General features: G+C 61.6%; 49 protein-coding genes and 1 pseudogene. 26 read left to right on the forward strand and 24 right to left on the reverse strand.

Annotated features, from left to right (window positions below; translation table 11 throughout):
- Positions 1-138 precede the first annotated feature (138 nt).
- Together ACIQ2A_RS11770 and ACIQ2A_RS11775 are read right to left on the reverse strand one after the other, a co-directional pair.
- Positions 139-774 carry an alpha/beta hydrolase gene (locus ACIQ2A_RS11770; RefSeq protein WP_398479178.1) on the reverse strand — a complete coding sequence of 212 codons (636 nt, stop codon included), beginning with the start codon at positions 772-774 and terminating at the stop codon, positions 139-141.
- A complete protein-coding gene (locus tag ACIQ2A_RS11775; RefSeq protein ID WP_398479180.1) occupies positions 771-1,712 on the reverse strand; it encodes a ring-cleaving dioxygenase in 942 nt (313 codons plus the stop codon). The genes ACIQ2A_RS11770 and ACIQ2A_RS11775 overlap by 4 nt, the downstream gene beginning before the upstream one ends.
- Before the next feature lie 262 nt (positions 1,713-1,974).
- Here ACIQ2A_RS11775 and ACIQ2A_RS11780 point away from each other — a divergent pair, with 262 nt between their 5' ends.
- Positions 1,975-2,883: a LysR family transcriptional regulator gene (locus ACIQ2A_RS11780; RefSeq protein WP_398479182.1), complete on the forward strand. Its 909-nt coding sequence runs from the start codon at positions 1,975-1,977 to the stop codon at positions 2,881-2,883.
- An 86-nt stretch (positions 2,884-2,969) separates the two neighbouring features.
- Here ACIQ2A_RS11780 and ACIQ2A_RS11785 read toward each other — a convergent pair whose 3' ends face one another.
- From ACIQ2A_RS11785 to ACIQ2A_RS11795, 3 genes are all read right to left on the reverse strand, one after another.
- Positions 2,970-5,099, reverse strand: a complete 2,130-nt coding sequence (locus ACIQ2A_RS11785) for an ATP-dependent helicase (RefSeq protein ID WP_398479184.1) — start codon at positions 5,097-5,099, stop codon at positions 2,970-2,972.
- A 35-nt stretch (positions 5,100-5,134) separates the two neighbouring features.
- Positions 5,135-7,096: a methyl-accepting chemotaxis protein gene (locus ACIQ2A_RS11790; protein ID WP_398479186.1), complete on the reverse strand. Its 1,962-nt coding sequence runs from the start codon at positions 7,094-7,096 to the stop codon at positions 5,135-5,137.
- A 179-nt stretch (positions 7,097-7,275) separates the two neighbouring features.
- On the reverse strand, positions 7,276-7,971 hold the full coding sequence (locus tag ACIQ2A_RS11795; RefSeq protein ID WP_398479188.1) for a Crp/Fnr family transcriptional regulator: 696 nt from the start codon (positions 7,969-7,971) through the stop codon (positions 7,276-7,278).
- 265 nt (positions 7,972-8,236) lie between these two features.
- On the opposite strand from ACIQ2A_RS11795, the gene ACIQ2A_RS11800 reads away from it, so the two are divergent.
- Together ACIQ2A_RS11800 and ACIQ2A_RS11805 are read left to right on the forward strand one after the other, a co-directional pair.
- Complete coding sequence (locus tag ACIQ2A_RS11800; protein WP_398479190.1) at positions 8,237-8,989, forward strand: ABC transporter ATP-binding protein; 753 nt, start codon at positions 8,237-8,239, stop codon at positions 8,987-8,989.
- A complete protein-coding gene (locus ACIQ2A_RS11805) occupies positions 8,986-10,509 on the forward strand; it encodes a permease (RefSeq protein WP_398479193.1) in 1,524 nt (507 codons plus the stop codon). Before ACIQ2A_RS11800 ends, ACIQ2A_RS11805 begins: the two co-directional genes overlap by 4 nt.
- Position 10,510: 1 nt before the next feature.
- Here the strand turns inward: ACIQ2A_RS11805 and ACIQ2A_RS11810 are convergent, their stop codons facing one another.
- Positions 10,511-11,347 carry a transglutaminase family protein gene (locus ACIQ2A_RS11810; protein ID WP_398479195.1) on the reverse strand — a complete coding sequence of 279 codons (837 nt, stop codon included), beginning with the start codon at positions 11,345-11,347 and terminating at the stop codon, positions 10,511-10,513.
- A gap of 140 nt (positions 11,348-11,487) precedes the next feature.
- Complete coding sequence (glgX, locus tag ACIQ2A_RS11815; protein WP_398479197.1) at positions 11,488-13,590, reverse strand: glycogen debranching protein GlgX; 2,103 nt, start codon at positions 13,588-13,590, stop codon at positions 11,488-11,490.
- Between the two features lie 154 nt (positions 13,591-13,744).
- Here glgX and rocF point away from each other — a divergent pair, with 154 nt between their 5' ends.
- The 3 genes from rocF to ACIQ2A_RS11830 all read left to right on the forward strand — a co-directional run bounded on the left by rocF (position 13,745) and on the right by ACIQ2A_RS11830 (position 16,899).
- On the forward strand, positions 13,745-14,710 hold the full coding sequence (rocF, locus tag ACIQ2A_RS11820) for an arginase (protein WP_398479199.1): 966 nt from the start codon (positions 13,745-13,747) through the stop codon (positions 14,708-14,710).
- A gap of 233 nt (positions 14,711-14,943) precedes the next feature.
- Entirely contained in the window at positions 14,944-15,222 is a 279-nt protein-coding gene (locus ACIQ2A_RS11825) for a hypothetical protein (RefSeq protein ID WP_398479201.1), read from the forward strand.
- Between the two features lie 90 nt (positions 15,223-15,312).
- On the forward strand, positions 15,313-16,899 hold the full coding sequence (locus tag ACIQ2A_RS11830; protein WP_398479203.1) for an alpha-amylase family glycosyl hydrolase: 1,587 nt from the start codon (positions 15,313-15,315) through the stop codon (positions 16,897-16,899).
- A 143-nt stretch (positions 16,900-17,042) separates the two neighbouring features.
- Here ACIQ2A_RS11830 and ACIQ2A_RS11835 read toward each other — a convergent pair whose 3' ends face one another.
- Positions 17,043-18,641, reverse strand: a complete 1,599-nt coding sequence (locus tag ACIQ2A_RS11835; protein ID WP_398479205.1) for an ABC transporter substrate-binding protein — start codon at positions 18,639-18,641, stop codon at positions 17,043-17,045.
- A 257-nt stretch (positions 18,642-18,898) separates the two neighbouring features.
- Between ACIQ2A_RS11835 and ACIQ2A_RS11840 the strand changes: the two genes are divergently transcribed.
- The 7 genes from ACIQ2A_RS11840 (at position 18,899) to ACIQ2A_RS11870 (ending at position 26,185) form a co-directional block, all read left to right on the forward strand.
- Positions 18,899-20,518 (forward strand): ABC transporter substrate-binding protein, encoded by a 1,620-nt coding sequence (locus ACIQ2A_RS11840; RefSeq protein ID WP_398479276.1) that lies wholly within the window; start codon positions 18,899-18,901, stop codon positions 20,516-20,518.
- A 170-nt stretch (positions 20,519-20,688) separates the two neighbouring features.
- On the forward strand, positions 20,689-21,642 hold the full coding sequence (locus ACIQ2A_RS11845; protein WP_398479207.1) for an ABC transporter permease: 954 nt from the start codon (positions 20,689-20,691) through the stop codon (positions 21,640-21,642).
- 4 nt (positions 21,643-21,646) lie between these two features.
- On the forward strand, positions 21,647-22,534 hold the full coding sequence (locus ACIQ2A_RS11850; protein WP_398479209.1) for an ABC transporter permease: 888 nt from the start codon (positions 21,647-21,649) through the stop codon (positions 22,532-22,534).
- A gap of 4 nt (positions 22,535-22,538) precedes the next feature.
- Positions 22,539-23,603: an ABC transporter ATP-binding protein gene (locus tag ACIQ2A_RS11855; RefSeq protein ID WP_398479211.1), complete on the forward strand. Its 1,065-nt coding sequence runs from the start codon at positions 22,539-22,541 to the stop codon at positions 23,601-23,603.
- A gap of 1 nt (position 23,604) precedes the next feature.
- The gene (locus ACIQ2A_RS11860) at positions 23,605-23,802 is read left to right on the forward strand and encodes a hypothetical protein (RefSeq protein ID WP_398479213.1); all 198 of its coding nucleotides are present in this window, start codon (positions 23,605-23,607) and stop codon (positions 23,800-23,802) included.
- Complete coding sequence (locus tag ACIQ2A_RS11865; protein WP_398479215.1) at positions 23,799-25,214, forward strand: amidase; 1,416 nt, start codon at positions 23,799-23,801, stop codon at positions 25,212-25,214. The genes ACIQ2A_RS11860 and ACIQ2A_RS11865 overlap by 4 nt, the downstream gene beginning before the upstream one ends.
- On the forward strand, positions 25,211-26,185 hold the full coding sequence (locus ACIQ2A_RS11870; protein ID WP_398479217.1) for an ABC transporter ATP-binding protein: 975 nt from the start codon (positions 25,211-25,213) through the stop codon (positions 26,183-26,185). Before ACIQ2A_RS11865 ends, ACIQ2A_RS11870 begins: the two co-directional genes overlap by 4 nt.
- Before the next feature lie 102 nt (positions 26,186-26,287).
- On the opposite strand, the gene ACIQ2A_RS11875 is transcribed toward ACIQ2A_RS11870, so the two are convergent.
- The 4 genes from ACIQ2A_RS11875 to ACIQ2A_RS11890 form a co-directional block, all read right to left on the reverse strand.
- Positions 26,288-26,776, reverse strand: coding sequence for a CinA family protein (locus ACIQ2A_RS11875; RefSeq protein ID WP_398479219.1), 489 nt, complete (start codon positions 26,774-26,776; stop codon positions 26,288-26,290).
- Entirely contained in the window at positions 26,776-27,714 is a 939-nt protein-coding gene (locus ACIQ2A_RS11880; protein WP_398479221.1) for an MBL fold metallo-hydrolase, read from the reverse strand. Before ACIQ2A_RS11880 ends, ACIQ2A_RS11875 begins: the two co-directional genes overlap by 1 nt.
- A gap of 82 nt (positions 27,715-27,796) precedes the next feature.
- Positions 27,797-29,122: an MFS transporter gene (locus tag ACIQ2A_RS11885; protein WP_398479223.1), complete on the reverse strand. Its 1,326-nt coding sequence runs from the start codon at positions 29,120-29,122 to the stop codon at positions 27,797-27,799.
- A 113-nt stretch (positions 29,123-29,235) separates the two neighbouring features.
- Positions 29,236-30,135 (reverse strand): transcriptional regulator GcvA, encoded by a 900-nt coding sequence (locus ACIQ2A_RS11890; protein ID WP_398479225.1) that lies wholly within the window; start codon positions 30,133-30,135, stop codon positions 29,236-29,238.
- Positions 30,136-30,263: 128 nt separating this feature from the next.
- Here ACIQ2A_RS11890 and ACIQ2A_RS11895 point away from each other — a divergent pair, with 128 nt between their 5' ends.
- Positions 30,264-30,467 (forward strand): DUF1127 domain-containing protein, encoded by a 204-nt coding sequence (locus tag ACIQ2A_RS11895; RefSeq protein WP_398479227.1) that lies wholly within the window; start codon positions 30,264-30,266, stop codon positions 30,465-30,467.
- A 25-nt stretch (positions 30,468-30,492) separates the two neighbouring features.
- On the forward strand, positions 30,493-31,107 hold the full coding sequence (locus ACIQ2A_RS11900) for a GNAT family N-acetyltransferase (protein WP_398479229.1): 615 nt from the start codon (positions 30,493-30,495) through the stop codon (positions 31,105-31,107).
- Here ACIQ2A_RS11900 and ACIQ2A_RS11905 read toward each other — a convergent pair whose 3' ends face one another.
- Entirely contained in the window at positions 31,108-31,947 is an 840-nt protein-coding gene (locus ACIQ2A_RS11905) for an oxidoreductase (RefSeq protein WP_398479231.1), read from the reverse strand.
- 119 nt (positions 31,948-32,066) lie between these two features.
- Here ACIQ2A_RS11905 and ACIQ2A_RS11910 point away from each other — a divergent pair, with 119 nt between their 5' ends.
- On the forward strand, positions 32,067-32,957 hold the full coding sequence (locus ACIQ2A_RS11910) for a LysR family transcriptional regulator (RefSeq protein WP_398479233.1): 891 nt from the start codon (positions 32,067-32,069) through the stop codon (positions 32,955-32,957).
- A gap of 137 nt (positions 32,958-33,094) precedes the next feature.
- Here the strand turns inward: ACIQ2A_RS11910 and ACIQ2A_RS11915 are convergent, their stop codons facing one another.
- Entirely contained in the window at positions 33,095-33,796 is a 702-nt protein-coding gene (locus tag ACIQ2A_RS11915) for an SDR family NAD(P)-dependent oxidoreductase (protein WP_398479235.1), read from the reverse strand.
- Between the two features lie 92 nt (positions 33,797-33,888).
- Between ACIQ2A_RS11915 and ACIQ2A_RS11920 the strand changes: the two genes are divergently transcribed.
- Positions 33,889-35,643: an acyl-CoA dehydrogenase family protein gene (locus ACIQ2A_RS11920; protein ID WP_398479237.1), complete on the forward strand. Its 1,755-nt coding sequence runs from the start codon at positions 33,889-33,891 to the stop codon at positions 35,641-35,643.
- A gap of 640 nt (positions 35,644-36,283) precedes the next feature.
- On the opposite strand, the pseudogene ACIQ2A_RS11925 reads toward ACIQ2A_RS11920, so the two are convergent.
- The 9 genes and pseudogenes from ACIQ2A_RS11925 to ACIQ2A_RS11965 all read right to left on the reverse strand — a co-directional run.
- A pseudogene (locus ACIQ2A_RS11925) lies at positions 36,284-37,333 on the reverse strand (recombinase family protein); the annotation flags it as partial.
- A 203-nt stretch (positions 37,334-37,536) separates the two neighbouring features.
- On the reverse strand, positions 37,537-38,382 hold the full coding sequence (locus ACIQ2A_RS11930) for a hypothetical protein (RefSeq protein WP_398479239.1): 846 nt from the start codon (positions 38,380-38,382) through the stop codon (positions 37,537-37,539).
- A gap of 44 nt (positions 38,383-38,426) precedes the next feature.
- Positions 38,427-38,627 carry a hypothetical protein gene (locus ACIQ2A_RS11935; protein WP_398479241.1) on the reverse strand — a complete coding sequence of 67 codons (201 nt, stop codon included), beginning with the start codon at positions 38,625-38,627 and terminating at the stop codon, positions 38,427-38,429.
- Between the two features lie 210 nt (positions 38,628-38,837).
- Entirely contained in the window at positions 38,838-39,035 is a 198-nt protein-coding gene (locus ACIQ2A_RS11940) for a hypothetical protein (protein WP_398479243.1), read from the reverse strand.
- Positions 39,032-39,643, reverse strand: a complete 612-nt coding sequence (locus ACIQ2A_RS11945; protein WP_398479245.1) for a hypothetical protein — start codon at positions 39,641-39,643, stop codon at positions 39,032-39,034. Before ACIQ2A_RS11945 ends, ACIQ2A_RS11940 begins: the two co-directional genes overlap by 4 nt.
- A complete protein-coding gene (locus tag ACIQ2A_RS11950) occupies positions 39,640-40,470 on the reverse strand; it encodes a phage antirepressor KilAC domain-containing protein (protein ID WP_398479247.1) in 831 nt (276 codons plus the stop codon). The genes ACIQ2A_RS11945 and ACIQ2A_RS11950 overlap by 4 nt, the downstream gene beginning before the upstream one ends.
- A complete protein-coding gene (locus ACIQ2A_RS11955; protein ID WP_398479249.1) occupies positions 40,470-40,745 on the reverse strand; it encodes a hypothetical protein in 276 nt (91 codons plus the stop codon). Before ACIQ2A_RS11955 ends, ACIQ2A_RS11950 begins: the two co-directional genes overlap by 1 nt.
- Before the next feature lie 17 nt (positions 40,746-40,762).
- A complete protein-coding gene (locus ACIQ2A_RS11960; protein ID WP_398479251.1) occupies positions 40,763-41,089 on the reverse strand; it encodes a hypothetical protein in 327 nt (108 codons plus the stop codon).
- A gap of 74 nt (positions 41,090-41,163) precedes the next feature.
- Entirely contained in the window at positions 41,164-41,814 is a 651-nt protein-coding gene (locus tag ACIQ2A_RS11965; protein ID WP_398479253.1) for a helix-turn-helix domain-containing protein, read from the reverse strand.
- Positions 41,815-42,350: 536 nt separating this feature from the next.
- Between ACIQ2A_RS11965 and ACIQ2A_RS11970 the strand changes: the two genes are divergently transcribed.
- Genes ACIQ2A_RS11970 through ACIQ2A_RS11990 form a run of 5 tightly spaced genes read left to right on the forward strand, consistent with a single transcriptional unit; the run spans position 42,351 to position 45,936 of the window.
- Positions 42,351-42,953, forward strand: a complete 603-nt coding sequence (locus ACIQ2A_RS11970) for a hypothetical protein (RefSeq protein WP_398479256.1) — start codon at positions 42,351-42,353, stop codon at positions 42,951-42,953.
- Positions 42,950-43,297: a hypothetical protein gene (locus tag ACIQ2A_RS11975; protein WP_398479258.1), complete on the forward strand. Its 348-nt coding sequence runs from the start codon at positions 42,950-42,952 to the stop codon at positions 43,295-43,297. The genes ACIQ2A_RS11970 and ACIQ2A_RS11975 overlap by 4 nt, the downstream gene beginning before the upstream one ends.
- Entirely contained in the window at positions 43,294-44,025 is a 732-nt protein-coding gene (locus tag ACIQ2A_RS11980) for a hypothetical protein (protein WP_398479260.1), read from the forward strand. Before ACIQ2A_RS11975 ends, ACIQ2A_RS11980 begins: the two co-directional genes overlap by 4 nt.
- The gene (locus ACIQ2A_RS11985) at positions 43,991-44,767 is read left to right on the forward strand and encodes a hypothetical protein (protein ID WP_398479263.1); all 777 of its coding nucleotides are present in this window, start codon (positions 43,991-43,993) and stop codon (positions 44,765-44,767) included. Before ACIQ2A_RS11980 ends, ACIQ2A_RS11985 begins: the two co-directional genes overlap by 35 nt.
- The gene (locus ACIQ2A_RS11990) at positions 44,764-45,936 is read left to right on the forward strand and encodes a hypothetical protein (protein WP_398479265.1); all 1,173 of its coding nucleotides are present in this window, start codon (positions 44,764-44,766) and stop codon (positions 45,934-45,936) included. Before ACIQ2A_RS11985 ends, ACIQ2A_RS11990 begins: the two co-directional genes overlap by 4 nt.
- 2 nt (positions 45,937-45,938) lie before the next feature.
- Here ACIQ2A_RS11990 and ACIQ2A_RS11995 read toward each other — a convergent pair whose 3' ends face one another.
- Complete coding sequence (locus tag ACIQ2A_RS11995; protein ID WP_398479267.1) at positions 45,939-46,619, reverse strand: hypothetical protein; 681 nt, start codon at positions 46,617-46,619, stop codon at positions 45,939-45,941.
- Positions 46,620-46,666: 47 nt separating this feature from the next.
- Here ACIQ2A_RS11995 and ACIQ2A_RS12000 point away from each other — a divergent pair, with 47 nt between their 5' ends.
- The 4 genes from ACIQ2A_RS12000 to ACIQ2A_RS12015 all read left to right on the forward strand — a co-directional run bounded on the left by ACIQ2A_RS12000 (position 46,667) and on the right by ACIQ2A_RS12015 (position 48,582).
- Complete coding sequence (locus ACIQ2A_RS12000) at positions 46,667-46,888, forward strand: hypothetical protein (protein WP_398479268.1); 222 nt, start codon at positions 46,667-46,669, stop codon at positions 46,886-46,888.
- Entirely contained in the window at positions 46,888-47,133 is a 246-nt protein-coding gene (locus ACIQ2A_RS12005) for a hypothetical protein (protein WP_398479270.1), read from the forward strand. The genes ACIQ2A_RS12000 and ACIQ2A_RS12005 overlap by 1 nt, the downstream gene beginning before the upstream one ends.
- A gap of 252 nt (positions 47,134-47,385) precedes the next feature.
- On the forward strand, positions 47,386-47,613 hold the full coding sequence (locus ACIQ2A_RS12010) for a hypothetical protein (protein ID WP_398479272.1): 228 nt from the start codon (positions 47,386-47,388) through the stop codon (positions 47,611-47,613).
- 78 nt (positions 47,614-47,691) lie between these two features.
- Positions 47,692-48,582, forward strand: a complete 891-nt coding sequence (locus ACIQ2A_RS12015) for a hypothetical protein (RefSeq protein WP_398479274.1) — start codon at positions 47,692-47,694, stop codon at positions 48,580-48,582.
- Positions 48,583-48,718 lie beyond the last annotated feature (136 nt).

Consider the following 48,718-nt stretch of genomic DNA (forward strand, 5'->3'; position numbering starts at 1 on the left):
AGAGGTCGACTGTAACGCGCGGAGCGCGTGGAAGTCGGGTGAGGGGGCTCTCCACTGGCTCCGAGCTTGTGGAGGCTCCCCGTCACCCGAAGGCTCCGCTTCGCTCGCCTCCGACGTCTCCCCGCAAGCGGGGAGACGTTAAGCAGCAGCGTCCTTTGTGAGTTCAATACCTCGTAGCCACTCCTGCGACACCGTCAAATCCGCCTGCGACAGCTGATGCCCGATCGGCAGCGTGCGATGCTGCACATCGGCGCCTGCCTTGGCCAATCTCACGGCCAGTTGCTGCGAATTGCTTGCCGGGATGATCGGATCGGACTGGCCCGATACGATCAAGATCGGCTTGCCGGCGAGATCGACGGTGGGCGCATCGCTTAATGGCACCATCGCGCGCAGCAGAATTGCGCCTGCCAGCGTCTCCGGTCGCAATTGCAACACCGCCGCAGCAATATTCGCACCGTTCGAATAGCCGAGCGCAATCGGCGCCGGCAGATCGTAACGCTTGCGGGCATCATTCACGAAATCCGCAAGCGCATTGGCGCGGCGACGCACATCGTCCTCGTCGAACACGCCTTCCGCAAGCCTGCGGAAGAAGCGTGGCATGCCGTGTTCCAGCACCTGGCCACGCGGCGACAGCAGCGAGGCACCCGGCGAAACCGACTGCCCGAGTGGCAACAAATCACTCTCGTCGCCACCCGTGCCATGCAGCAGCAGGAGAGGGGCTGCTTCGTGCCGGTTGCCCGGCACGAAGCGATGGATGTGAGACAGATCGGTCATGCCGACACCTCGTTGGTTACGAGCGGCGGCAACACGCCCTCGATTTCGCTGCGATGCTTCTCAAGAAACGCCGGCAGCTTCAGATGCTCGCCGAGGGACTCGACGGGCTCGTCCACGGCAAAGCCGGGGACATCGGTGGCGATCTCGAACAGCACGCCGCCGGGTTCGCGGAAATAGACCGAGCGGAAGTAGTTGCGGTCCTTCTGCTCCGTCACATGCTGGCCGTGGACCTCCACAAGCTTGCGGCTCATCTCGGCCTGCTCGGCGTCATCCTTCGCCCGGAAGGCGACGTGATGGACCGAACCGACACCCTGGCGACCCGGCAGGAAGCCGCCAGCCTCGTAGATATCGACCACGGCACCTTCCCTGGCATCGCCGGTCAGGCGGATGATCGAGCCTTCGCGGGCGACTTCCTTGAAGCCGAACACGTCGGTGAGGATCGCGCTCGTCTTCCCGGCTTTCTCCAGCAGCAGCGTGACGCCATGGAAGCCACGGATCGCATGCTCCGCCGGAATGTCGCCATTGCTCCAGCCCGCTTCGCCCTCAGCACCGGGAACGCCGACAAGCGCGAGGCTCATGCCGTCCGGATCGGTGAAGGGCAGCACGCTCTCGCCAAAACGCTTTTCGAGCGCCTCATGGGCGATGCCCTGTGCGATGAAGCGGTGCGTCCAATAGCCGAGCGAACTCGCCGGCACGCGGAACGCAGTCTGCTGGGTCTGGCCGACACCGCCGCGACCGGGGGCGGCATGCTCCCACGGGAAGAAGGTCAGGATCGTGCCCGGCTTGCCGGTCTCGTCGCCGTAATAGAAGTGATAGGTGCCGGGATCGTCGAAATTGACCGTCTTCTTGACGAAGCGCAGGCCCAGAGCGCGGGTGTAGAAGTCGAAGTTGCGCAGCGCGGGGCCGGCGATGGCGGTGACGTGATGGATGCCTGACATGGTCTTGTCTCCGGTTTGGGAGGGCGTCTCGTCCTCCGTTGCCCGGATAATTGGTCCGTTCTCCCGCAAAGACAATCTGGCAATATGTGACATGACTGTCTATGATTTGAGGACAATCAATCGCTCCGTCCCTCATCCTGTGGAGTGGCCATTTGGCCGCGTCTCGAAGGATGGCGGCATGCTCGGAGCCAAGCCAGTTCATGGTTCGAGACGGCGCTTACGCGCCTCCTCACCATGAGGGGCGAAGTTTGTGAGGACTGGCATGGACAAACTCGACAGCCTGCGGGCCTTCGTCAAAGTGGTCGAACTCGGGAGCTTTTCGGAAGCCGGGCGGCAGTTGCGGCTGTCGCGGTCGGCGATCTCGAAATATGTCGGCGAGCTGGAAGAGAGCCTCGGCGTCCAGCTGCTGAACCGCACCACGCGCCATGCCAGCCCGACCGAAAGCGGTCAGACCTATTTCGAACGCGCGATGACCATCCTTGCCGACATCGATGCGGCGGATCAGGCGGTGGCGCAGGCGCAATCGTCGCCGCGGGGGCTTTTGCGGGTCAATGCGCCGATGTCATTCGGCACGCTGCAACTGGGGCCGGCGGTGGCGGATTTCATGGCGGAATGCCCGGAGCTGCAGATCCAGCTGGTGCTGTCGGACGATCAGGTCGACCCGATGCAGGGCGGGTTCGATGTCACGCTGCGCATTGCCGATCTGGAATCGTCCAGTTTGATCGCGCGAAAGATCGTTGCCATTGATCGCGCCGTTTGCGCGTCACCGGATTATCTGAAGGAACATGGCGCACCGAAGCTTCCGGAAGATCTGCGCAAGCACGCCCTGTTGACCTACGGTTTTCTGCTCACCGGCAATCAGTGGAAGCTGACCGGTAAGGATGGCGATCACTGGATCCAGCCGAGCTGGACGCTTTGCGTCAACAATGCGGAAGTCCTGTGCGATGCCGCGGTGAAGGGGCGGGGCATCGCGCTGCTGCCGACATTCATCGCAGGCAACGCCTTGCGCGATGGCAGGCTGCAGCGCGTGCTCAAGCCTTACAAGGCGCCGCCGCTGACGCTCTATGCGATTTATCCGCCGACACGCCATCTTGCCGTGAAGGTGCGGCTGTTTATCGATTTCCTGGTCGCGCGGTTCAGTGGGACGCCGAGCTGGGATGCAAAGCTCTGACGCGTAGGATGGGTTGAGCGCAGCGATACCCATCACCACGTGCGCTGGCGGTGATGGGTATCGCTGCGCTCAACCCATCCTACAATTCACCGCCACACCGCACGCATGCGCGAATTGATATCGAACCGCACATTGGGCATGGCGCTGCGCGCGGCTTCCGATCCGGCGCGGGGCCAACTGGTGCGCTCGAACAGGTGCAGCAACGCGTCGGGAATGAACCGCGTGCGCGACGCATAGACGTGGCGGTCGCCATTCGACTGCTGGCCGTGGGTGAAGAAACGCTGCGGCACCATCAGATGCAGGTCGTCCTTGGCGCGCGTCATCGCCACATAGAGCAGACGGCGTTCTTCCTCGATCTCCGCCGATGTGCCGGTGCCGAGATCGGACGGCATGCAGCCATCGACGACGTTGAGCACGTAAACCGATTTCCATTCCTGCCCCTTGGCGGAATGGATGGTAGAGAGAATGAGATAGTCGTCGTCAAGCAGCGGCACGCCCGATTGATCGCTGGTCGCATCCGGCGGATCGAGCGTCAGCTCGGTGAGAAAGCGCTCGCGCGACGGATAGCCGGCGGCGATCGATTCCAGCTGGATCAGATCGGCGCGGCGCGTTGGCGCATCCTCATGGATGCGATCGAGATGCGGCTCGTACCATTGCCGTGCCAGTTCGAGTTCGGCCGGCCATCCGGCACGGCCGGACTTGATCTCGCTGATCACATCGACAAAGCCGCGCCAGTCATGGGCCGCGCGTGGTGGCGATGGCGCCAGCGCGAGGGCTGTGATCGGATCAGACGATGCGATCATGTGATCGAGCGCCTTCTGCGCGGAGGCCGGCCCGACGCCGGGCAAGAGCTGCATCAGGCGAAAACCGGCGACGCGGTCGCGCGGGTTTTCGATAAAGCGCAGCAGTGCCAGCATGTCTTTCACATGCGCGGCATCAAGAAATTTAAGGCCGCCGAATTTGACGAAGGGAATGTTCCGTCGCGTCAGCTCGATCTCGAGCGGACCGCTATGGGATGAGGTGCGGAACAGTACGGCCTGTTCCTTGAGCCGCGCACCGCCCTCGCGGTGATCCAGCACGTGCTCGACGATGGCGCGCGCCTGGTCGGCTTCATCCCTGATCGTGATGATCTGCGGCTTCGCCGACGATTCGCGCTCGGTGCGAAGATTCTTGGTGAAGCGCTCGCGGGCGAGGCCGATGACGCCGTTCGCAGCGGCAAGGATCGGCTGGGTCGAGCGATAATTGCGGTCAAGGGTGACGATGGTTGCCGGCGGCGAGAACTGCGTCGGAAAATCGAGAATGTTGCGCACGGTGGCGGCGCGAAACGAATAGATCGATTGCGCGTCGTCGCCAACCACGGTGAGGCCGTGGCCTTGCGGCTTCAGCGCCATCAGGATCGTCGATTGCAGGCGGTTCGTGTCCTGATATTCGTCCACAAGCACATGATCGAAACGGCCGCCAAGATGCGCGGCGAGCTGTGGTTCGCCCGCCATCTGTGCCCAATAGAGCAGGAGGTCGTCGTAATCGAGCACGTTCTGCTTCTGCTTGGCCTCGACATAGCCGGCGAACAGATCGCGCAGTTCCGCCGCCCAGCCCGCGCACCACGGAAAGTTCGCGCCGAGCACCTGCTCCAGGGGCATCTCCGCGTTCACGCAGCGTGAATAGATGGAGAGGCAGGTGCCCTTGGTCGGAAAACGGTTCTCGGTCTTTGAGAAGCCAAGTTCGTGCCTGATCAGATTCATCAGATCGGCAGAGTCTTCGCGATCATGGATCGTGAAAGCGGGATCGAGGCCGATCTGCTCGGCATAGTCGCGCAGCAGGCGCGCGCCGATGCCGTGAAAGGTGCCTGCCCAGCTCAACGCATCGGTCATCACGCCGGCATTGTTGCCGAGCACTTTTCGCGCGATGCGCTCAACGCGGCGACCCATCTCGCTGGCGGCACGGCGGGAAAAGGTCATCAGGAGGATGCGGCGCGGATCGGCGCCATGGACGATCAGATGTGCGACGCGATGCGCCAGCGTGTTGGTCTTGCCGGAACCGGCACCTGCGATCACCAGCAGCGGCGCCGATGGCGTGGTGTCGCGTTCGCGCACGCCGTGTTCCACGGCGGCGCGTTGTTCCGGATTGAGCGTGTCGAGATAGGCAGCTGAAGCGAGCAAGGGAGCGATCCGAGGTGACGAATCACGCTCGCTGATTCCCGTTCTGTTCGCAATCATTGTCGTCCCCGCATAGGCGGGGACGACACCTGTATTTAAGCCGCGCGCACTTCGCGCAGGAACGCATCCACCTGGGTCTTCAGGTCTTCGCCATTGCGCGACAGTTCCCCGGCAGACTCGACCACCTGCGACGCCGCAACACCGGTTTCGCGAGCGGCGTGGTTCACGCCGGCAATGTTCTGCGAGACCTCGCCGGTGCCGCGTGCGGCCTCAGCGACATTGCGGGCGATTTCCAGCGTGGCGGCGCCCTGTTCCTCGACAGCGGCGGCAATCGTGCTGGCGATCTCGCTGACGCGGCCGATCGTCGTTGTAATGTTCTGGATCGAATCCACCGACAGGCGGGTGGCGTTCTGGATCGACGAGACCTGGGTCGAGATCTCGTCGGTCGCCTTCGAGGTCTGGGTCGCCAGTGCCTTCACTTCGGAGGCGACGACCGCGAAGCCGCGGCCGGCTTCACCGGCACGCGCCGCCTCGATGGTGGCGTTGAGCGCGAGCAGGTTGGTCTGCGCCGCGATCTCGCTGATCAGCTTGACCACATCGCCGATCTTCTGCGCGGCCTCAGCAAGGCTCTGTACTTCGCTATTGGTGACATTGGCCTGCGAGACGGCGTCGCCAGCGACGCGGGCAGATTCATTGACCTGCTTGGCGATCTCGCTGATCGAGGCGTTGAGTTCCTCGACAGCTGCGGCGACAGCTTGTGCGCTTTGGGTGGCTTCCTCCGAAGCGGCGGCGACGGCTGCAGTCTGATTGGTGGATTCCTCCGCGGTGGCTGCCATCGATTGCGCGGTGTGGCGCAGTTCCGTCGCGGCCGAGCTGACAGCGCTGACAACGCCGCCGACGCCGTTTTCAAAGCGTGCGGCGAGGGCATTCATCGTGTCCCGGCGCTCATGCTGGGCGCGCGCACGCTGTTCGTCCTGCGAGGCGCGCAGCTGCTCGGTCTCGATCAGGCCCGTCTTGAACACCTCGACGGCGCCTGCCATCGAGCCGATCTCGTCGCTGCGGCCGGCGCCCGGCACGGCGATTGTGTGATTGCCACCGGCAATGCTGCGCATGGCGGCCTCAAGGGCGCTGATCGGTTTCGCCATGCTGCGACCCATGAAGGTGGCGACGGCGGCGGCGAGCAACAGCACGCAGATCGAGGCGACAACAAGCCAGGTCAGCGAGCTGCGCGTCAGGGCCTGATAGGCGCTGGCATCGCGCACGATTTCAAACACGGCGACCGGTTCGCCGGAGAAGTTCTTGATCTGGCCGAAGGAGGTCGCTGACGCACGCCCGTTCAATTCGCCCTGCTGGATGATGACATCGCCAGCCAGCGCGCGGCGGATCACATTTGGATCGACGGCGGCGCCGGTGAAGGTCGAGGCCAGCGTCTTCGCGGCCTGACCGTCCATCTGGTGGATGGCGACATCGACCTTGAAGCGCGTCTTCATGCTATCGACAAAGGCCTTGCCGAACGGCGCGCCGACATCGACCACGCCAAGAATGTTGCTGCCATCGAGGATCGGCGCGGTGCCGAACACGTTCAGGACATCGCGACCTGGCTCGACGCCGCCGATCGGCTTGCGCGTGCTCGTCGCCTGCGCCACCGTCTTGCGGCGCGGGGTCATGTCGTCATCGAAGGTCTTCGGATTGTGCACGCGGGCAAAGCCGATGCCCGGCGGCGTGGCGACGGTGATCAGTTCGAGGCCGCGTGGCTTGATGCTGGCATAGGGCAGGTCGAGCAGCGCCAGCGTGGCGGCGCGATCCTTGGCGCGCACGGCGTCTTTCATCTGCGGCATCGCCGCCAGCGTCTCGGCGATCGACAGCGTGGTGCGCGTCTCGGCGTTCAGCGCGGCAGTGAGATTGAGATAGTCGTTCTGCAATTCGCGTTCGAGCGCGGTATCGACGATGGCCTGCTGCTGCCACATGCTGAAGGCGGCGAGAACGCCACAGGAGCCTGCCGCGACCAGCGTGATGGCGACGATCATGCGCGCCGAAATCGACTTGAGTACAAACATCTGAAATGCCCCTTCCGCCGCAGCTAACAAAATGCCGCGTTCGTAAATCCCCAATCCAGCCTTAGGGACTTCCAGTGAAAGAGGTCTTAATTACCTTTCCATCTCAGTTTATCAGGTAATATGGTGTTGCGTTGCGATCAGGCGGGATCGCTTGGCGAACAGCCGTCGTTGATGAATGTCTACGAGGCCTTCTGCGCCGCGATCGAAGTATTCGACATCGCGTTGAGCAGCGACTCGTGAACCTGGATGGTCGCGTCATAGCTGATGAAGCCGAGGCGCCGGAACTTGTTCATGAAATAGCTGACGCGCGAGCGCGTGGTGCCGATCATCTCGGCGAGCGTTTCCTGACTGATATCAATATCGATCGGCTGGCTGCTGCCATCCTCGCCGAAGCGGGCAAGGATCAGCAGCAATCGCGCCAGGCGCTTCTCGCTCGAATTGAACAGCTGGTCGATGAGGTCTTCCTCGATGCGGCTGTTGCGCGCCAGAAGATAGGCCATGAAGAATTCGGACATCGCGGGCTCATCGCGCAAGGTGGCCAGCATCGTCGCCTTGTTGATGACCGCGATGATGCTGTCTTCCATCGTCGTTGCCGTCGAGGTCCGCACCGGAATTCCGTTAAGGCAGCATTCGCCGAAGAACTGGCCGGGCTCAAGCAGGCCGACCACGGCTTCCTTGCCTTGCTCGGAGAGTACCGTGAGTTTCACCCGCCCTTGCAGGATGAAGAACACGGCATCTGCATGGTCGCCTTGTCCGAAGACGATCTGATTCTTCCGGTGATCGGCAATCGTCTTGCCGGCGCCAGGCGTCGAGAGAAAATAGGGCGCATCGAAATCAGTAACGGTCGGGATTCGCAGGACAGCGTGGCGTGTCATCAGCACTCTCCGGGATCACGTCGGATCGAATCTAGTCGAAGTTGTGTTAGTTAATGATTGTTTTAGATAATTGCATTTCGATTGTGAAGAGCGATCAGTGAACAACCGTATCGCATGATGAATCCATCGGTTTTGATAGGTACATAACTACGCAAATGATTTTGCGCAGGTAGCAGCTTCTGACGATCGCGTTCACCGAGGCGAAACGTCTGCGCCGCATGTTGGTTGCATCAACGCATGTTGCATGAAGGTTCGGAGCCGGACGATGACCACGCGCGCGACCGCTCTCGAACTGCGGGGGTTAACAAAACGTTTCGATCGGCTCGCCGTCGATGCGCTCGACCTTACTGTTTATGCCGGTGAGTTTTATGCACTGCTCGGCGCCAATGGCGCGGGCAAGACGACGACCCTGCGCATGGTGGCCGGCTTGTTGCCGCCCGATGCTGGCGCGATCCGCATCACGGATATCGATGCGCTCGGCGATCCCGTTGCCGCCAAGCAGGTGATGGCGTGGGTCTCCGATGAGCCGATGATCTATGACAAGCTGACGCCGCTCGAATATCTTGAATTCATCGCGGGCCTGTGGGGCTGCGATCCCGCAACAGCCGATGTGGCGGCGCATGAGTTACTCACCTCGCTCGGTCTTGCCGGGCATATGCACGAGCGCTGCGAAGGCTTTTCCAAGGGCATGCGGCAGAAAGTGGCGCTGGCCGGGGCGCTGGTGCACGATCCCAGGCTCATCATTCTCGACGAGCCCTTGACTGGCCTCGATGCGGTCTCCGCGCGTCACGTCAAGGGATTGCTGCAGACACGCGTGCGCAGCGGCTGCACCGTCATTATGACCACGCATATTCTGGAAGTGGCCGAGCGCATGGCGGATCGCATCGGCGTGATCGCGGCGGGGCGGCTGATCGCCGAAGGCACGCTCGCCGAGTTGCGCCAGAAAATGGGGCAGAGCGACACCAGTCTCGAGGAGATGTTTGTCGCGCTGGTCGAAAACGCATCGGCGGCCGCATGAGCGCGGCCGTCAGCGCGCTATGGTTCGCGCGGCACGAGCTGCGGCTCGGCTGGCGCGAAATGCTGGGCATGCTGACCGGCGGTCGCCGACGCCGTACGCGGAGCGCGACGATCTTGCTGTTTGTCTTCGTGATCTTCCTGCATCTGCCGGCCTATGCCGTGGTCGGTCGCTTTGCCGATGTGCAGGTGCCGCTGGATCTGCAGAGTGCCATCATCATCACCGCCAGCGTGTTTCTGGCTTGGGCGTTGATCCTGTCGCAGGCCATCGAGTCGGTGACGCGCGTGTTCTATGCGCGCGCCGATCTCGACCTCATCGTATCGTCACCGGCGCCGCTCACCAATGTGTTCTCCGTTCGGATCGCAGCGATTGCGCTCACCGTGACACTGATGGCGGTGATGCTGGCGACGCCGTTTATCAATGTTCTGGTGTTCGGCGGCGGCGCGCGGTGGTTCGCGGCCTATGGCGTGGTCGTCATCATGGGCCTGTCGGCATCCGCGATCGCCATCGCCGTCGCGGTCGGGCTGTTCGAACTTTGCGGGCCGGCGCGCACGCGCATGGTCGCCCAGATCATTTCCGCTGTCACCGGCGCCGGCTTCGTCATCGCACTGCAGGTGGCGGCGATCCTGTCTTACGGCACCTTGTCACGCTTTGCAGTGCTGACATCGGACGCGGTGATCAGCTTCGTGCCCGACGCATCAAGCATTGTCTGGTGGCCGGCGCGCGCCATGCTGGGCGATGTCGCTGTGTTGCTGCCATTGCTCGCGGCCGCGCTGCTTTTGCTCGGCGTCACCATGGCGCTGTTCTCTCCGCATTTCGGCCGCTATGTGGCGAGCGCATCGCCGCAACTGGCATCGCGCAAGATCGGCAATGCCAGGCCGTTTCGCGCGACGTCGCGCCGGCATGCGTTGCGTCGCAAAGAATTCAAGCTGCTGTGGCGCGATCCCTGGCTGATGTCGCAGACGCTGATGCAATTGCTGTATCTCCTGCCTCCGGCCCTGATGCTGTGGCGCAGCTTTGGCGACGGCCCGAGTGCGTTCATCGTGCTGGTTCCGGTGATCGTGATGGCGGCCGGACAACTCGCTGGCGGTCTGGCATGGCTGACGATTTCCGGCGAAGACGCTGCCGATCTGGTCGCGACGGCGCCGTTGCAGTCAACATCGCTGCTCGGTGCGAAGATCGAAGTCGTGCTGATCTGCATTGCTGCGATCTTCATGCCGCTGATCGTGGCATTGGCATTCATCTCCGGCCACATGGCGCTTGTCGCCACGCTCGCGACGGTCATTGCAGCGGCGTCCGCAACGGCGATCCAGCTCTGGTTCCGCGTTCAGGCGAGGCGGAGTCAGTTCCGGAGGCGCCAGACGTCATCGCGCATCGCGACGTTTGCCGAAGCATTCTCGTCTGTTGGATGGGCAGCGACTGCGGTGCTGACGCTGATCTTGCCGGTGGCTGGCATGATCTCTGGCGTGCTCACGGCGGGCATCGTTGCGCTGGCGTGGAAGCTCAGCCCGTCGCGGGCTTAAGTCAGGCGACCCGCTGCGCTGATATCGTTTCGTCTGTCACTTCATCGGTGACCACTTCGAAACGCGTCAGCAGTGGCTTGCCAAAAGCGGTCGAGATGGCGACATCGGCGGCATCACGACCGCGGGCCATGACGATGCGGCCGATCCGCGGCTCGTTGTGGCGGGCGTCGAATGTGTACCATTGACCCAGCAGATAGACCTCGAACCAGGCGCTGAAATCCATCGGCGCGGGATCTATGGGGACGCCGATATCGCCGAGATAGCCGGTGCAATAGCGCGCCGGAATATTCATGCAGCGGCAGAGCGTGACGGCGAGATGCGCGAAGTCGCGGCACACACCGATACGCTCTTCATGCGCCTCGAAGCCGGTGCGATCATTGCGGGCGTGGTAATAACCGAATTCGATCCGGTTATGCGCATAATCGACGATGGCCTGCACCAGCTGTGCGCCATCCTCGATGCCGTTGAATTCCGCCAGAGCGAGATCGAACAGCTTTTGCGTATCGCAATAGCGACTGCCCAGGAGATAGATGAGAACATCGTCCGGCAGACCACCGACCGGCGTGAGCTTACCGGGTGGCGGTGTCAGTTCGGGAAGGCCGCTGTCGGAGATCAGGAAGTTGTTGCTAATGGTCAGCGGCCCCTTCGGCGCGACCAAGCGGGTGCATGTGTTGCCATAGATGTCGTGATAGTCGTGCATCGGAAGTTCAGGGGAGATGCGGATCTGATGCGGGCTGAGCAAGTCTTGCTCGCGATCGGGATGGATGCTGAGCATCAGCACCACCGCAGTCTCCTTGTCGAATTCGAATGCGATATCGTAGCCAGCGCGGATTTGCACCTGACGTCTCCCATGGCCGCATTGCCACATGAATAGATTATGTCAGACAAGTTCACGCATGAAACATCGTTCCGCGACAAAACGGATGCAATCTGCGGGAATTGTGGGCAGCAGCGGCTGAGCCGCCGCTGCCTCGATCATTACTTCTGCAGTGTCAGCAACAGAAGCGAGCGTCCGGTCACCTGATACATCTCGCCGAATGGGAAGGTCTGGCCGCCCGGTGCATCCGGGATGTTGGTATCGACCAATAGCTCCCAGCCCTTGCCGCCGAAGGCTTCCGGCATGGTGAAATCCACCAGCCCTTCGAAGCCGTTCAGGATCAGCAGCATGGTTTGATCGTTCGCCTGTTTGCGGATGCCCGTCTTCTGCGCGCGGCCATCGAGCAGCATGCCGAAACATTTGACGTTGCCATCCTTCCAATGCTCCTCCTGCATCGGTCCGCCATTGGCGTTGATCCATGTGACGTCACGGACATCCAGATGCGGATCGTGCTCGCCGGTCAGAAAGCGCGAGCGGCGCAGCACCGAACAGTCGGCCAGCAGCTTGATCAGTCGCTTGGTGAAGGCGTGCAGGTCCTTGCCGTCTTCGGTCCATTTCCAGTCGAACCAGGAGATCTCGCTGTCCTGGCAATAGGCATTGTTATTGCCCTTCTGGGTGCGGCCGAATTCGTCGCCGCCGAGCAGCATCGGCGTGCCCTGCGCGAAAAGAAGCGTCGCCAGCATGTTGCGCTTCTGGCGTTCGCGCAGCGCAATGATGTCCTTGTCGTCGGTCGGACCTTCGACGCCGCAATTCCACGAGCGGTTATGCGAGTGACCATCCTTGTTGTCTTCGCCATTCGCCTCGTTGTGCTTTTCGTTGTAGCTGAAATTGTCGTTCAGCGTGAAGCCGTCATGGGCGGTGACAAAATTGACGCTGGCCCAGGCACGGCGGCCCTGGTGATTGAACATGTCACCAGAAGCAACGAGCCGCGGCGCAAGCTCCGCGACCGGTGCCTCGCCGCGCCAGAAGTCACGCGCCGTATCGCGAAACTTGTCGTTCCATTCCGCCCAGCCCGGCGGAAAGCCGCCGACCTGATAGCCGCCGGGCCCGATGTCCCATGGCTCGGCGATCAGCTTCACGGTGGTGAGCAGCGGGTCCTGATCGACGGCCTTGAGGAAGCCGCTCTGTTCGGTGAAGCCATAGACCTCGCGGGCGAGAATGGTGCCGAGATCGAAGCGGAAGCCGTCGATATGCATCTCGCGCACCCAGTAGCGGAGGCTGTCGGCCACCATCTGGATGACGCGCGCATTGGAGAGATTGACGGTGTTGCCGGTGCCGGTGTCGTTGATGTAGTAGCGCGGCTTGTCCGGCATCAGCCGGTAATAGCTGGCATTGTCGATGCCTTTGAAGGACAGCGTCGGGCCAAGCTCGTTGCCTTCGGCGGTGTGGTTGTAGACCACGTCGAGAATGACCTCGAGCCCGCCGGCATGCAGCTTCGCCACCATCTCCTTGAATTCGCGCAGTGAGTTCGGCACGTCCGACGCATATCGCGGATCCGGCGCGAAGAAGCCGATGGTGTTGTAGCCCCAGTAATTGACGAGCTTCTTCTTCAGCAGATAGTCGTCATTGATGAAGGTGTGCACCGGCAGCAACTCGACCGAGGTGATGCCGAGATCAACGAGATAATCGACCACGGGCTTGGTGCCGAAGCCGGCATAGGTGCCGCGCAGCTTCTCCGGCACATCCGGATGCAGCTTGGTGAAGCCCTTCACATGGGTCTCGTAGACGATGGTGCGATCCCATGGCACGGGCTGGCGGCCGGCTTCACCGGTCCAGTCGAAATCCTGATCGACGATTACGCATTTCGGCATGAAGGGCGCGGAGTCGCGCTCGTCGAAAGTGAGATCGTCGCCGGTCTCCATCTTGTAGCCGAACACGGCCGGGTCCCATTTCAGGGTGCCCGCATGGGCGCGCGCATAGGGATCGAGCAGCAGCTTGTTGGGATTGAAGCGATGACCCTTCTCGGGCTCGTAGGGGCCGTGGACGCGATAGCCATAATACTGGCCGGGGCCAACATCGGGCAGATAGCCGTGGAAGATCTCATCGGTATATTCCGGCAGTTCGATCCGGGTTTCTTTGTCGCCGTCGAACAGGCAGATCTCGACCTTGGTGGCGTTCGCTGAGAACAGCGCGAAATTGGTGCCGTTGCCGTCCCAATGCGCGCCCAGCGGATAGGGAAGGCCTTCTTCAACAGCTTTGCTCACGATTGCCCCGTTCGGTCAAAATATTGGAATGAAACGCGCATTATAACGACGATGGTTCGATTGCGTTGCACTGCGGAAAGCGCATTTCGGACAATATTTTCATGATTTCGCCGCGCGATGATGACAAACGCGGCAGCCATTCAGGAGCCCATGCATGAGCAAGCCTTTCCGCCCGAACCGCATCGCCTTGCTGGGCGCTCCTGTCGAGATCGGCGCATCGCAGCTCGGCACGCTGATGGGGCCGGATGCCATGCGGACGGCTGGGCTAAAGCCGCTGCTGGAAGAGCTGGGCTTCGCCGTGGAGGATCACGGCAATCTGACGATGCCAACGCCGACAAGCGATGATGCGCCGCCTGCCAATGCAAAGCACTACCGCGACATCCAGGCCTATGTTCAGGCCCTCAGCGCGCGGGCGTATACGCTCGCTGCGTCCGGTGCCTTGCCCATCTTCATCGGCGGTGATCACAGCCTGTCCATGGGCTCGGTCAATGGCGTTGCGCGGCACTGGCAGGCGCAGGGGCGCGAACTGTTCGTGCTCTGGCTCGATGCCCATGCCGACTACAACACGCCGGCCACCACCATCAGCGGCAATATGCACGGCATGTCGGCGGCGTTCCTGTGCGGGGAGCCCGGTCTTGATGGCCTGCTTGGCAACGAGCCACGCGCATCCATCACGCCGGATCATCTCGATCTGTTCGGCATCCGCTCCATCGACAAGCTCGAGAAGGAGTTGGTGAAGCAGCGCGGCATCTCGCTGATCGACATGCGCCAGATCGACGAATTCGGCGTCGGCGTTTTGATCCGCCGTGTCATCGAGCGCGTGAAAGCGCGCAATGGCGTGCTGCATGTCTCGCTGGATGTGGATTTCCTCGATCCCATCACCGCGCCCGGCGTGGGCACCATGGTGCAGGGTGGGGCGACCTATCGCGAGGCGCATCTCATCATGGAGCTGCTGCATGATAGCGGCCTGATGTGCTCGCTGGATGTGGTGGAGCTCAACCCGTTCCTCGATGAGCGCGGCCGCACGGCGCGTGTGATGGTCGAACTGGTCGGCAGTCTGTTCGGCCAGCAGATTACGGATCGACCAACGCCGACCAATGCGATCATGGCGGGAGAATGAGTCGTAGGATGGGTTGAGCGGGGTCGCGAAAACCCATCAGCTGCAATTCATAAGATTGATGGGTTTTCGCTGCGCTCAACCCATCCTACGGCTCCGTTCATCTTCGCGCAGCTGACCCGCAATTGGTTCCTCGCGCATCCCGGCCTTTATCTAACGGATTCGTAACACCGCCCGGAACGAACCCTGCCACCATGGATTGCTTCCTCATCGAATAACAAATGAGGAGGCACGTCATGATTAGGAATCTTGCCATCATCGCCGTGGCTGCGGCGTCCATTGGTACCGCACTTCCGGTGACCACCGCGAGCGCACAGGAAATCGGCGTGGGCGTCGGCCCAGGCGGTGTTACCGTAGGCGCCGTGGGCCGCGATCGTTATCGCGATCGCGACTATGACCGCGATTACTATCGCGATCGCCGCGACCGCAACGAGACGGTGATCATCAAGCGTAACCGCGATCGCGGCTACTATGATGGCGGCGTCGAGCGTCGAACTGTCATCGAACGCTACTAAGTTACTGACAGCGCGATTCGGCGGCCCTTCCTCGGAAGGGCCGCTTTTTCGTGCCGATTTCCGCTCATTGGGTCGGGTTCAATCCGCATCATGAATAAAGCAGCATCCGTGTGGTGGCAGGCCGGCACCATCTATCAAATTTATCCGCGCTCGTTTCAGGACTCCAACGGCGATGGCATCGGTGATCTCAAGGGGATCGTCGGACGCTTGCCCTATCTGCGCCAGCTCGGCGTCGATGCGATCTGGATCTCGCCGATCTTCCCGTCGCCCATGGCGGATTTCGGCTACGACATATCGGACTATATCGATATCCACCCGCTGTTCGGCACGCTGGATGATTTCGATGCGCTGCTGGAAGCTGCGCATGAGAGCGGGTTGAAGGTCATTCTGGACCTCGTGCCCAACCACACTTCCGATGAGCATCCGTGGTTTGTCGGCAGCCGCTCATCACGAGATAATCCGAAGCGCGACTGGTATATCTGGCGCGATCCAAAACCCGATGGCAGCGCGCCGACCAACTGGTTGTCGGAATTTGGCGGTAGCGCGTGGCAATATGACGAGGCGACGGGGCAATATTACTATCACGCCTTTCTCGACCGGCAGCCCGATCTCAACTGGCGCAATCCCGATGTGCGCGATGCGATCTATGAGGTGATGCGGTTCTGGATGCGCCGCGGCGTCGATGGCTTCCGCGTCGATGTGATCTGGCATCTGATCAAGGACGACCAGTTTCGCGACAATCCCGCCAACCCGAACTACGTCGCCGGCCGGCCTCCGCATGAAACGCTGGTCACGCTCTATTCGGCGGATCGTCCGGAGACGCAGGATGTCGTCGCCGAGATGCGTCAGGTGGTGGACGAGTTCGAGGACCGCGTGCTGATCGGCGAGGTCTATCTGCCGATCGATCGTCTGGTCGCCTATTACGGCGAAAACCTTGGCGGCGCGCATCTGCCGTTCAATTTCGCGCTGCTGTCGGCGCCATGGCATGCGCCTGATATCGCCGATCTGATCGCGCGCTATGAGGCGGCCTTGCCGCTTGGTGCCTGGCCGAACTGGGTGCTCGGTAATCATGACCGGCCGCGGGTGGCGACGCGCGTGGGAGAAGCACAGTCGCGCGTGGCGGCGATGCTGCTGCTGACCTTGCGCGGCACGCCGACGCTGTATTACGGCGACGAGATTGGCATGAAACAGGTGCCGATTGCGCCCGATCAGGTACAGGACCCGTTCGAGAAGAACGTGCCTGGTATCGGCGTCGGCCGCGATGGCTGCCGTACGCCAATGCAATGGGCGTCAGAGACGCATGCCGGCTTTACCAGCGGCGTGCCGTGGCTGCCGCTCGGTGACGACTATCGCGAGAACAATGCCGTAGCGCTTGCCGTCGATCCGCAATCCATCCTTACGCTCTATGTGAAGCTGATCGCTTTGCGAAAGCGGACGCCGGAGCTGGTCTTCGGCAGTTATGATCCGATGGAGACGCAGGAGGCCGTGCTGGCCTATCGGCGGACCTATGATGACCAGTCGGTCCTGATCGCACTGAATTTCACCGGCGAGCCGGCCTCGTTGCATGTGGGGGCAGGCGAAGTGCTGGTCTCGACGGAACTGGATCGCGAAGGCGAGAATGTTCCGGGGCCGCTCGAGCTACGCGGCAATGAAGGTGTGATCGTCAGGCTTAGGTAGTTCGTTGGTGTTGCTGCTCCGCAAAGATGTCATCCCCCGCGAAAGCGGGGGATCCAGTAAACGCGGGCTTCAGCGGTTATGCATCAGCGGTGAGTCCACTAGGTCACCCGGTCAAGCCGGGTGACGACAGATATGTGGTTGGTTCAATCCAGACCGATCGTCGTCAGATCCTGGAACCAGTGCTGGGCCTGCACGAATTTCTTCACCTTCGGTGACAGCGCGTGCGGGTTGGTGTCGTGCACGACCCAGACCAGCACGGCGTCGTCGACGATCTGTGCATGGGCTTCGGCGAGCAACTCGTCCTGCTTCTTGACGTCGAAATTGTTCTTCGCCTCGTCAATCAGCGCGTCCACCTTCGGATTCTTGTAGCCGCCCCAGTTCACGCCGACCGGTGCGATCTGGCCGGAATGGAAGAAGCGCACGATGGCGTAGAGCGGGTCCGAGGTGACGTAAGCGATGTTGTTCGAGGTGATGCCCTTCATGCTCTCATCGGCCGCGCCCTTGCGCCACGCGGTGTAGAGAACCTCGAGCTCGACGACCTTGAATTCGACCTCGACACCGATTTCCTTGAAGCTCTGCTGCAGGAATTCGTTGATCGGCAGCGACAGCATCTGGCCGGTGCCGCCATTGGCGATGATGAAGGTCGCCTTCAGCGGCTTCTCCGGGCCGTAGCCGGCTTCCTTCACCAGCTTCTTGGCTTCGGCGAGATCATATTTGATCTTGAAGTTCGGCTTGCCGAACCACGGGCTCGACGGATCGACCTGGCCGATGGCCGGCTTGGCGAGGCCGTTCATCAGGGCAACGACGCCATCACGATCGATGGCGAGATTGAGTGCCTTGCGCAGGCGAATATCCGTCCAAGGCGAGCCCGGCAGCACGCTGAGATGATAATTCCAGACATGCGGCGTGACGTTGTCGACGATCTTCATGCCGGCGCCCTTGAGCTGCGGCACGGCATCGGGAGCCGGCGTCTCGATCAGATCGACCTGACCGGCGAGCAGCGCATTGGTGCGGGTGAGTGCTTCCGGCATCGGGATCAGCACCAGCTTGTCCGCTTTCGGAATACGCTTCTTGTCCCAGTAATCGACGTTCTTGCTGAGCTCTGCCTGTTCACGCGGAACGAGCTTGGTCAATTTGAACGGACCCGTGCCCGAGGGCTGCGACGCGAACTTGTCCCAGTCCTTGCCGACCTTCTCATATTGCGCGGGGCTGGAGACCAGGAACCAGAGCATCTGGTAGGGGAAGAAGCTATCGACGGCCTTGGTGGTGATTTCCACCGTGCCGTCATCAATCTTGGCATAGCTTGCGACTGAGGGCAGGCGGGTCTTCACCTGTGCGCTCTGGCGCTTGTCGAATTGCGGTGCCTTTTCATTGAGCACCTTGTCGAGATTCCAGATCACCGCATCGGCATTGAAGTCGCTGCCATCGTGGAACTTGACGCCCTTGCGCAGGGTGAAGCGCCACTTGGTCTTGTCCTTGTCGTCCACTTTCCATTCGGTGGCGAGGCCGGGGATGAGTTTGCCGGGGCGATCGGCGACATCCATCTCCCACGCGACCAGCGGGTCATAGATCGTGTAGCCGGTAAATTGATAGCCGCCCGCACCGCGATCCGGCTGACCAGTGGTCAGCGGCACATCGGCCATGGAAATGCCGTAGCGCACAACGGTCTCGGCTTTCGCGGGTGCAGTGAGGCCGATAACAGCCGCCAACGCCGCGCCTGCGAAAGAAAATCTAAAACTCATCCCCAACTCCTGATCTGGATACAGTCGCTGGCATGCAAGCAAGCTTAATGCCACACTCTTACCTCTCGCGAGGCCTGTGCCAGTCGGTCGCGGGCGAAGGGGGTGTACACCACAAGCGCACGTTGCTCTGATTTGTGGCACGCGCGTTGCATTGCACTGCATCAGAATTAGCCAACTGAATTTCGTTCACACGAAGGGGACTAGTCAGAATGCGTATCCACAAACCAGTCACGGGCCGATTGAAGACCGCTCTCGCGATGCTCACCGTCGCGACAGCACTGACGCTTCCACAATTTGCGCTCGCTGAAACCGTCGTGAAGATCGGCATGACGGCTGCGGATATCCCGCGCACGCTCGGCCAGCCGGATCAGGGCTTCGAAGGCAACCGCTTCACCGGCAACACGATGTATGAGGGTCTCACGCTGTGGGACCTCTCGTCTGCCACCAAGCCGAGCGTTGTGATCCCCGGATTGGCTACGGAATGGGCAGTTAACGATAGCGACAAGACCAAGTGGACCTTCAAGCTGCGTCCCGGCGTCAAATTCCACGATGGCAGCGACTTCAATGCCGATGCCGTGGTGTGGAACGTCGACAAGGTGCTGAAGCAGGATGCGCCGCAATTCGATGCCAGCCAGGTCGGCGTCACCGCGTCGCGCATGCCGACCCTGGTGTCGGCGAAAAAGATCGACGACATGACCGTCGAACTGACGACGAAGGAGCCGGACTCCTTCCTGCCGATCAATCTCACCAATCTCTTCATGGCGAGCCCGACCAAGTGGCAGTCATTCTATGACAAGGCACAGGGTGCCGACGCCAAGGCGAAGACGACCGCGGCATGGGATGCGTTCTCCAAGGATGCATCGGGCACCGGTGCATGGAAGATGGCCAAGTTCACGCCGCGCGAGCGTCTCGAACTGGTAAAGAACGATGGCTATTGGGACAAGGCGCGCGTGCCGAAGGTCGATCGCCTCGTGCTGCTGCCGATGCCCGAAGCCAATGCGCGTACTGCGGCACTGCTCTCGGGCCAGATCGACTGGGCCGAAGCACCGGCGCCGGATGCGGTGAAGGAAATCACCGCACGCGGCTTCAAGATCGAAAAGAACGAACAGCCGCATGTGTGGCCGTGGCAGTTCTCGCGCATCGAAGGCTCGCCCTGGAACGACATCCGCGTCCGCAAGGCTGCCAATCTCTGTATCGATCGCGAAGGTCTGCGCGACGGCCTGCTCGCCGGCCTGATGGTGCCTGCCACCGGCACCTTCGAGCCCGGCCATCCCTGGTATGGCAACCCGTCCTTCAAGATCAAATATGATCTGAAGGAAGCGCAGAAGCTGATGGCGGAGGCCGGCTACGGCCCGAACAAGAAGCTCACCGTGAAGACGCAGACCTCGGCATCGGGCTCCGGCCAGATGCAGCCGCTGCCGATGAACGAATATATGCAGCAGGCGCTGGCGGAATGTTACTTCGACGTCAAGCTCGACGTCATCGAGTGGAATACGCTATTCACCAATTGGCGCCGCGGCGCCAAGGACCCGACGGCGAATGGCGCGAACGCAACCAACGTCACTTATGCAGCGATGGATCCGTTCTTCGCGCTGGTCCGCTTCCTGCAGTCGTCGATGGCACCTCCGACCTCGAATAATTGGGGTTTCATCAACAATCCCAAATTCGACGAGTTGGTGAAGAAGGCACGCACCACGTTTGAGGCCGGTGAGCGCGACAAGGCGCTGGCCGAACTGCATGCCGCTTCGGTGGATGATGCGGCGTTCCTCTACGTCGCCCACGATGTCGGCCCGCGCGCGCTCAGCCCGAAGATCAAGGGCTTTGTGCAGCCGAAGAGCTGGTTCGTCGATTTCTCGACGATGACGATGACGCCGTAACTCTCTTCCCCTCTCCCGCTTGCGGGAGAGGGTGGATCAATCACGCGAAGCGGGATTGAGACGGGAGAGGGACCACGAGCGCAGTGCTTTGTTGCTCCCTCTCCCGCCTTCGCTTCGCTCAGGCAACCTCTCCCGCTTCGCGGGCGAGGGGAAGAAAGCAAAGGTGCCCCTTGTTCAGTTATGCAGCGCGCCGCGTCGTTTACGCGATCCCCATCATTCTCAGCGTCGCGCTGGTGTGTTTCCTGCTGGTGCACATCACCCCTGGCGATCCCCTGGTCGCCGTGCTCCCGGCTGATGCCTCGCAAGAGCTCGCGCAGCAGCTGCGCGTTGCCTACGGCTTCGACAAGCCGCTGCCGGTGCAGTTCGGCCTGTGGCTGTGGCGCGCACTGCATGGCGATCTCGGCGCCTCCATCGCCACCGGCCGTCCGGTGCTCGCTGAAGTCATGAACGCCGTCCGCAACACTGTGATGCTCGCGGTGTTCGCCGCCGCCATCGGCTTCACGCTGGGTCTCTTCTTCGGCCTGATCGCCGGCTACTTCCGCGACACCTGGGTCGACAAGGTCGCCACCTCCATCGCCATCGCCGGCGTGTCCGTGCCGCATTACTGGCTCGGCATGGTGCTGGTCATCATCTTCTCGGTGCAGCTCAACTGGCTTCCCGCCGTGGGCGCCGGCTCCGGTGGCTCCGCTGCCTGGGCGTGGGACTGGGAGCACATGAAGTATCTCATCCTCCCGGCTGTCACGACATCGGTGATCCCCATGGGCATCGTCACCCGCACCGTGCGTGCGCTGACCGGTGACATCCTCTCGCAGGATTTCGTCGAGGCGCTGCGGGCAAAAGGCCTGCAGGAATTCAAGGTGTTCAAGCACGTCATCAAGAATGCTGCGCCCACGGCGCTGGCCGTGATGGGCCTGCAGCTCGGCTATATGCTTGGCGGCTCGATCCTGATCGAGACCGTGTTTTCCTGGCCCGGCTCTGGCCTGCTGCTGAACTCGGCGATCTTCCAGCGCGATTTGCCGCTGCTGCAGGGCACGATCCTGGTGCTGGCGCTGTTCTTCGTCTTCCTCAATCTTCTGGTCGATATCGCGCAGGCGTCCATCGATCCGCGCATCAAGCGGGCCTGACGCCATGACCGTTCTCACCGACAACGCCTTGCAGGCAGCTCCCGTCAATAAAGCCCGCGGCTACTGGGCCACGGTCGGTCGCCGCATCCGCCGCGACAAGGTCTCCATGGCCTGCGCGGCGATCCTGCTGCTGATCCTGCTCGCCGCAATCTTCGCGCCCTATCTCGGTCTCGCCGATCCCTATCAGGGCTCGATGATCCGCCGCCTGCGCGCCATCGGCACGCCGAACTATCCGCTCGGCACCGATGAACTCGGCCGCGACATGCTGGCCCGCCTGATCTATGGCGGCCGCCTGTCGCTGCTCATCGGCATCCTGCCGGTGATCCTGGCTTTCATCATCGGCACATCGCTTGGCCTCGTCGCCGGCTATGTCGGCGGCAAGCTCAACACCGCCATCATGCGCACCATCGACGTGTTCTATGCTTTCCCATCGGTGCTGCTGGCGATCGCGATCTCCGGTGCGCTCGGCGCCGGCATCGTCAACTCCATCGTCTCGCTTACCATCGTGTTCGTGCCTCAGATCACACGCGTGGCTGAAAGTGTCACCACCGGCGTACGCAACATGGACTATGTGGAAGCCGCGCGCGCCTCGGGTGCGGGCACCTTCACCATCATGCGCGTGCACATGCTGGGCAATGTGCTCGGCTCGATCTTCGTCTATGCGACGGGCCTGATCTCGGTGTCCATGATCCTTGCCGCTGGTCTGTCATTCCTCGGTCTCGGCACCAAACCGCCAGAGCCGGAATGGGGCCTGATGCTGAACACGCTGCGCACTGCGATCTATGTCAATCCGTGGGTGGCAGCGCTGCCTGGCGTGATGATCTTCGCCGTGTCGATCTGCTTCAACCTGCTGAGCGACGGCATGCGCAGCGCCATGGATATCCGGAATTGACGCCATGACAGATGCACTCGAAATCACCGACAAGATGCTCGAACCGCTGGAAGACATCGGCGGCGAAGCGCAGCCTTTGCTCAACGTCAAAGGCCTGACAAAACATTTTCCGGTGCGCGGCGGGCTGTTCGCGCCCAGCAAGACCGTGCGTGCGGTCGATGATGTGTCCTTTGCCATCGGCAAGGGCGAGACCGTTGGTATCGTCGGCGAGTCCGGTTGCGGCAAATCCACCACCGCGCGTCTCCTCATGCATCTGATGGATCGCAATTCCGGCGACATCATTTTTGATGGCCGCGCTGTCGGCCGCGAACTGACGCTGCGCGAACTGCGCCGCGGCATGCAGATGGTGTTTCAGGACAGCTACGCGTCGCTTAACCCCCGTCTCACCATCGAGGAATCCATCGCTTTCGGACCCAAGGTGCATGGCATGTCCGACAAGGAGTCGCGTGCGCTGGCCCGCGATCTGCTCGGCAAGGTCGGGCTGCGGCCCGAGACCTTTGCCAATCGCTATCCGCACGAAGTCTCCGGCGGCCAGCGCCAGCGTGTCAACATCGCCCGTGCGCTGGCGCTGTCACCACGCCTCGTCATTCTCGACGAAGCCGTGTCGGCACTCGACAAATCTGTCGAAGCGCAGGTGCTCAATCTGCTGGTCGACCTCAAGCGCGAATTCGGCCTGACCTATCTCTTCATCAGCCACGACCTCAACGTGGTGCGCTACATCTCCGACCGCGTGCTGGTGATGTATCTCGGAGAAGTGGTTGAACTCGGCCCGGTGGATGACGTCTGGGACGCGCCGGCACATCCCTATACGCGCGCGCTGCTGGCGGCGATGCCGTCCACCGATCCCGATAACCGCACCGAAGTGCCGCCGATCACCGGCGATCCGCCGAACCCGATCGACCCGCCATCCGGTTGCCGTTTCCACACGCGATGTGCGTTTGCCGAAGCCATGTGCGGCGAGAGCAAACCATTGCTAACGGAGATCACCGCGAGCGGTCATCAGGCCGCGTGCTTTATGGCGATCCCGGGCTCCGGTCACAGCAAAGCGCCCAGCGCGGGAGTCCAGTGACATGGCGAAACCATCTGCCAGGCAGATCAAGGTTCTGTCCGAAGTGACCGGTGTGTCGGCGTCCGATGAGACCGCCGAGCGCATTGCCGTCTCCATGGGGCCAGCCTTCGAGAATTTTGCCGCTATCGCCGGGACATTGCCGCTCGACATCGAACCCGCGACCTATCTCGCGGTTCAGAACGGAAAGGTCGGCAAATGAGCGCCACCGAACCCGCATTGCTGTCGGTCACCGAGATCGCAGCGGCCATCGCCGACAAGACAATCTCGTCGCGCGAAGCCACGCAATCCTGTCTTGATCGCGTCGCCAAATGGCAGCCGCATGTCAACGCCTATATGTCCATCGAGGCCGATGCTGCGCTCAAGGCTGCTGACGCGGCGGATGTCGCGCTCGCCAAAGGCGAGAACCATGGCGTGCTGCATGGCGTCCCGATGGCGCATAAGGATATGTATTACGATGAGGGTCATGTGGTGACCTGCGGCTCCAAGATCCGCAAGGATTGGGTGGCCAAGACCACGGCCACTTCGCTGCAGCGCCTCAAGGATGCTGGCACCGTCCGTCTGGGCTCCCTGCAGATGGTTGAGTTCGCCTTCGGGCCACTCGGCCACAACACGCATTACGGTCCGGTTCGCAATCCATGGAATGTCGCGCATGCCACCGGCGGCTCGTCTTCGGGCTCCGGCTCGGCGGTCGCCGCGCGCCTGACCTTTGCAGCGCTCGGCTCGGACACCGGCGGCTCGATCCGGATGCCGGCGCATTTCTGTGGCGTGTCCGGTCTCAAGACCACCGCAGGCCTCGTTAGCCGCGCTGGGGCGATGCCGCTGTCGCAATCGCTCGACACCGTTGGCCCGCTGGCGCGCACTGTCGAGGATTGCGCGCTCATCACGGGCTTGATGGCCGGTGCCGACCCGCTCGATCCCACCACCAGCACGCGCAATGTTCCGGATTACATGGCCGCCACCAAGGCGTCCGCGAAGGGCATGACCGTCGGCATTCCCAAGGCGTTCTATGTGGACGATCTCGATCCCGAGGTCGCCGCGATCCTGCAGAACACGATTGCAGCGCTGAAGGATGAGGGCATCCAGATCGTCGAGATCGATCTGCCCAATCAGCCGCAGCTCACCGCCGCCTCGCAATTCGTCGTGGCCACTGAGGCCGCAGCTTTGCACAAGCGCTGGATGATCGAGCGCCCGCAGGATTACGGCCCGCAGGTTTTGATGCGTCTCGAAAACGGTCTCGCCGTCACCGGCGTGGCTTATCTCGAAGCCTTGCGCTGGCGCGGTCCTGCACTCGCGGCGCATCTCGCGGCGGCCGCCGGCGTCGATGCCATTCTCGCCCCGGTGTCGCCGATGGCGGCGCCCCGGATCGACGAGACCGATATCGGCAACGGCCCAGGTGCCGAGGCGCTGATCCAGCGCATTACGCGCTTCACACGCCCGATCAATTATCTCGGTCTGCCCGCGCTTTCGATTCCTGCCGGCTTCACCAAGGCGAAGCTGCCGGTCGGCATGCAGCTCATCGGCAAGCCGTTCGACGAACCGACGCTGCTGACCATCGGCGCCACATTCCAGCGCGCGACCGATCACCATCTGAAATGTCCGGAACTGTCATGACCAATCTGATCGACGTCCGCAATCTCAATGTCACCTTCCGCGGCGAACGCACCGTCTATGCGGTGAACGATCTCAGCCTGTCGGTGAAGCAGGGTGAGGTGCTTGGCCTGCTCGGCGAATCCGGTTCGGGCAAGAGCGTCACCTTGCGCGCGTTGATGCGGCTCTTGCCGAAGAAGCGCACGCAGATCACCGGCAGCATCAATGTGCTGGGCAAGGATGTGCTGGCGCTCGATGACGACGAGTTGTCAAAATTCCGCGGCCAGAGCGTGTCGATGATTTTTCAGGAACCGGCGCTGGCGCTGGATCCCGTCTACACCATCGGCCAGCAGATTGCCGAAAGCGTGATGCGCCATGAGGGCAAGAGCCAGGCCGACGGCATGAAGCGCGCACTCGAGATGCTTGAAGTGGTGCGCATTCCATCGGCCAAGCGTCGTCTCGATGCCTATCCGCATGAGATGAGTGGCGGCATGCGCCAGCGTGCGATGATTGCGCTCGCACTGGCCTGCAAACCAAAGATCCTGCTGGCGGACGAGCCGACCACGGCGCTGGATGCCACGGTGCAGATCCAGATCCTGCTGCTGCTGCGCGAGCTGCAGCGCGAATTCGGCATGTCGATCATTTTCGTGACCCACGATATCGGCGTCGCTATCGAAATCTGTGACCGCGTCGCCGTGATGTATGCCGGCCAGATCGTGGAGCAGGGCACTACGAGCCAGATCGTGCGCTCGGCAGTTCATCCGTATCCAAAGGGCTTGCTGTCATCGACGGTGCATGGTGCCAAACGCGGCGAGCGCCTGGAGACCATTCCGGGCACGCCGCCCTCGCTCGACACCAAGCCAGCGAGCTGCTCATTCGCGCCACGCTGCAAGTTTGTGCAGGACCGTTGTACGGAAGCTCTGCCGCCGAATGTGGAGCTCGCGGGTGATCGCGTGGTGCGGTGTATCCGGGCGGAAACGGTGGCTGCCGCATAGTCGTAGGATGGGTTGAGCGAAGCGATACCCATCACCACAAACACCGACGCTTGTGGTGATGGGTATCGCTGACGCTCAACCCATCCTACGCGAGCGTCGCTTCTACCCCTTCAGATTCTTCAACAAGAACGTCAGCGCCGTCTGGGCAAACACCTGCATGTTCTCCTGCCGGTCGCTGCTGCCCGTCTCTAGTGTCATCACCTCATTCGCCGGCCCTGCCACGGCGATACAGCTATGCCCCGCGGCATCACCGTAGCGATTGCCGCTTGGCCCTGTGGCTCCCGTCTCCGACAATCCCCAATCACATCCCAATCGCTCACGGATCGTTCCTGCCAGCAGTTGCGCATAGGGCTCGGAAGACGAGCGCATGCCCGGCACGCGAAACGCGTCATCTGAGATATCCATCAACACGCGCCGCGCATCGCGCGTATAGATCACGCCGCCGCCGATGAAATAGGCGGACGCGCCGGGCACTGCGAGGAGCGCGGCCGAGATCAATCCTCCGGTGGAGGACTCGGCGACGCCAATGGTCTGCTTGCGCGCGATCAGCTCGATCGCGACTTTCTCGGCAAGCGGGAGGAGATCCTTCATCACTTCACTCCCGCCTTCTTCGGCGCCAGCGATCCATAGACGGCACGAACAAAATTCTTTGCTGCCGTCTCGTTCGGCGCCCACTTCGCATCAAGGTCGGCGAAGGGCTTTGCGGCCTGCACCTCCTCTTCGGTCTTGCCGTCCTTGACCAGCTTAGTCATGCGATCCCGCGCGGTGATGAGCATGTCGCGATAGGCGGCGAGGGCCGCCTTGTCGCCGAGCGGGCCGTGGCCGGGCACGATCTTGGTCTTGTCATTGGCCAGCTTCAGATAGGTGTCGGTCGCAGCGATCATGCCTTTGATATTGCCGCCATTGAGCGTGTCGATGTTTGGGTAGCGGCCATTGGTGAAGGTGTCGCCGGTGGAGATCACATTGGCGCTCTTGAAGTAGACGTAACTGTCACCATCCGTATGGGCGTCCTTGATATGCCGGAGCTCGGCGATGCGGCCACGCAGGCTCAGCGACAGACGGTTCGGAAAAGTGCGCGTCGGCAGCGCAGCTTTGGAAGCGGGCGGATTCTGCGCGCCGGTCAGAAAATTCGCCGTGCCCTTCGCAAGACGCGTCCGCACTTTGATATTGGCAACGATGGTTGCGCCTTGCTTGACGAAGGCTTCGTTGCCGCCGGTGTGATCGCCGTGAAAATGCGTGTTGACCACATATCTCACAGGCTGCGAGGTGATATTTGCGATCGCCGCCTTGATCTTGTCATGCAGCGGCGCAAACTGGCTGTCGATGAGGATGGCGCCGACCTTCGCTGTGGCGAGCGTCATGTTGCCGCCCATGCCTTCCAGCATGTAGACGCCGTCGCCAAGATCGGTGGACTTGATGTCCACCTTGGAGAAATCCGGAGGCGGCGGTGCTGGCGGCGTCTGCTGCGCAAATGCGGGCGGGGCGAAAGCGAATAAGGTGCTGGCGAGAACGATCGCAAGGCTGCGCATGGGGGACTCCAAAGATAGAACGCTGACGTCTTAGCACGCCAGCGTCCATGTCCATCCCCTTATGCGTTCAAATCGCCGTGCCTCATATGGTGACCGGCTTTGGCGCCAAGGCTTCGCTGCCCTTGCGATAAATCACGAGTGCTGCAATCGCGCCGCTTGCGGCAGCCGCCATCAGCCAGAAACCGGGTGAGGCGCGGTTGCCGGTGTGCTCGATCAGCCAGGTCGAGGCAAAGGGCGTAAACGTGCCGAGCAGGCCGGCAGCCAGCGCGAAGGCCAGAGAGAAGCAGGTCGTGCGCACATGCGCTGGCACGATTTCCACCAGGGCGCCCAGCATGGTGCCGCTATAGACGCCGAAATAGAACGAGAACAGCATTTCAACGGCCAGCATCTTGCCGAAACTCGGTGCGCTCACCAGCCAGCTCAATGCGGGATAGGCGGTGAAAAAGGCGAGGATGGTGATGGTGAGCAGCACCGGCTTGCGGCCGATGCGATCCGACAAGGCGCCGCCGACCGGATTCCAGATAAAGTTCGTGATGGCGATCAGGCAAGTGACGATGAGCGCGTCCTGCGTGGAGAGTTTCAGCACGTTCTTGCCAAAGGTTGGCGTGTAGACGGTGACGAAATAGAACGTCACCGTCGTCATGGTTGCCAGCATCATGCCGAGCAGCACGATGCGCCAGTTGGCGGCGGCCGAAGCGAACACTTCGCTGGCGGTCGGATGCTTCTTCATCTTCAGGAATTCCGGCGTCTCTTCCAGCGTGCGGCGCAGGAAGAACAGGAACGGGATGATGATGCAGCCGATGAAGAACGGAATTCGCCAGCCCCAGGCATCAACGACATCCTTCGGCATCAACTCGCTCAGGATGAAGCCCAGCACGGCCGCGACGAAGATCGCCACCTGCTGACTCGACGACTGGAACGAGGTGTAGAAGCCGCGATTGCCGGGCGTCGAAATCTCCGAGAGATAAACCGACACACCGCCAAGCTCGACGCCGGCGGAGAAGCCCTGCAGCAATCGCCCGATCAGCACGATGATCGGCGCCGCGACACCAATGCTCGCATAGGTCGGACACACCGCAATGGTGACGGTGCCAGCGGCCATGATGGCAAGGGTGACGATCAGCCCCTTCCGGCGACCGATCTGATCAATATAGGCGCCGAGCACAATGGCGCCGACCGGGCGCATCAGGGCGCCGAGCCAGAACACGCCAAACGTATTGAGGAGCGCTGCTGTCTCGTTCTCGGACGGAAAGAATGCTTTTGCGATGGCGCTGGCATAGAAGCCGAACAGGAAGAAGTCGAACTGCTCCAGGAAATTGCCACTGGTTGCCCGCAAGATTGCCGCAAGACGTGACTTGATTTCGGGTGTCGAAACCGCGTCTTGCGCGGTATTTCTTGCGGCATCCATGTGGCGTTCTCCCGGCATTATTGAGGCCCGCAAAATGCGCGGCCAGGCAGCTTTGAACTGCCGATCTGCGGCAATCTGCCACAGTCTGCCGGGGTGGGCCAAGCCGAAACCGATCAGATTCGAGGCGGAACCTGAGACTGCAGCCATTGCCGGAAGGCGCGCAGGTTCGGGCTGTCCGCGCTGACCTCCGGGGAGACAAGATAAAACCCGGCATCGGCCGGCAGCTTGATGTCGAATGGCATCACCAGGCGGCCGGAGGCGAGGTCGCCTTCCACATAGGTCGTGCGTCCGACGGCGACGCCGAGGCCGTCGATGGCGGCTTGCAGGGTCATGAAGATCAGATCGAAGCCGAGCGCGGGTTGCTTGGAGATATTATTCGGTAACCCCGCAGCCGTCAGCCAGAGACGCCAGTCGTCGTCGTGGCTGGCATTGGTGTGCAGCAATGTGTAGCGCGCGAGATCCTGGGGGGTTCGCAGCGGCCGATCGCCCATCAATAATTTAGGACTGCACACCGGAAACAGATGATCTGCCGTCAGCCAGTCCGCGCGCAGGCCGGGCCACTGGCCGCGGCCGTAGCGGATCGCGGCATCGACATCGCCACTTTTGAAATCGACCAATGCGGTTGAGGTGGTAATGCGCACATCGATATGCGGATTCGCTTGCTGGAAAGCAGACAAGCGCGGCAGCAGCCATTTTGAAGCGAAGGACGCGAGTGTGCTGACAGTGAGCACATGATCGCGGTCGCGATGCAGCAGGCGATCAGTGGCGAGGCGCAGGTCATTAAATGCAGCGCGTATACCCGGCAGGTAATCGCGGCCCTGTTCGGTGAGTGCCAGAGTGCGGTTCTGCCGGATGAAGAGTTTGACGCCGAGTTCTTCTTCCAGCCGCTTGATCTGATGGCTGATGGCCGTCTGCGTGACGTTCAACTCTTCCGCCGCGAGGGTGAAGCTGAGATGCCGCGCGGCTGCCTCGAAGGCGCGCAGGCCATTCAAAGACGGCAATCTGGGGCTCATCGTTCGTCTCCCGGCAGCCCAATCTCAACCATGAGTTTATCTCATGTGTTGCGGCGCACAATGTCGTTTGTCGGGCGCGCCGTTCGGGCAGATATCTATGCGCATAGATTTAGCTTCAGGAGAGCGACATGTCTATTTACACCCATGAATCGATGACAAATCATCATGCGAATACCGCTTTGTCCGGCGTCGCCGAGACGCTCCGGGTGTGGCGCGAGCGCTATCAGCAGCGCCGCGAACTGGCGCAGTGGACCGAGCGCGATCTGCACGATCTCGGCCTCAGCTGGTCGGAAATGCTGGCAGAAGCCGACAAGCCGTTCTGGCGGGCCTGAGCACGCAGTCGCGCAGGAGGATGTCATGACGCATATCGATCTGCAAAATCTCGGGCGATATTCCGATGTCCTGCTGTCGCGTGGTGGCGAGGTGATCACCTTGCGCTTTGCCGAACTTACAGACGCTGACACGCTACAATCCTATTTTCGCGGTCTGTCTGCGCAGTCGCGCTACAATCGGCTGATGGGGGCTGCGAGCGAGCTGCCGGCAGGCCAACTCGATCGCTTCATCCATGTGGGCGAAGACGATGGCTTTTCGCTCGTCGCGACCACAAAGCGCGATGGCGTCGAGGCGATTATCGGCGAAGCCCGGTATGCGGTCGATGGAGACAGCAGCAGTCTCGAGATCGGTCTGTCCGTCGATGACACGATGCAGGGGCAGGGCATCGGCGCGGCACTGCTCGACAATCTCGAATGCCGTGCGGCAGCGCTTGGTGCCGATCGCCTGCTTGGCGATACGCTTCGCTCCAATGATGCGATGCTGGCGCTGGCGCGCAAGGCAGGATTTGCCCTTGCGCCGACACCGGGTGATTGGAAGCAGATCCGTTTCGCGAAGAAAATCTTGCTCGCGCCGCAGGATATTCCCTGCGTGAGCTGGCGACTGGCGGCGATGACCGCCAGTGCGCATGGCGTGCAGTAGTCAGGCGGGCACGTTCGCAAAGTCCGTCGAGGTGGCGAGATCGCGCCAGGCGGCGAGCTCCGTCTCCACATGGACGTGCTTGGCTTCGATGCGCGCCACCGTATCGCTGCCGAGCGGCAGGCGGGTCGGTGGAGCCTTCGCCGCCACAAGCTGCATGAAGGCTTGCGCAAGTTTGCTGGGATCGCCGGGCTGCGCATGATTGGCATCGGCGGCATGCACGCGCGTCTTGCCTCCGGTGTCGTGATAATCGTCGATCTCGATGCCGGTGCGCACGAGCGAATTGTCATCAAGGAAATCGGTGCGGAAGAAGCCGGGCTCGACCACGGTGACGTGAATGCCGAGCGGCGCGACTTCGGCACCCAATGCTTCGCTGATGCCTTCGACCGCGAACTTGGTCGAGCCATAGACACCCCAGCCCTGGAAGCCCGCATAGCCACCGATCGATGAGACATTTATGATGTGGCCCGCGCGTTGCCGGCGCATATGTGGGAGAACCGCGCGGGTGACGGAGAGCAGGCCGAACACGTTCGTTGCATAGATGCGCTCGACTTCTGCGGCGCTGGATTCCTCGATGGCGCCGAGCAGGCCGTAGCCGGCATTGTTCACCAGCACATCGATGCGGCCGAAGGTCTTCACCGCGAGGCCTGCGGCTTCGTGCGCCTGATCCTCCTTGGTGACGTCAAGACGGGTGGCAAGCAGGCGCTCGTGGCCGCCGAGGCGGGCGGTGACAGCCGCGGGATCGCGCGCAGTGGCGACCACGGCGTCGCCTTGTGCGAGGGCCTCGGCCGCAATGAGGGCGCCGAAACCGCGGGATGCTCCTGTGATGAACCAGACACGCATGATCGTCTCTCCTTGGCTGGCCCCGCGACATCGCCGGGCTGACGGGAGGGACACTAGGGTCTCGCCAGAACTGAATTAATCCACTATTAATTCCATGTCTTCATGAGCAGAATTCATCAATGAACCGGATCGGCCCGGCAGAACTGGCAACGTTTCTGGCCATCGCCCGCCATCGCAGTTTTCGCGCGGCGGCGGTAGAGCTCGGCGTGTCCGCCTCGGCGCTCAGTCATGCCTTGCGCAATATCGAGGAGCGGCTCGATCTGCGCCTGGTCAATCGCACCACGCGCAGCGTGGCGCTCACCGAGGCCGGCGAGCGATTGTTCGCGCGCGTCAGTCCGGCGTTCCAGGATATCGACGATGCGCTGGAAGACCTGAATACGTTTCGCGGCAAGCCCGCCGGCACGTTGCGTTTCAATGCGGCCAGGCAATCGGCGCAGCTGGTGCTGCTGCCCCTCGTGACGCGCTTCCAGAAGGCCTATCCGGAAATCAATGTCGAGATCGCGGTGAATGACGGGCTCGTGGATATGGTCTCCGCCGGATTCGATGCGGGCATTCGCTTCGGTGAAACGATTGCAGCGGATATGATCGCCGTGCCGATCGGCCCGCGGCAGCGCTCGGCCGTGGTGGGGACGCCAGCGTTCTTCAAAAAATACAAACAGCCGCGGACGCCGCATGAACTGAAAGACCTGCCATGCATTCGTTTCCGCTTCTGGGGTGGGGCGCTGTATCGCTGGGAATTCGAGCGCGGCGGTGTCGCATTGGAAATCGATGTCGCGGGTCCGCTGACACTGAATGATCAGGATCTGATGGTGGATGCGGCGCTGGACGGCGCCGGGCTCGCTTACGTGTTCGAGAAACAGGTCGAGGACCTGATTGCGAAGCGGAAGCTGGTGCGCGTGCTGGCGGATTGGTGCCCGGCCTATCCCGGCTTCTTCATGTATTACCCAAGCCGCCGACAATTGCCGGCAGCGCTGCGGGCGTTTGTAGATTTCGTGAAGGCGGCGAAGTAGAGCGGGATCGTAGGATGGGGTGAGCGGAGGCGCGGAGCGCCGGAGCGAAAACCCATCATTCGGTCGTTGCGGCAGATTCCGCCGATGGGTTCTCGCTGCGCTCAACCCATCCTACGGCATCGAGATACGGCATCGCGTCAGAACTTCTCCACCCACGGCCGGATTTCCAGCTCGGAGCTCCACGCACTGCGCGGCTGCTGCAGCACATGCCAATAGTTCGCTGCGATGGCGTCGGGATCGAGCAGCGAGTCCGGTTTGTCCGCAGACTCCGTGCGCACCGAACTTCGGATGCCGCCATCGATCACAAAATGCGCGACATGGATGCCCTGTGGCGCGAATTCGCGGGCGAGGGATTGGGCGAGGCCGCGCAGCGCGAATTTGCCCATGGCAAAAGGCGCCGACTGCGCAAAACCCTTGATGCTGGCAGACGCGCCGGTGAACAGGATAGCGCCATGCTTGTTCGGCAGCATCCGCTGCAATGCCTGCTGCGCGACGAGGAAGCCGCCGAAGGCGCTGACAGCGATGGATTGCGCAACGTCGCTCGGAGCCAGTTCGACGAAGGGGCCGCGGGCGCGTTGGCTGGCATTGTAGACGACGATGTCGATCTTGCCGATCTGCGCTTCGACATCCTCGAAAAGTTTTGCGACATCGTCCGCTTGCGTCGCATCACAAGCAAATGTTTTGGCGCCCGTCTCGCGGGCTAGCCCGTCAAGCTTGCCGCTGTTGCGGGCGGCAAGCGCCACGCGAATGCCTTGCTTCGACAACAGCCGCGCCAGCGATGCGCTGATGCCTTCGCCGGCGCCGACGATCAGGGCCGTTTCGTATTGCGGGATATCCATGGTCCGACGCTCCGGCTTAAGCACTTTATCCGCATGCGTTGCGGGTGCATGATGCAAATGGAAACGCTATCAGCCCATCACAAGAGGCCGCCATGAACGCCCATGCGCAAAACCAAAATCTGATCGCGCCGGATACGTCCGGGATGAATTTCTACCACGCCGATCCCGCGCTGCGCGATCTCCTGCGCATTCATCTGCCGGAAGATCTGTTCAAGCACATCCAGCCGCATCTGGAAAAACTGGGCGAACTGGTCGGTGGTCCGCTGGATGAAGCGGGGCGGATGGCCGATCGGCATGGGCCGGTGCTGCACCAGCGCGACAAGTTCGGCCAGGATGCGCAGTGGGTGGAATATCACCCGGCCTATCGCGAGCTGGAAAATGCCGCCTTTGGCCAGTTCGGCATTCACGCGCTGTCGCATCGCAAGGGCATCATGGGCTGGCCATCGACCTATCCGGTGGCGGCGAAGCACGCATTCACGTTCCTGTTCAACCAGTCTGAATTCGGCATGGGCTGCCCGATCAATGTCACCGATGGCGCGGCGAAACTGCTGTCGAAATTCGGCGACGAAGCGCTGCAGGCCAAATATCTGGACGGGCTGACGCAGACCGACATGAGCAAGCTCACGCAAGGCGGTCAGTTCATGACGGAGAAGGAAGGCGGTTCCGATGTCGGCAAGCTGACAGCGCGTGCCGTGCAGGAAGGCGATCACTGGCGGCTGTATGGCGAGAAATGGTTCTGCTCCAATGCCGATGCGAAAGTGGTGATGCTGCTGGCGCGGCCGGACGGCGCCGTCGGCGGCACCAAGGGCGTCGGCCTGTTCCTGATGCCGCGCTTCCTCGATGACGGCACGCAGAACCACTATCGGATCGTGCGTCTGAAGGACAAGCTCGGCACCCGCTCGATGGCCTCGGGCGAGATCAAGCTGGAAGGCGCGATCTGCTATGCGGTCGGCAAGCTCGATCGCGGTTTTGTGCAGATGGCGGAGATGGTGAATTCATCGCGGCTCTCGAATGGCGTGAAATCCACGGCGCTGATGCGCCGGGCCTGGCATGATGCGATCACAGTGGCCCGCAACCGCGTGGTGTTCGGCCAGCGTATCATCGACATGCCGCTGGCGCGGCGGCAGCTGATGAAGATCCTGCTGGCGACGGAGCAGGGGCTCTCCATGAGCTTTATCACCGCTGATGCACTGGATCGTGCGGAAGCCGGCAGTCAGGATGCGGCGGCGCTGCTGCGCATCCTGACGCCGGTCTTGAAATTCCGCGCGACGCGTGATGCGCGCAAGGTCTGCGGCGACGCGATGGAGATGCGCGGCGGTGTCGGCTATATCGAGGAATTCGCCACGGCACGTCTGCTGCGCGACGCCCATCTCGGCTCGATCTGGGAAGGCACCGGCAATATCGTGGCCCTGGACGCGCTGATGCGCGCTGTTGGGCGGCATGGTGCGGAAGCGGCGCTGGCCGCTGATCTGCACAATCGGCTCAACGAATCCCGGAGTGTCCCGCAGGCCTGGCGCGATCGGCTGCATGCGCTATCCGACCGGGCGATCTCGTTTGCCCGCGAGGTTGCGTCCCGCGCGGATAACGAGGGTGATGCGCGTCGTGCCACCAGTGCGCTCTATCACGTGGCGAGTGCCGTCGCGATGGCGTGGGAAGCGCATCGCATTCACTTCCAGCGCGGCGATGCCCGCCGCCTGCTGATGTCGCGCCTCGTCATCGAGCATCGTCTGCTGGCGCCGGATCCGTTTGCGGTGGTGGAGAGTGATGTGCAGAGGGCCATTGTCGCGCATCTGCTTGATGAGCGCGATGTGAGCATGGAGGAGGCGGGACGGCTGGTGACGGCGTGAGCCGTGACTGGTGGCGGAATCGGCGTTGTTCGCCAACACGACATCGAAAGCCCGCTTGGCGGCGGGCTGGGTGACATGCGGGAGATGTTGCAGGAATTTGGTAGCGGGAGCCCGCTACGGTCTTTACCCCTGACAGAGAACTTTCGGGAAACATTGGTGCTTGCAGCAGGCCCGCAAGCCTCCCTTTGACATCGAGCTCGATAGGTTGGCCGGGTTCAGTCCGCTGCACGGTGACAGTTTCGATGAGATCCCGGATCGCCATGGCGGTTTCGGAATCGCTGCCGCGCTCCGCGATCGTCGTGGCGAGACTGTCGACGGCAGCCAGATATCTCGCCTGGGCGGCCGGGTGCAGGGCGATGACGGTGACCGTCTGGGCCAGTTCTTCGATCTGCACAGCAATCCGGCGCCGGTCGACTTCCAGGCCATTGATGGCGCCCGCAAATGTTTGGACCGCCGCTGTGCTGGCAAGCATGGCCGCGGTGGCGCGCTCTATCTTACGGACAATCTCGGCGAGCTCGCGTTCAAGCCGGGCGCGGATGTTGACGCCATCGGCAGCGAGTCGCTTCCGTTCATCGTGATAGGTCTTGAGAAAAAGCTTGATCGCTGACGGGTCCACCAAATGGCGCCGCAGGCCGGACAGCAGCACGCCTTCGACGTGGTGCAGATAGTAGGTTCGGTGATTGTCGCAGGCCCTGCTCTCGTGGAAGCGGGTGCAAATGATCCGCGTGCCGCCGCGGTCGGCGCCTTTTACCGACATCCCAGCTCCGCAGGAGCCGCACCGCAAAAGACCGCTGAGCATGTGCTTCGGTTTCCGGCGATATGCGGGCTTCGCGTGGCCCCGGCCCAGCCTGATGGCTGCCGCCTGCGCAAACAGCTCAGGATCCACGATCTGGAGAGCCGGTACGTCCTGGCGATGCCACTCGGCTTCTGGGTTCGGCCGCGACACCCGCTTGCCGGTGTCGGGATCCTTGATCATGCGAACTCGGTTCCAAACGAGCCGGCCCGCATAGATCTCATTGCCGAGGATGCCATTGTGCCGGTTGTTCGAGCCGGTGAGCGTCCCGCCGCGCCAATAGGCTCCCCGCGGTGGCGCGATGTGTTCGGCGTTCAGCCGTGCCGCGATTTCGCGCGATCGGTCACCGGCGACATACTCTTCGAAAATTCTGCGGATGACCGCCGCTTCCCCGTCGTGGATCACCCATTCGCCCGGACTTCCCGGCGTCGGCCGGTAGCCATAGGCAAGACCGCCGGCGTGCTTGCCCTCGCGGATGTTGCCGGCGGCACCGCGGCGGACCTTGTGCGCGAGATCGGTGAGAAACAGCGAGCTGACGATGCCGCGAATCCCGACCTGTATGGCGTCTGCGCGGCCCTCGTGCACGGTGATGATCTCGACGCCCTGGAAACTAAGGCGCTTGAAAATCGAGGCCATATCCTCTTGGTCGCGGGAAATGCGGTCGAGCGCCTCAACGACCAGAACGTCGAAACTGCCGGCCTTGGCGGCCTCGACCATCTGGGCCAAGCCCGGACGGCCGAACACTGACGCTCCGGACCGGGCACGATCCTCAAAAGTCGCAACAACCCGGTGACCGTCGCGCTCAGCACGCTGGCGGCAAACAGCAAATTGGTCGTCGATTGACCTGTCGGACTGCAGGTCTGAGCTGTACCTGCCGTACAGCGCCGCGCGCTTCATAATCGTCTCCTGAGCCGCTCAGTGTGCGACAGAGCGGCCATCGGGCGCAAGCGGCCGCAAGTCATCCCCGGCGCGCCCGGCGACGGCCAACTCGGCTGCGTGATCTGCTCTGGCCATATCCCGCGCCATTGCCTCGATCACGCGCACAATCTCCGGCGGCAGAGCAGCGCCATCCTTATGCGACAATGACGAGGCGCGCGCCATCAACGGCGTTTCCGATAATACGGTCGGGCCGATTTGATGATGTCGCCCGTCTCGAAGTCCCTCAGCGTGTCGTAATCGTTGACGGTGTCGATGCGGACGCTTCCAAGCACCGCTGCTGCACGGGTTTTCAGGCCGCGGGGCTTGTGGATGGGCCAAGCATGACCGGGTGCCGGTGGAACGCCGAGCCGTTCGAAAACCGCGGCATCCTCCGACTTCGCGGATCGGGCATAGGCGGCGTTGCCGTAAAGCTCCTCACCGACGGTGTTGAGCTCTGCGAGCAGAAAGCAGTGATATCGGAATAGCAGGCCGTTGCCGGTAATCTTGCCGCCTACCCGGAGCGGCCCGATCTGACGAGTAGGAGCGGGCGGTGACGTGAGTTCTTCCATGAGATCGGTGAGAACGTCGAACTGATGCACGGTCATGACTTCGCCGAGCTCGACACCATGATAAAGCGCGTGCCGAGAGATGGCTTCCATCTTGAACCATATATCGCGCAGGCCTTTCGGCTTGTTGTCTAGGATAACCTCGATCACGATGCGCTGGATCGCTTCGAGCTCTTCACGGAGCTTGATGTCAAAAGGCCGACGCCGTTTGGCTTTTGCCTCCCGCTTGTCGATCGTGACACATTCGTCGATCGCGCGGCGGTGCCAGTAATTCAGCATCTGCATCGTTTGGCGCCGCAGATCGACACCGTTAAGGCCCGGCGGCGTCTTCCCATAGATCAGGTGTTTTTTTTCCCCGGAGGGAAGCACGGTGATGATCGGCGGGTTGCTATCGGCCGTGGCCACGGCGAGCGGCGGGCGGGTCTTCGTCGCGGTAGATCGCGTGCTGGACATAACGAGCATTGTTCTCTCCCGATCGGACGTGCCGATCACACCCGCTCCCGCGGTTATTGGTGGTGGATGGCGAATTGCTCCGCCGGCATCTCCAGTACGAACGCCAAGAACTCTTTCAGGCTGAACGGGCGGTCGCCTATCTGGCGGCGAAACACGACGTTCAGCGGTCGATCACTCCAGAATGCTGCGCACGCCGCTGCTTTCCGGGCCTCGATGTCGGCATTCCCGCCCTGATGGGAAGACATTGTCGTCATCGTCCCTTCTCCTGGAGGCCGTCCTTGGAGCTGTGTGCGGTGGTGCCCGACCCTGCTGCGGGTTCAGTGCGGGATCCCGCTGCTGGGGCAGGACTGCGATGGTTGCGAGGAATTGAGGTCATGATCGGTGCTCCAGCCAAATGCGCAGACCATAGAGCGCGACGCCCACTGCCAGGCTGACGCACAGCGCGAAATTTGCAGCTTCATCGGTCATTGCCCGACCTCGTCAGCGTTCAGCACATAGCGCATGGTGCGTGCGTGCTCGGTGGCGGCATCGCTATGCACAATGATGTCGGCCATCGACATGCCGGTGGCTCGTAGCGTCCGGATCACCTCGCGTTCGTCGCCGAGATCGCAGTCCGAATGCGGCAGGGCGCGTGCCATGTCCTTCATGAGTTGCGAAGTCATTGCAGTGCCTTTCCGTTCGGCGGAGAGTGGCGGATCAGCTTCTCAAGTTGGTCAGGGGGCAGATCAGACACGTGCTCGCAGCCGAGACGCGTCGATCGGGCTGCGAACGTCGCCGGCCGAATCCATGTATCCAACGTTGCGGCATCCGCCGTGTCCGGACGGTTGATCGCCCGCTGCAAACCGCCGTCAGCGGAGAAGGTATAAGTGCCAGCCGGCACGTCGATGCGGATGACGCCGTTTTCAATGTGCTCAATCTTCGTGAGCACACTCCAGCCTTCCGGTCCGTCGTGGTGGAAGATTACTTCCTCGCCGAGGTGGACCGGGTCGTTGACGCTGGGATGCTCTTCGATATAGACGATCTGCTGTGGCTCATCGGCATTCTGAAGCACGTTGCCCAGGTCCATGAACTGTTCGTAGATTTTTTGCGCGCGGTCGGCGCTGCTGTTGAACAGCTCACGAAGCTCGATTGCTGCGGCCAGGCCGCGGGCTGTTGTTTCTCCGACGAGTTCGAAGGTTAGATATCGCGGCATCTTGGCCGGCAGGACGATGGCCACTTGAAAGCCGCCTTCTTCCGCGATTGCCATTAGTTCATCAACGATGTCGCTCATGGTTTCACCTTCGTGCTGTCCGCTTCAGCGGCCATTTCGCGAAGAACGTCGGCCGGGGCGCGGCCGCGCTTGATCTCCCGTTCGTAGCGCAAGGCGCGCTTCGCGACCTCTTCCGAAAAGTTCTGCTGTATCGAGATCAGTCCTTTGCCGGTAACCAGCACTCGTGAGTAAGCGTGCTTACCGCCTTGCGGGTCGCGCCAGGTATCGGGCTCGACAATGAAATGCCCGAGATCAAGGTAGCGCTGCGCCGGCATGCTGGCTGACGTCAGTCGACCTACCCAGCGCAACCAAGCGAACAACCGCTTTTCGCCCGTGCCGACTTCCTGAGCGATGACAGCAATCTTGCGAGCGTTCACTGTCGACGAGATCGCATCGTGAAATGCCGCTTTCGGTTCCAACTCGGCGACACGTTCCTGCAGCGATACGACCTTGCTCACATTGTCGAGCAGCAGGCGTTGCAACGTCGCGGGGTCGTTCAGCATTGCGACAGGATCGATAGATGGCCGTGCTGCCAGATCCTTCTCGAGCTCTTGCCAGCGATCAACGAGGCGCGCTGTGAATTCCGGCGACAGCTGCGCTACGATGACGAAGGTGTCGCGCTTGCCGATTTGATATTCTTGGACGGTCTGGCCGAGATGATTTTTAACATCCGCCAATGGCGGAAGTTGAATGGTACCGCGATCGGCAAGGCGGACGATCGAGCGCTTCACATCGTCGTGGCGGGAACCAACGAGTTCGGCGATCTCGCGAGACGACATGGTCGGTTCGATGTCGATGGCACCATCGGAAAATCCGACAGTGGATGCGGGTAGGTGAAGCTGCGACATCACGCCTGCTCCTTGCTGAACATTTCAAGGATGGACTTCGGTGGGACGTTGCTCACGACGGCGGTACCGCCGGGTCGTTTCGCTTCGATCTCGGCGATGGCCTCGTTGCATCGGCCGATGTGGGCGCGGATCTCGGCAGCCATCTTGCGCTGCTTGGGACCGCCGACATCGAGCGTGTCGTGCAGGTGCTTCAAAAAGCCCTGGTGTCGACCAATCACATGGTGAGGGGCCTCATCGCCGTGTGGGCAGCGCGATTCCGGGAATGGCGCCGGCACTTTCTCTGCTGACCGCTTCATCGCGCCACCTCGCGGATGACGGGCTTCGACCAGCGCGGGGCGATCCAGCCGAACAACACCTGCCAAAGTGGCTCGACAGCATCGAAGAAGTCGCTGAGCACTTCGCCCTCGCGGCATTCGATAATGCGGCGCTCAATGCAGACGAAGTCGTCGTGGGGGTAGCTGAGGCGCTGGCCGACTGTGCCGACCTTAACCGCCAGGATGCCGATACGGCGCTGCTCGGTGGGCGTCAGGCGGTCCCAGGCCGCCGCGGCGTCGAAGGCCTCAACCTCGGTGAAGGTCGGCAGGCGATCTTCTGGAAGGATTGCTGACGGCTGCGACAAGGCGGCTGCTCCCGTGTGAACGGTTGCAACTTAGCGGATCGGCTAATAACGTCAAGCGGCGATTAGCGATCTCGCTAAGTTTTCGTAAGCAGCGCCTTTAATTCATCGGATAGGGTCGGCTGAAATATTGCTCTGTCGAACATGACGATGCCCGATGGGGCAAACTTCAGGTCCACCACCGGCGGGCCGGATATCCGGTTCAAAGACACTAGGCCCGGTCCCGATCCGCGGTTCAAAAATCCGACCCAGCTCTGGTCGGATTCGTCAGTTACGGCGCAAAGTTTGTCGTAGCATTGCTCAAGGTCTTTCTCGGACGATCGAAAGATTGCGTTCGATCGGACTAGGTCGCCCTTGCGAAATACCGGGTAGAGAGAATCGTCAACGACTAAAAGCCACCGCGGGGAATCGGCCAAATATGGGAAAATTGGGGAATGTGCGCTGACCGGCAGTGCCGGCTCCTCGTCGGGCCACCACCTGGGGTCGGTCGCCGACAGGTGTCCCCGGACGTAAATCATCGTGGGATTTTCGAATACTGGCTTTAGGTCTTGGGATTCGACCTGAAGCGCGGCTGCAATTTTCTCAGCCCACTCGCGGCTCAGATGGGTGTGGCCACGTTCTAGGTTAGATATCGTGACTACGTGAGCGCCTATTAGGTCAGCCAGCTGCTGCTGTGACATCCGCCGGCGCTTACGGATCTTCGCAATATTGTTCGGTTCTTCAGTCATTTAGCGATCCTACTAATCGCGCGCCTGCCGACAATTGTCGCCACGCTTAGGCGGACTTGAAATATATTAGCGAAACGGCTAAGTGTCTGATCATGACCCTTACCCCTCGCGAATGGCGTTTAGATCAAAAGCTGACCCTCGCTGCAGCCGCCCAGGCGGCTGGGGTCGGGGGGCGAAATCCCGCCCGGGCCTGGCAGCGGTGGGAAACGGGAGAGCTCGAGCCGCCTCTGAATGTCGTGAGTGCAATAGCTTCTCTCAGCCATGGGAGGGTGACGTTAGAATCGTGGAGCTGCATTCGCTCCTCTTACCTTAATGCAGGGTCCATCCCATCTGCCTCCGATAGTCCCAGCCATGCTGGCGGACCATCGCCCGATCCCAAATCTCAAATCTCGCAATCGCCTGCTGCCGCTCATGGTGTCGGCGATCGCGCTGTGACGCCGCTGCCTTCGGGCGGCTGACGTTTCGTGTTGTCCGGCCTGCGCGCTGGTCTGTTTGTGTAGTCCGCATTTGAAGTGCCCCTTGGTGGTGATGAACTGATGACCGAAGCCTACGCATCGATGTCTGGATCGGCAAAACCGGGGGGTGCGGAAACCTGCACCGTTTTTCCGGAATCCTGCACTGTTTCGCCGCTGCAGGCAGCGCTCACGGATCTCATCCGGGCCTTCAACCCTCAGAAAACATGGACGTTTGTCGCTGACCTATTCGGACTGAGAGAGCGGTCCGCAAAGCACCGCCTGTCGAATTCCGTCAACTACACGATCGAAGAACTACAGCTCTTGATCCAGGGTGAGGACGGGCTTGCTTATCTCGAAGCGCTGATGGCCGAGGCACAGCCGCGATGGTGGCTAGATCTTCGGAAGACCATCGAGCTGTCGCGGATTCGCGGCGAACAGGCGCTGCTTCAGCAACGCGCAATGGCGCTCGACAACACACCAATGGCCCGCCAGGACCGCCGCAAAATGAAAAGGGTCATCGATGCCGACCGAAATCTCAGCGCCGCCCGCGCCGAGCAAGAAACCGCCGTGGGCATTCTTCTTCAGAACAGCAACGGCCCTGTGGTTGGCGCCATGGCTCCGGCCGCGGTCAAAGGGAAAATCCAAGCCGCCGGAATGCAGCGAGCAGGGGGGCGCGGACGATGAAGGCGAAGCGTAGCAAATCGATGCGCCGTCGAGCGATTGACACCGTCGCTGTCGATCACATGCGTCGGCTGATTGACGCCGTCGCGGCGGGGCAGAACATCTACAATGCGGCGGTCGCTCTACTGGCAGATAACCGCATCGAGTATCGCGCCAACGCGGTGATGCGAGCCTGCGCTCTTCTTAAACTTCGCGGATCTTACGTATCTCTGTCACGAGCGGAGGTGGCCGCAGCCGCATTGTGCCGATGCACGGCGCCGTGGGACCGGCCGGCATGCGCAGCTTTCGATCAGGCGGAGTATCGAGCCAAAGAGCTGTTTATGATGCCAGTCGCGGGGCTGGCATGACAAAGCCACCTCCGACATTCAGCGTCAAAAACTTCAGGCAGTTCCAGCACTACAAGGACCGAACGCCGCCGTGGATCAAGCTCTACAATGATCTGCTCGACGATTACGAATTCGGGCGCTTGCCGGATGCTAGCAAATTTCACCTTGTTGCTATCTGGTTGCTAGCAAGTCGCACCGACAACAAAATCACTTACGACGCTCAGTGGGTCGCGCGCAAGATTTCCAGCACTGAGCCGGTCGATCTACAGCTGCTGCTTGACCGAGGTTTTATCCTGTTAAATCAGGAGCTACCGAGTCCGGCGCAGTATGCTAGCACGTCGCAAGCAGAACGCTTGTCCAGAGAAGAGGGACAAGTTCAGCATATAGAACAGGATATAGTTTCCGTTCCTTCGGAACGGGCGCCTGCCGCGCCGAGAGACGAACAAGCCGAATTGTTTGCACGAGGCAGGGAAGTGCTCGGCAAGAACGCTGGTGGTCAGATCGCCAGGCTGCTGAAAGCCAAGGGCGGTCTGGTGAACCTAGCCCGCGCTGCAATCGAGGCGGCAGCGTCCAAGGACAAACCCGGCGAGTACATCGCCAAAGCGATAGCCGGTGGCCAAGGCCCGCCGGCGTTCGATCGCGGCCGACCAAATGGGGGCTTCACCGAAATCCTGCTTCAGCACCAAGAGGAACAATCGAATGACAGCGTCACGATTGACCACGACGACAGCGAGTTCGCCCGGCATTGATCTCGATCTTTCGCGAGTTCTCGCGAGTGTCCGCCGCACAATGCGAGAGGGTGGCCTCCAGACGCCGTTGTCGCTGGAATTGCGCACGCGGCTGCAGCAGCGGGCCGCGGTGTTGGGCGGCAGCGCGGTGGGCGCGGCGCCGACGCAGACGAAGCTGGAGATTGCGAAGCTGACCACGGCATTCCCGTCGCTGCGCGGCACAGGCGCTGCCGACGCGCAGGCGATGGTCGCCCAATACGCCACGGCGCTGCATGGCCTTCCGATCTGGGCGATCCGCGAGGTGTGCGGGGAGATCGTCCGCGGCACAGTGCCAGGGCTAAACCCGGACTTTCCGCCGACCGCGCCGCGGGTGCGCCAGCTTGTCGATGAACGGACTACGCGCTCGGAGATCGAGGCCAAGCAGATTCGCGAAGTGCTCGAAGCACCGGTGGTGCCGAAGGACAATCCGGAGATGGCGGAGAAAACCCGCAAGGTGATCGGCGAGGGCCTGCGCAACCTGGTCGAGGTAATGCGGGAAAAGGACCGGCAGTTTGCTGGTGCGGCCGCGCCTGAGAAGCTGGCCTTCAAGCCGTTCTCGATTGCCGAATGCGCCGAGATGTACAAGCACGGTGACCGTCCCGGACTGCCGTTCCGTGACGTTACGCGTAACGATGACCGTAACGTTACAGCCGCGGACGACATCGACGTCGATATCGCCACCGAAGCCGGGCTGTCCGACTTCGAACAGCGGGTGGGGCCATGACCGGGCGTCGCCAGATCCAGCCAATCGCACTGAACGGTGTCGTTCCTGGTGGTTCGACACGGAAACTGCCAATTTTTGAGTGGCTTGATCCGCGCACGCTATGGGTCGACGGTTCGTATCAGCGTGAGAGTTCCGAGCGCAGTCTGAAACTGGTGCGCAAGATCATCAGCGAGTTCGATTGGGCGAAGTTCAAGCCGCCGGTGGGCGTGCTGGTTAACGACGGCGTGGAGCTGTTGGACGGTCAGCATTCGGCGATCGCGGCGGCGTCGCATCCGGAGATCAAGATGATTCCGGTGATGTTGCTTGATGTTGAGAAGCTTGAGGAACGTGCGTCGGCCTTCATTGCGCACAACGTCACTCGGATCAGCGTAACGAAGACGCAGCTGCATACCGCGGCGATCGCTGCCGGCGAAGAGGAAGCGCTGGCCGTCCAACGCGTCTGCGCCGAGGCTGGCGTGACCATTCTGCGCGTGCAGCCTGGGTCGGGGCGATACCCGCCGGCCACAACGATGTCGGTGACCGCGATCGCGGCGCTGATCAAGGCTCGGGGCGAAATTACTGCGGTGAAGGTGCTGTCGTGTCTGGCGCGCGGCGAGCTGGCACCGATCAATCAAACGCACGTGCGAGCTGCCGACGTCCTGCTGAATGACGCGGAATTTTGCACGCAGATCACATCGGAATCGTTGTCCGCCACCATCCAGTCTACGGGGCGCAAGATCGAGGATGAAGCCGCGGTGTTCCGGGCTGCTCACCCATCGGTATCGGCATGGAAGGCGATGGCGATCTGCTGGTTCCGAAATCGCCGCGGTTCAAAGGCTGGCGCTTCCCTACCGGTACCGGCCTCGTCCCGGAGCGCTGGGGGAGGAGCACTCAAGTCTGAGGCCTCCTCAAATGGAACCGAGAAAATTAACACGGGCGATCTGAAGACCGCCTGCGGCAAGTTGATCGAGAACATCGAGCATCGGCCGGCGAACCCGATCGCAGTGAAGCGCCAGGCGCCGCCGGTGGCCGACAACGGCAAGCGTGACGCGCGCCCCAAGCTCAACGGCTGGATGCCTGGAGTATTCCTGCTGCGATGTTCGGGCTGTGACGAAAAGTACCAAGGCGACAAGAGGTCCCGCAGCTGCGCTGACTGCGCCTATGGCTGCCAAGAGGTGGTGTCGGCATGACCTCAATAGTCGCCGTCGGGGGGCAGCCCGTAAACAAGCTGAAACCGCGTAGATTCATCCATTTCGGGAGCAAGTTCGGTGATCATCGGTCGGAGAGTCTCCGCGATTGCTTCAGCGGCTTGCCAGAGGTTGGAAGCGAGTTCGTTTACGCGATCGAATGGGAAAGGCGCTTCGTCTTGAGCGGGGTCCCAATAATAGGCTGCATCGCGGATCGAAATCAGAAAATAGCGCAAGCGTCGTATGTCGTTCCGCACGGTTCGGATCTCAGCGATGATAGGCCGCGGAAACAGATCAAGGTGGCTCCAGCTCTCATCAATTTCCGGCGGTTCTTCTATCTCGAAATCGTCGTGCGAAAAGTGTTGGCGCTCGTCAATTGGCGAGAATGTCGTCTGGGCATCAATTTCCCGGGCCCTGTCGGCAAGCAAGCGACAAGCAAAATCCATCTTAAGGAACAGTGCCAATTTCCTGCGAGCAAGTTCCTCGCGATGAAGTCGCTCGTTCAGCCTAGCTTGGGACGAGGATCCCCAATAGGCGATGCAAGCGGCGATGATAGCCAAGCAGCCGGCCATCAAAGTCTGCCATTTTTCCAGCTTGTCAAAGTTCGGCGGCCCCCACGAAACAACGTTGATCGCCACGGCCATCACGATGGTGGCCAGTATAAGCTGAATGCCGCGCTTCCCCATGCGGGCAATCTGCCGTGCAGACTTCCTGTTGTCGAGAGGGCTGCAGCATGAGGGTTAACCCCAAGGATAAGGCCGGCGATATCCCGGCCATCAAATACGACCACATCGGCAAGTTCACGCTGATGGCCTCGGCTGGCAACTACGTCATGGTGCGCCGGTCGCGCTGCTATCCAGCGATCTTCACTATGAAGGAGTGGCGAGCGCTCAGCGACACGCCGCCGATCTATGCCGCAGAGCAGGGCGAAACGTTCCACGTGGAACGTCGCTGATGCCGATGCTCGACAACGACTACCAGGACATCAGTTCGGCGCCACGCGACGGCACGGTGATCGAGGTCATGGATCCCGACTGCGGCTCTTTCGCGATGCGTTGGAATGCGGATGGCTTCAATTCGCTCGTCAGCAGGAGCGAGGGCATATGGGAGTGCCCGAGCAAGACCATGACGTGGTGCGAGGACAACGACTGTGGCCCGCGCTTTTGGCGTCCATACAAGCCGGAGAGGTACTTGCAGTGACAGAGAAACCGCTAACTGACGAGCGATGCCAGATGATGCGGGAAATCATTTTGTGCACGGCCTCCGGACTTATGGATGACGGATTCAGCCCAGTCCAGATAGCGGCGATGATGGCGGGCATCAGTGCTCGGATGCTCCACACCGCCGGCCATCCCGGCGCCATCGACGCCGTTGTCGATCAGCTTCGTAAGGCCGCGGCCGATTCCGGCCTTGTCGGCACGACAGTGAATTAGTCAGGCATAGGAGACGAGCGTGAGCGACGTAGATGGTCTTGATCTGAAGATTCAGCATCTCGATTTGAAGGAAGGCGATGTGCTCGTTGTAAGCGCAAAGCAACCGTTGCCAGAGCGCGTCTCTGAATTTCTGCGGGCCCGGCTTTCGGCTGTGGCGCCCGGACATCGCATCATGGTTCTGGATGGTGGGCTGCAACTGTCCGTGCTGACCGCGGCGCAGATCAAAGCACGCACGGAAATCGGTTGAGGGGGGACGGTAGCAAACATGAAGCAAACTGATAGCAATGCTACGCGGCCCAAGCGGCCGATCGATGTTGAGCTCGCTTTGCGCTGGATGGCGCGGGACGAATTGTCGAAGCGCGCGACATCGGCCGCGGAGAGCGTGTGGGACCGGATCGAAGACATGGGCCGTCACGGCGGCATCGATGTCGACGACAATAACGTCTCATCGCAGCGGTACGCGCACATCGGTGAACCGGATCCGGACGCGCTGACGCTGGAGCGAGCCATAGCTAAGCTGGAGCCGGTGGTGATCGATTGGGGCCAGAGCTTGGTGCCTATCGCTGGGCCGCTGGCTGGCCTCGTCTCTGTGAACGATTTCAAGCGTCACCAGCCGCGCACGCCAAAGGCCGGCTGGGGTAAGGCTGGTGACCGCGCGCTCCGTGGGTGGTTTGGGCCCGGCGGCGAGCGGCCGCAGCGCGATCGTCCTCGGGACATCATGATGATCGGCACGTTCCATCCGAAGACCTTAATCACGGTGCATGCTGCCGGCGCCAGCCGCCCGCCGCTTGACGACGAGGAACCGAAGCCGGTGCGGGTGCTATCGACCAATGGCAAGAACGCCAAGGTCGAAGGCAAATGTGAGGCGCGCGATCGGTATTCGGCGGGCTCGCATTGCCCGCTTGATTGGCTGCCATCGCCGACATCAGTGATCCTTGCTCGCGCCGATTATGTCGTTTGGTGGGAGGCGCTGAACGCGATCGCGGAGACGGTCGAGCTGGAGAAGTTTATCCTGCTGCCGCCGCGGGCAGCGGCGATGCCGTGGTTCGGAGAAACCGATGCCGTCGGCGAGATCATCCCAGCGCAGTCAGAAGCTGACATGCTGCATCTTCCCTTAAAGCCCGAGCGAGGGCGGATGCTTTCGCCTTTCCGCAGGCCGGCCAGCAGTCCTGCGCGACATCTTATGGCCAACGGAAACTGGGTGACCGGACAATGACGTATCGACCCAAGCAACCGCTGTTACTCCGGCTGGAATTCTCCTTCGAGCTGGAGCACGCCGGATATGCGCTGAAACCGATTGAGCGCAGCATCTTCCGTGATTTTTGGAAATGCTCGCATGGCAAACGCTCAAT

The sequence above is a fragment of the Tardiphaga sp. genome (assembly GCF_044336785.1).
Lineage (GTDB): Bacteria > Pseudomonadota > Alphaproteobacteria > Rhizobiales > Xanthobacteraceae > Tardiphaga.

Coding starts and splice junctions, on each gene's coding strand:
- ACIQ2A_RS11780 (WP_398479182.1), top strand. CDS start 1,975: ATGGACAAACTCGACAGCCTGCGGGCCTTCGTCAAAGTGGTCGAACTC.
- ACIQ2A_RS11900 (WP_398479229.1), top strand. CDS start 30,493: ATGACGCATATCGATCTGCAAAATCTCGGGCGATATTCCGATGTCCTG.
- ACIQ2A_RS11795 (WP_398479188.1), bottom strand. CDS start 7,971: ATGACACGCCACGCTGTCCTGCGAATCCCGACCGTTACTGATTTCGAT.
- ACIQ2A_RS11870 (WP_398479217.1), top strand. CDS start 25,211: ATGACCAATCTGATCGACGTCCGCAATCTCAATGTCACCTTCCGCGGC.
- rocF (WP_398479199.1), top strand. CDS start 13,745: ATGAGCAAGCCTTTCCGCCCGAACCGCATCGCCTTGCTGGGCGCTCCT.
- ACIQ2A_RS11855 (WP_398479211.1), top strand. CDS start 22,539: ATGACAGATGCACTCGAAATCACCGACAAGATGCTCGAACCGCTGGAA.
- ACIQ2A_RS11910 (WP_398479233.1), top strand. CDS start 32,067: ATGAACCGGATCGGCCCGGCAGAACTGGCAACGTTTCTGGCCATCGCC.
- ACIQ2A_RS11880 (WP_398479221.1), bottom strand. CDS start 27,714: ATGCGCAGCCTTGCGATCGTTCTCGCCAGCACCTTATTCGCTTTCGCC.
- ACIQ2A_RS11785 (WP_398479184.1), bottom strand. CDS start 5,099: ATGATTGCGAACAGAACGGGAATCAGCGAGCGTGATTCGTCACCTCGG.
- ACIQ2A_RS11950 (WP_398479247.1), bottom strand. CDS start 40,470: ATGTCGCAGCTTCACCTACCCGCATCCACTGTCGGATTTTCCGATGGT.
- ACIQ2A_RS11990 (WP_398479265.1), top strand. CDS start 44,764: ATGACCGGGCGTCGCCAGATCCAGCCAATCGCACTGAACGGTGTCGTT.
- ACIQ2A_RS12005 (WP_398479270.1), top strand. CDS start 46,888: ATGCCGATGCTCGACAACGACTACCAGGACATCAGTTCGGCGCCACGC.
- ACIQ2A_RS11975 (WP_398479258.1), top strand. CDS start 42,950: ATGAAGGCGAAGCGTAGCAAATCGATGCGCCGTCGAGCGATTGACACC.
- ACIQ2A_RS11770 (WP_398479178.1), bottom strand. CDS start 774: ATGACCGATCTGTCTCACATCCATCGCTTCGTGCCGGGCAACCGGCAC.
- ACIQ2A_RS11850 (WP_398479209.1), top strand. CDS start 21,647: ATGACCGTTCTCACCGACAACGCCTTGCAGGCAGCTCCCGTCAATAAA.
- ACIQ2A_RS11830 (WP_398479203.1), top strand. CDS start 15,313: ATGAATAAAGCAGCATCCGTGTGGTGGCAGGCCGGCACCATCTATCAA.
- ACIQ2A_RS11920 (WP_398479237.1), top strand. CDS start 33,889: ATGAACGCCCATGCGCAAAACCAAAATCTGATCGCGCCGGATACGTCC.
- ACIQ2A_RS11970 (WP_398479256.1), top strand. CDS start 42,351: ATGACCGAAGCCTACGCATCGATGTCTGGATCGGCAAAACCGGGGGGT.
- ACIQ2A_RS11825 (WP_398479201.1), top strand. CDS start 14,944: ATGATTAGGAATCTTGCCATCATCGCCGTGGCTGCGGCGTCCATTGGT.
- ACIQ2A_RS11935 (WP_398479241.1), bottom strand. CDS start 38,627: ATGACGACAATGTCTTCCCATCAGGGCGGGAATGCCGACATCGAGGCC.
- ACIQ2A_RS11890 (WP_398479225.1), bottom strand. CDS start 30,135: ATGAGCCCCAGATTGCCGTCTTTGAATGGCCTGCGCGCCTTCGAGGCA.
- ACIQ2A_RS11905 (WP_398479231.1), bottom strand. CDS start 31,947: ATGCGTGTCTGGTTCATCACAGGAGCATCCCGCGGTTTCGGCGCCCTC.
- ACIQ2A_RS11860 (WP_398479213.1), top strand. CDS start 23,605: ATGGCGAAACCATCTGCCAGGCAGATCAAGGTTCTGTCCGAAGTGACC.
- ACIQ2A_RS11865 (WP_398479215.1), top strand. CDS start 23,799: ATGAGCGCCACCGAACCCGCATTGCTGTCGGTCACCGAGATCGCAGCG.
- ACIQ2A_RS11945 (WP_398479245.1), bottom strand. CDS start 39,643: ATGAGCGACATCGTTGATGAACTAATGGCAATCGCGGAAGAAGGCGGC.
- ACIQ2A_RS11965 (WP_398479253.1), bottom strand. CDS start 41,814: ATGACTGAAGAACCGAACAATATTGCGAAGATCCGTAAGCGCCGGCGG.
- ACIQ2A_RS11805 (WP_398479193.1), top strand. CDS start 8,986: ATGAGCGCGGCCGTCAGCGCGCTATGGTTCGCGCGGCACGAGCTGCGG.
- ACIQ2A_RS11930 (WP_398479239.1), bottom strand. CDS start 38,382: ATGCTCGTTATGTCCAGCACGCGATCTACCGCGACGAAGACCCGCCCG.
- ACIQ2A_RS11940 (WP_398479243.1), bottom strand. CDS start 39,035: ATGACTTCGCAACTCATGAAGGACATGGCACGCGCCCTGCCGCATTCG.
- ACIQ2A_RS11885 (WP_398479223.1), bottom strand. CDS start 29,122: ATGGATGCCGCAAGAAATACCGCGCAAGACGCGGTTTCGACACCCGAA.
- ACIQ2A_RS11980 (WP_398479260.1), top strand. CDS start 43,294: ATGACAAAGCCACCTCCGACATTCAGCGTCAAAAACTTCAGGCAGTTC.
- ACIQ2A_RS11775 (WP_398479180.1), bottom strand. CDS start 1,712: ATGTCAGGCATCCATCACGTCACCGCCATCGCCGGCCCCGCGCTGCGC.
- ACIQ2A_RS11875 (WP_398479219.1), bottom strand. CDS start 26,776: ATGAAGGATCTCCTCCCGCTTGCCGAGAAAGTCGCGATCGAGCTGATC.
- ACIQ2A_RS11840 (WP_398479276.1), top strand. CDS start 18,899: ATGCTCACCGTCGCGACAGCACTGACGCTTCCACAATTTGCGCTCGCT.
- ACIQ2A_RS12000 (WP_398479268.1), top strand. CDS start 46,667: ATGAGGGTTAACCCCAAGGATAAGGCCGGCGATATCCCGGCCATCAAA.
- ACIQ2A_RS11790 (WP_398479186.1), bottom strand. CDS start 7,096: ATGTTTGTACTCAAGTCGATTTCGGCGCGCATGATCGTCGCCATCACG.
- ACIQ2A_RS11915 (WP_398479235.1), bottom strand. CDS start 33,796: ATGGATATCCCGCAATACGAAACGGCCCTGATCGTCGGCGCCGGCGAA.
- ACIQ2A_RS11995 (WP_398479267.1), bottom strand. CDS start 46,619: ATGGGGAAGCGCGGCATTCAGCTTATACTGGCCACCATCGTGATGGCC.
- ACIQ2A_RS11835 (WP_398479205.1), bottom strand. CDS start 18,641: ATGAGTTTTAGATTTTCTTTCGCAGGCGCGGCGTTGGCGGCTGTTATC.
- ACIQ2A_RS11895 (WP_398479227.1), top strand. CDS start 30,264: ATGTCTATTTACACCCATGAATCGATGACAAATCATCATGCGAATACC.
- ACIQ2A_RS11800 (WP_398479190.1), top strand. CDS start 8,237: ATGACCACGCGCGCGACCGCTCTCGAACTGCGGGGGTTAACAAAACGT.